This is a genomic window from Caulobacter sp. BK020 (genome assembly GCF_004342605.1).
Taxonomy (GTDB): Bacteria; Pseudomonadota; Alphaproteobacteria; order Caulobacterales; family Caulobacteraceae; genus Caulobacter.
The window spans coordinates 1-56,010 of the sequence record NZ_SLZL01000002.1; the positions used below are offsets into that span (position 1 = coordinate 1).

The window sequence follows — 56,010 nt, forward strand, 5'->3', positions numbered from 1 at the left end:
CGCTGTCGCCCGAAAGCTCCTGGTCCGCCTCAACGCCAAGGCCAGGGATGCTCGCGCCGCCTTCGTACCGGCTTGACCATCCAGACAGTCGCTCTCTCTTCGAGAAAGGTGTTTTGGTGGTCGATGGCCAACGTCCGTTCAGGTCGAAAGCGGTAGCCGGCCTCAGTGCTGCAATTGTCTAGGAACTGGTGCGGCGGAATGTCCGCTACGCGCCGTTGCCGTCTCGCACGTTCAGACGTGGTAGGCTGAGGCGACGGAGTAGCCAATTCGCGGGAGGCGAACATGGCTCAATTGGACCTCTTCCTTCATTGGACCTCTTCCTTCCTCCAAAGCGGCCTTGGAACACGGGCCGCGTCATTGGACCCAAGCCGCTGTTCACGCCCAGGCATGTCTGGGGGATCCGACAGCAGTTGAAAGCGAACGGGGGCGGATCAGGGTGACGGCTCGTTTCCGAGCAAGTTTCTGCGCACGCACGAGGCGGGAGCTTTTCTCAATCTCTCGCCTAGAACTATGAAGAAGCTCCGTACGACCGCAGAGGGGGGCCTCTATCGCAAACTGGGCGGTAGAGTCGTCTATGCCCTCGCGGATCTGCAGGCTTGGGCCGACGCAGGAACGAAGCGCCATACGGCCGACCCCCATGGTGGGCATCCAGCGCCGCTAAGCTCGACGAGTAAGCGTCCCCGTCCTGTTCGCAAATAGACGCCGGGCGTGTACACTGCGTGTACAGTGAGGGTGGCTTTGGGCGTGTTTTTCGCACCTCGGCTCCGCTAACTCATTGAAATCATTGAATCGGATTTCTGTCGGTCCAATTATCCAGTGGGGCAATTGGTGTGGAAATTATTGAATAAAACCAAAGGCTTATGACGAAATTCTCCATAGCGCCCATGATGGACTGGAGCGACCGGCACTGCCGGTCGCTGCATCGGGTGCTGTCGCGCCGGGCGCTGCTGTATTCGGAGATGGTGACCAGCGGGGCGGTGCTGAACGGCGACCGCGAGAAGCTGCTGGGTTTCGACGCGGGTCAGCATCCGGTGGCGCTGCAGCTGGGCGGATCCGAGCCCGCCGATCTGGCCGCCGCCGCCAGGATCGGCGAGGGCTGGGGCTATGACGAGATCAATCTGAACGTCGGCTGCCCGTCCGACCGTGTGCAGAGCGGCCGGTTCGGCGCCTGCCTGATGCGTGAACCCCAGCTGGTGGCCGACTGCATGGCCGCCATGGCGGCGGCGGTGTCCGTGCCGGTGACGGTCAAGTGCCGCATCGGCGTCGACGACCAGGACCCGGAACAGAGCCTGTTCGAGCTGGTCGACCTGTCGGCCCAGGCCGGCGTCACCACCTTCGTGGTCCATGCGCGCAAGGCCTGGCTGAAGGGGCTGTCGCCTAAGGAGAACCGCGACGTGCCGCCGCTGGACTATCCGCTGGTCCATCAGTTGAAGCGCGAGCGCCCGGACCTGACCGTCGTGATCAATGGCGGCATTCCCGATCTCGATGTGGCCCTGGCCCAGCTGGAGCACGTGGACGGGGCGATGCTGGGCCGAGCGGCCTATCATGAGCCAGGCCTGCTGGGGCAGGTCGACCGTCGGGTGTTCGGCGAAGACGTCGCCGATGTCGACGCGTTCGAAGCGGTTGAGCTCTACAAGCCCTATATGGCCGCCCAGTTGGCGGCGGGCGTGCATCTGGCGGCGATGAGCCGTCACATGCTGGGCCTGTTCCACGGTCTGCCCGGGGCCCGCGCCTGGCGCCGCATCCTGACCGTCGACGGCGTGAAGGCTGGGGCGGGGCTGGACGTGGTCGACCGGGCCTTGGCGGCCGTCCGCCAGGCGGTCGACGCGCGAGAAGCTCGGACGCTGGACGCCGTCTCCAGCTAAAGGCTCGTGCTCAGGACCGCAGGACCAGGGCCCGCGGCGTGGCCTGGAAGCTGGACAGCCGGCCAAGATAGCTCATGCCCAGCAGCGAGGTCTCCAGGCCCTTCTCGACCACCAGGGCGTCGACGTCGCGGACCTGGGCGCCGGCCACCGAGACGCTGGCCAGCTTGACCGAGGCGGCGCGGGTCTGGCCCGAAGCGGTCATGACCTTGTAGCTGTAGTCCAGCGCCTTGGTGTCGATGCCCAGCCGCTTGGCGTCGGTCTGGCTGAGGGCCACGGCGGTGGCGCCGGTGTCGATCAGGAAACGGACGGCGCGGCCGTCGACCCTGGCCTCGGCCCAGAAGTGGCCGTCGGCGGCCTTGACGATCTGGGCGGCGCCGTCGTCGGCGGTCGCGACGGCGGGAGCGGGACCGCGCAGGTCGGGCTGGCGCAGGTCGTCCAGCGACACCACGGCCTTCGCCGCCCCCACCGCCGAAAGCGCGCCTACGATTGCGATGGCCGCGAACTTGAACATCGAAGTCACCCCGCCATACAGGCTTGCTGGCCGTTTCTACGGCCGTTGGGGGGAGACTAGCCGCGAATGGGTTTTCAACCGGTGAATCGCGATCTTCACAGATCAGTAAAGTTAACAGATTGCCGAGCTGATGAAAAATTAAAAACCCGTAATACTTACCAAATCCAACGTTACATGTAAGTAATGTGCAAGATGACTTCGATTTAACTTCAATTCTGCGTATCTCGGCGACATATGGTTGTTCATCAAATCAGTGCTTGTTGAGGGAACAACGCCATGAAGAAGGTCATCATCGCCGCCGTCGTCGCGCTTTCGGGGCTGGCCGGGGCGGCCCAGGCCGCCGAAATCAGCAACACGCAGTTCCTGCAGGCCGCCCGCTGCCGCGGCCTGGCCGCTTCGGAAGGCCTGGGCAAGCTCGACACCGCCGGGATCGACGCGTTCCTGAAGCAGGAAACCGGCAGCCGCGAATTGCCGGTCCGCGTGTCGGCCAACAACAAGATCTCGGGCGCGCAGAAGGAAGGCGACAAGGCCGACGGCGCCAAGAAGGAAAAGCTGCTGGCCGAACGTTCAGGCGCCTGCTCGGCCTGGCTGGGCGGCGCGACGACCGGCGCGGCCGTGAACACCGCGAACTAGGGACCGCCTAGACTTGGCCGATCGTCAGATTGGCCATCGGGTCCGGGCGACGGGGCAGGTCGGCCATGATCGCCGACCGTTCCTCGTCGCTTAGCCGAGCCCAGCCGGCGATCTCCGGAAGGGTTCGCCGGCAGCCCAGGCAGAAACCGCTTTGTCCGTCCACCGCGCAGACCTTCACGCAGGGCGTCGCGATCGGGCGGGGAGGGCGGGGCGCCGAATTCAGCGTGTCCCCGTCCGGGACTTTCGGGGGCGTGGCCGAGCTCATGTTTTCCTATGTCGCCGTTCCAGGCCGGGCGCGCAAGGGCGACCCGCGGCGCGGCCCGTGATCGTTGCGTCCAAACCCTTCTTCCAAAACAAGGAGCCAGCAATGCGCATACTTGGTCTTACTCTCGCCGCCGTCGTCGCCGCCTCGACCGCGCCGGCGTTCGCCGCTGATCGTGTCAGCGACAGTGAGTTGGTACGGGCGTCGCGCTGCCTCGGCTTGGCCAAAGCCGCCAATTTGGGGACCTCGGACCCGACGGCCCTGCAGGCTTTCATGAAGGCCCAGGGCAGAGGCCGCGATCCCTTGGTGCAGGACCGCGTGGACGCGGCCGAGCGGGCCGCGAAATCCCAGGCCGGCAAGGCCAAGGACACGCTCAGGGCGTCGCTGATCGCTGAGCGTGACGGCGTCTGCAAGACGTTGATCCAGATGTCGTCGAACGCCTCGGCGGGCGCGCCCGGCGGGGGCTGACGGCTCCGACCGGATCGAACCGGACTTTGCATTGGGCTCGGGCTGGCTTAAGCCCGCGCCCATGACCGTTTCCTCGCCCGCCGCTTCTCCGTTCAACGACATCCGCAAGTTGGCGGCCGACGCGCCGTCGGCTCCGACCACGACCTTTGAGGGGGGCGACCGCCTGGCCGAGATTTCCGCCTGGCTGACGGCCTGGACGGGCAAGGCGCCGCCGGCGGTGTTGCGGCCGGTCGTCGCCCTCTATGCCGGGGCGCGCCAGGGCGTGGGGCCGCGCGGTTATGCCCGCGAGCGCCTGGAGGCCGTGGCCGCCGGCGGGGCCAATGTCTGTCGGATCGCCGGCGCGCAGGGCGCGGGGCTGGAGGCCTTCGATCTGGCCATCGACCGCCCCACGCCGGACGCGGTCGTCAAGGCGTCGATGAGCGAGAAGGAATGCGCCGCGACCATGGCCTTCGGCATGGAGGCGCTGGCCAAGCAGCCCGACCTGCTGATCCCCGGCGTGATCGCCGCCGAGACCGACCGCGCGGCCGGCGCCGTCGCCCTGGCCCTGTTCGGCGGCGAGGCGGCGGACTGGAGCGACGCGCCCGAGCCGATCGCCGCCGCCGTGGCCCGTGCCGGCGACGAGAACGACCTGTCCGATCCCCTGCAGGCCCTACGCCAACTGGGCGGGCGGGAGACGGCCGCCCTGGTCGGGGCGATTCTCGCCGCCCGGGTCCAGAAGATCCCCGTCCTGCTGGACGGCTACGCCTCGGCCGCCGCCGCCGCCGTGCTGCACGCGATCGATCCGGCGCTGGTCGCCCACTGCCAGGCCGGCCACGTGGGGACGGCCAAGGGTCATGCCCGCCTGCTGGACGCGCTGAGCAAGCGACCGCTGGTCGCCCTGGATATCGCCGAGGAGGAGGGCGTCGGCGGGGCGACCGCCCTGGCCGTGGTGCGGCTGGCCTGCGAGGTTCGCTGACGTCTTGCCCGGCGTCACCTGAACATTGTTTACGTTGACGCTAAGGTCATCTTTCCAAACGCCCGTTCGAACTCTAAGGTGACTCCTGAAAGCCAAAGATGGTCCCGCAGAGGGCCGGTTTCCGGGAGTCCGCCATGAACCTCGATTTCTCGCCCGAAGACGTCGCGTTCCGCGACGAGGTCCGCGCCTTCATCGCCGAGAACTATCCCGCCGGCCTGCGCGAGAAGCAGGAGGAGGGCGAGGAGATGGCCAAGGAGGACTTTCTTTCGTGGCACCGCATCCTGGCCAGGAAGGGCTGGGTGGCGCCGGCCTGGCCCGAGAAGTACGGTGGCCCCGGCTGGACCTCGGTGCAGCGCTACATCTGGTCGGAAGAGACCGCCCGCGCCGACTGCGTGCCGATCCTGCCGTTCGGCATCAACATGGTCGGGCCGGTGATCTACACCTTCGCCACGCCCGAACAGAAGGAGCGCTTCCTGCCGCCGACCCTGTCGGGCGACATCTGGTGGGCCCAGGGCTATTCGGAGCCGGGCGCGGGGTCGGACCTAGCGAGCCTGAAGACCAAGGCCGAGCGCTTCACCGGCGACGACGGCAAGGAGTACTATCTGGTCAACGGCCAGAAGACCTGGACCACCCTGGCCCAGCACGGCGACTGGATCTTCTGCCTGGTCCGCACCGACCCCAACGCCAAGATCCAGGAAGGCATCTCGTTCCTGCTGATCGACATGAAGTCGCCGGGCGTGACCGTGCGGCCGATCATCACCCTGGGCGGCGAGCACGAGGTCAACGAGGTCTGGCTTGAGAACGTCAAGGTGCCGGTCGAGAACCGCATCTACGAGGAAAACAAGGGCTGGACCTGCGCCAAGTTCCTGCTGGCCCATGAACGCTCAGGCATCGCCGGCGTGGCGCGCTCCAAGCGCGGCATCGAGCGCATCCGCCAGATCGCTTCCACCGAGCTGGGCGACGACGGCCAGCCGCTGCTGGCTGACCCGGCCTTCAAGCGCAAGGTCGCCGACCTGGAGATCGACCTGACGGCGCTGGAATATACCGAGCTGCGCACCCTTGCCGGCGAGGCCGCCGGCAAGGGGCCCGGTCCGGAATCCTCGCTGCTGAAGATCAAGGGCACCGAGATCCAGCAACGGATCACCGAACTGGTGCTGGAGGCGGCCGGCCACTACGGCGCGCCCTATTTCCGCGGCTTCCCGACCGATGGCGACAACGCCCATCCGATCGGACCCGACTGGGCTCACCGCGCCGCTCCGACCTATTTCAACGTCCGCAAGACCTCGATCTACGGCGGCTCCAACGAGATCCAGCGCAACATCATCGCCAAGATGGTGCTTGGGCTTTGATTTTCTTCCCTTCTCCCCTTGCGGGAGAAGGTGTCGCGAAGCGACGGATGAGGGGTTGAAGGTGCGGTCAGCCGCGTAGGGCCAAGGTCAATAGGCTCGGCGCGACCCCCATCCGACGTCCTTCGGACGCCACCTCCTCCCGCAAGGGGAGAAGGACACAGAACGAAAAGAACAAGATCCGGAGATCCAGGATGGACTTCAACTTCACCGAAGAGCAGTCGATGGTTCGCGACACGGTCGCGAGCTTCCTGCAGGACAAGTACGACTTCGAGACCCGCCGCAAGATCGTGGCGTCCGAGAGCGGCTGGCGCGCCGACTACTGGAAGGCCTTCGCCGAGGAGTTGGGCATCCTGGGCGCCGCGTTCAGCGAGGAACTGGGCGGCCTGGGCGGCGGCGCGATCGACAACATGATCATCATGGAGGAGTTCGGCAAGGCGCTGGTCATCGAGCCGTATCTGGGCACGGTGGTGATTGGCGGCGGCTTCATGAAGCACTCGGGCTACGCCGGCGCGGCGTCGGTGATCGAGGGCATTGTCGGCGGGACCACGACCATCGCCTTCGCCTATGCCGAGCCGCAAGGCCGCTACACCTGGCGCGACCTGAAGACCACGGCCCGGAAGGAAGGCTCAGGCTATGTCCTGAACGGCCACAAGGCCGTGGTGGTCGGCGCGCCGTTCGCCACCCACCTGGTGGTCACGGCCCGCACCGGCGGAGCCCAGCGCGACGCCGGCGGCGTGTCGGTGTTCCTGGTCGACAAGAGCCTGAAGGGGATCGTCACCCGCGACTATCCCACCGTCGACGGCGGTCGCGCCTCGGAAGTCTATTTCGAGAACGTCTCGATCCCGGCCGACGCCCTGGTCGGCGAGGAAGGCGGCGGCCTGCCGCTGGTCGACAAGGTGATCGACGAAGCCACCGCCGCCGTCGGCGCCGAGGCCGTGGGCGTGCTGCGCAGGCTGCACGAGGGCACGCTGGACTACGCCCGGCAGCGCAAGCAGTTCGGTACGGCCATCTCCAACTTCCAGGTGCTGCAGCACCGGATGGTCGACATGTTTATCGAGGTGGAACAGGCCGTGTCGATGACCTACATGGCCACGATCAAGCTGGACGAGAGCGATGACGAGCGCGCCAAGGCGGTCTCGGCCGCCAAGGTCCGCATCGGCCGGGCCTGCAAGTTCGTGGGCCAGAACGCCATCCAGATTCACGGCGGCATGGGCATGACCGACGAGCTGGCGATCGGCCATTATTTCAAGCGCGCCTCGATCATCGAGGGCCTGTTCGGTTCGGTCGACCACCACCTCAAGCGCTACGAATCGCTGTCGTTCGGGACGGTCGGCGACAAGGCGGCCTGATACAGTCCACGGACAACTGTTGATTGACGCTCAAGCCGCCCGCGACCCGCTGTCGCGGGCGGCTTTTTCTTTGTGGCGCAAGGCGTTGCGCGAGAAAGAGAAGTCAGATCGTCCGTAGGCGGATTTCGTCAGGGTTCGGATGATCTGTCTTGCGTCCGGGCCGCGTCGGCGCATGCTTTGGGTCGACGCGCTGACGACTAGGAGCCTGGGAGACGCCGCCAATGAACGTATCGAGGATGAACCACGCCATGCTGTCGTTCGCCCTGATGGGCGGGATGCTGGTCGGGGGACAGCGCCCACCGAAGCCGCCGGTCGCCGAACCCAAGCCGTCCGGCCGCAAATAGGCGAAAAGAAAGGGCGGCCCGCTTGGCGGTCCGCCCCTGTCTCATGTCGAAAATGCCGTACTGGCTTATGACTTGGCGACCGTATTGCAGTCGGCGAGGCCGGCGGCGTCCAGATCCTGGCCGCGATAGTTGAAGCTGGCGACGGCGCCAAGTTCGGCGGCGACCTTGCGGCAGGCGCGGCCGATCGGCAGCGATTTGACCTGAGGCGCGGCGCAGACATCGCCGTTGCAGCGCCACATGGCGCCGTCCTGGATCAGGGTGGGCGCCTTGCTGGGCGCCTTCAGCTTGAGAACAGCGCCCTCGGCGGCGAAGGCGCTGGTCGCCACGCCAGCGGCGGACAGGGCGGAGGCCGCGGCCAGCGCGGTCATGAAGATACGCATGCTTGTTTCCTGTAATCCCCTAACGCCGACGCTGGGAGGCCGGCTGGGAATACAATTGGTTGCGTTTTGCAACTAAGTCAACAAACGAACGTTTGACGCGGCCTCTTCGTGCCCGTTTTCCGCCAGCCAGGCGAGCAGGGCGGGCGTGATGTCGCTGGCCTTCTCCACGACCCGCCAGCAGTCCGCCAGGGACGGCGGGGTCAGGCCCTGGTCGATGGTGTGGCGCAGCAGGGCGAACAGCGGGTCCCAGAAGCCGCCGGGATTGTGGAAGACGATCGGCTTGCGGTGCAGGTCCAGGCGCCGCCAGGACAGGAGCTCGATGATCTCCTCCAGCGTGCCGATGCCGCCGGGCAGCACGACGAAGGCGTCCGACCGTTCGAACATCATCATCTTGCGCTCGTGCATCGAGGTGACGATCACCGTCTCCACATCGTCGAACGGCTGCTCGCGACCGCGCAGGAACTCGGGGATGACGCCCAGCACCCGGCCGCCGGCGGCGTGGGCGCCCCGGGCGGTCGCGCCCATCAGCCCCACGCCGCCGCCGCCATAGACCAGTTTCAGTCCGGCCCTGGCGAAGTCGCCGCCGATCTGGAACGCCGCTTCCAGGAAGGCCGGGTCGGCCGCGTTCGACGAGCCGCAATAGACGCAGACGGCTTTGGCGGCCGGGGCGGACTCCGCGACGGCGGCTTGGCCGCTGGACAGGTCGGTCATCGTCGTCCACTCCAGAAAAATAAAGGGCGCGCCGGCCCTTGTGGACAAGGTTGGCGCGCCGCACGTGAACAGCCAAGGAAACGGGCCGCCAGGGCGTGGTCGGCCGTTGGATACGCCATGATCAGGATTCGCGAGATCGGTTTCAAGTCGGCCTGCGCCGTCGCGGTGTGGGCCCTGCTGGCGCTGGGCGCCTGCGGGCGCGAGGACAAGGGTTGGCGGCACGATCCGGCGACCGCCAAGATCGAGCAGGTTTCGTCACGGGACAGCTATCTGAAGCCGCCCAGCCTGGGGTCGGCGGTCCGCCAGGGTGACGCCGTGGCGCTGTCGGGACAGGCCGAGCCCCTGGCCAGCGTGCGGCTGGGCGCGCCGACCGGCGAGGCTCTGCTGGGCAAGGCCGATGCGGCGGGCGCCTGGCGGCTGGTGGCCCCCCTTGCCGCCCAGCCTCGGCTCTATGGCCTGTCGATGACCCTGGATGGACGCACGGTCCAGGCCCAGGGCTACCTGATGGTCACGCCCAGCGGCGTGGCGGTGCTGCTGCGGGCCGGGGCGGGCGCCGAGGTGATGGGCCAGAGCTCGCCATCCCCTCGCATCCTGGCGATCGACTACGACCGCAGCGGTGGGGCCGTGATCTCCGGCGTTGGCGCGCCGGGCGCAGGCCTGGGCGTGCGGATCGACCGTGTCACCCGGGGCGAGGGCAAGGTCGGCGAGGATGGCCGCTTCTCGATCTCGCTCGATCAGCCGCTGGCTGGCGGAGCCCACGTGATCCAGGTGGCGGGCGAGGGCGGCGAGCAGCAGGTGGTCGTCGATGTCGCGCCGCCCAACCCGCCCCGGGGCGGACCGGCGTCCTCGACCCTGACCGCCGCCGGCTGGCGCGTCGACTGGATGACTCCGGGTGGCGGCCTGCAGAGCACCCAGCTGCTGGGCGCGGCCCAGTGAGGGGCATGGCGTCGCGATCTGGAGCCGCGGCCGGCGCGGTCGCGCCCCCGGAGGTCAAGGCCAACGGCTGGAAGGCCCTGGCCGACCTGTTCAGCCTGGTGATGCGCTCCAAGGCGCCGGGCCTGCGCTGGCGCGTGACCCTGGCCCTGGTCTTCACCTTCGCCGGCAAGTTCCTTGGCGTGATCGCGCCGCTGCTGCTGGGCAAGGCGGTCAACGCCCTGAGTGCGGGGCAGGGGGCGGCGGTGCAGGTCGGCCTGACCTTCGCGGCCCTGGCCGGCGGCTGGGCCCTGATCCGCTTCATCGCCGCCGTCGCGCCCCAGGCCCGCGACGCGGTGTTCACCCCGGTGGCCCAGGCGGCCCAGACCCGCGCGGCCGTCGAGACCTTCGCCCACGCCCTGTCGCTGTCGATCGACTTCCACCAGACCAAGCGCACGGGTTCGCTGTCGCGGGTGATCGACCGCGGCGCGCGGTCGATGGACTTCCTGCTGCGCGGCCTGGTGTTCAACATCGCGCCGACCGCGGTCGAGCTGGTCATGGCCGCCATCGTGCTGGCCAAGGCCTATGACTGGCGGTTCGCCCTGACGGCGGTGGTCACGGTGGTGATCTACGGCGTGGTGACCTTCGCCATCTCGGACTGGCGGATCGGCCATCGGCGGGTGATGAACGAGGCCGACGCAGAGGCCGCCGGCCGCGCCGTCGACGCCCTGCTGAACTACGAGACGGTCAAGGCCTTCGGCGCCGAGGAACGGGCGGTCGACGGCTATGACACGGCCCTGAGGGCCTACGGCGCGGCCAATATCAAGGCGACCAACTCGCTGACCCTGCTCAACAGCGTCCAGTCGGCGGTGATGAGCCTGGGACTGGGCGTGATGGCCGTCCTGGCGGGCGGCGAGGCGGCGGCGGGGCGGATCGGACCCGGCGACGTCACCGCCGCCGTGCTGATCCTGGTCAACCTGTATGGACCCCTGAACATCCTGGGCTTCGCCTATCGCGAGATCCGCCAGTCGTTCATCGACATGGAGGCCATGCTGGACCTGCGCCGGGCCCGGCCGGACGTGGCCGACGCGGCCGACGCCATTGACCTGCCGCCGCCGGCCGACCGGCGGGGCGGGGCGGTGGCCTTCGAGGGCGTGTCGTTCCGCCATGGCGCGCGGTCGGAAGGCCTGCAGGACGTGACGTTCGCCGCCCGGCCGGGGACCACGGTGGCCATCGTCGGCCCCTCGGGCGCCGGCAAGACCACCCTGGTGCGCCTGGCCCTGCGGATGATCGATCCGCAGGGCGGCCGGGTCACGCTCGACGGTCACGATCTGAAGGCCCTGAAGCAGGGCTCCTTGCGCCGGGCGGTGGCCCTGGTGCCGCAGGATGTGGCGCTGTTCAACGACACCCTGATGGCCAACATCGCCTTCGCCCGTCCCGAGGCGTCCGAGGCGGACGTCTGGGCCGCGGCCGAGGCGGCCGAACTGGGCGAGTTCATCCGCAACCTGCCCGAGGGCATGGCCACCAAGGTCGGCGAGCGCGGCCTGAAGCTGTCGGGCGGCGAGCGCCAGCGGGTTGGCATCGCCCGAGCCCTGCTGGCCGATCCTCGCGTGCTGATCCTGGACGAGGCGACCAGCGCCCTGGACAGCCGCACCGAGGCGGCCATCCAGGCCACCCTGCGCAAGGCGCGGGCCGGGCGCACGACCCTCGTGGTCGCCCACCGCCTGTCGACCATCGCCGACGCCGACGAGATCATCGTGCTGCGCCGGGGCAAGGTCGTGGAGCGCGGCGCCCACGCGGCGCTTCTGGAGGCCGGGGGCGAATACGCGGCGTTGTGGCGGCGGCAGACTCGGGAGAAACCTGTGGAAGCGGGGGCGGTCGTCGATTGATATCCGAAAACCGCCATTGTAGAACGAATGTAGAACATCAACGGCGGTTATTGTCATGTTGACGCGCAAGATCGATCGAGCCCTGGACGCGATGGCCGCCTGCAAGGACCGGGTGCCGGCCCTGCGCGAGATCTACCGCGCCGACAGCCCCGAAGGTCTGGCCCTGGGCCACCTGATGGAAGCCGTCGAGCGCGCCCAGCAGGTGCTGCAAGGGCCGGCCGCCCGGGCCGGCGAATAGGCCTTCACGACCGTTCTTACCGCAAATGTGGGGTGCGACGGCGGGCGGCGGCTGTATCCTGCGCCATGTTGATCTGACCCGAGGAGCCGCCCATGCGCTATCTGCACACCATGGTCCGCGTGAAGGACCTCGACGCCTCGCTGCGGTTCTATTGCCAGGGTCTGGGCCTGACCGAGATGTACCGGATGGAGAACGACAAGGGCCGTTTCACCCTGGTGTTCCTGGCCGCGCCGGAGGACGTCGAGCTAGCCCGGGAGCACAAGGCGCCGCTGGTCGAGCTGACCTACAACTGGGATCCCGAGGACTATCAGGGCGGGCGCAATTTCGGCCACCTCGCCTACCGGGTCGACGACATCTACGAGACTTGCCAGCGGCTGATGGACATGGGCGTGACGATCAACCGCCCGCCGCGCGACGGCCACATGGCCTTCGTCCGCTCGCCCGACAACATCTCGGTCGAACTGCTGCAGGACGGCAGCCTGGAACCCGCCGAGCCGTGGGTTTCGATGCCCAACATCGGCGCTTGGTAGTGGGGGCGACTTTTAAAACGTCCAGGACGTTCGAGTTCGCCGGTCAGACCAGCTTCACCCTCGGCTCCGGCGGCTGGTACGCCGCCGCCAGGGCTTCCAGCCGGACGGCCGGGTCTTCGATGATCGCCAACCAGGCCAGCCGCGCCAGTTCCAGCCGGTAGTCGGCCGCATAGCCGACCGAGAACGGCGACGGCGTGCTGCCGGGCGGCTCGGCGGCCTTGGCGTTGACCAGCTTCTGGCGGGCCAGGACGGCGGGGCGGTCGATCAGGATCTCGCCTTCGCCGGCCGCCACCCAGCCGTCGACCAGGGCGCAGACGGCCACCGCGTGAAAGACCGTGACGGGCAGGGGGCGCTTCTGCGGCGCCGGCTCGGCCGCCATGGTCGGCTTGACGGCGTTGGCCGGGCTGGTGATGTGGAAGGCCAGGGCGTTGGCGCCGCGTTGCAGGACGGTCTTCCAGTGATCGTTGGTCGCGCTCATGGTTAAGCCTGTATCCGCTACGCGCCGCGTGGTGAAGTCCCAACGCGGTAATTGGCGCGGCGGATACAGGCTTGAGCGGAAATCCCGCTTCGGTCCTATTCGGCCGCGGCCGGAACGGGCGTCCTGAGGACGGGGTAGTCGGTATAGCCGCGACCGTCGCCGCCATAGAAGGTGCTCGGGTCCGGATCGTTCAGCGGCGCCCCCAGGCGCAGGCGCTCCACCAGGTCCGGGTTGGCGATATAGGCCTTGCCGAAGGCCACGGCGTCGGCCTTGCCGGCGTCAAGCGCCGCCTGGGCGGCGGCGGCGGTGAACTTCTCGTTGACGATGTAGACGCCGCCGAAGGCCTTCTTCAGGTCGGCCGCCAGGCTGTCGGGACCGTCATATTCGCGGGCGCACAGGAAGGCGACGCCACGCTCGCCCAGTTCCCTGGCGACGTAGCCGAAGGTCGCGGCCAGGTCGCTGTCGCCCATGGAGTGGCTGTCGGCGCGCGGCGCCAGGTGCATGCCGACCCGGCCCGGGCCGAACACCGAGGCGGCGGCGTCGGCGACTTCCAGCATCAGGCGGGCGCGGTTCTCGATCGAGCCGCCGTAACGGTCGGTGCGCTGGTTGGAGCCGTCCTGCAGGAACTGGTCGATCAGGTAGCCGTTGGCGCCGTGGATCTCGACGCCGTCGAAGCCGGCGGCCTTGGCGTTTTCCGCGCCCTTGCGGAAGGCCTCGACCACGCCGACCACCTCGTCGGTCGTCAGGGCGCGGGGCGTCGGGTAGGGGCGCTCGGGCCGCAGCAGGCTGACATGGCCCCTGGCCGCGATGGCGCTGGGCCCAACCGGAAGCTCGCCGCCGTGGAACGACGGATCGGACACCCGGCCTACGTGCCAGATCTGCATGAAGATGCGGCCGCCCTTGTCGTGCACGGCCTTGGTGACCTGTTTCCAGCCCTCGACCTGGGCCTGGGACCAGATGCCCGGCACGCCCTGGTAGCCGACGCCCTGCGGCGTGACCGGCACGCCCTCGGTGATCAGCAGGCCGGCCGAGGCGCGCTGGGCGTAGTAGTCGGCCATCAGGGCGTTGGGGATCTGGGTGGGCCCGGCCCGCAGGCGGGTCAGCGGCGCCATGACGACGCGGTTAGGCAGCTCGAGGTCGCCGAGACGAAGCGGATCGAACAGAGTGGGCATGAAGCAGTCCCTGAAGCGGTTCGCCGACCTCGCGTCGGCGTCTCGCATATCTGGTTTCCCGCATCGCTACCGCAACTGCCACAGGCTCTGATTTTATTCTGGCGGCCGATGCAGGGAATCTGGGAGGTCGTTGCGGGGAACGGGGCTGCGCCCCGGTCGTTGGCTTGGGACCAGACTGGAGATCCGCCATGGCCCCACCCGACGTCACCAACGGCGACGAGACCGACGACGCCTACGACCCCTCCACGGTCGAGGCCAACCGCAACATCCAGCACGGCGGCGGCGTGGGCGCCCGTGACCTGGCCCGCCAGGACGAGCCGGCCGAGATCGTCACCCCCGACGGCGACGACAGCGACGACGACGCGCCCGTCGAGGCGCTGGGAACCGCCCATCCGAAGGACTGACCGTCATGGCCGAACTCAATACCGACAAGCGCGACAAGCTGCCCGACAAGGCCTTCGCCGAGCCGGACAAGCGTGCCTATCCGATCGAGGACAAGACGCACGCCCGCAACGCCAAGGCCCGCGCCAGCCAGGCGGTGAAGGCGGGCCGGATGTCCAAGGCCGAGGAACAACGGATCGACAGAAAGGCCGACGCGGTCTTGAAGAAGGGTTAGGGCTCGACCGGGACAAGCGGTCCGGTCTATTCGCCAAGCCTGACCCTTCGCCACAGAGAATCCGCCATGCCCTCCGGCCTCGCCGCTCTTCTCGACGACATCGCCGGCATCACCAAGCTGGCCGCCGCCTCGCTGGACGACGTGGGCGGCGCGGCCAGCAAGGCCGGCGTCAAGGCCGCCGGGGTGGTGGTGGACGACACCGCCGTGACGCCCGGCTACGCCATGGGCTTCACGCCCGATCGCGAGCTGCCGATCGTCTGGAAGATCGCGCTCGGCTCGTTCCGCAACAAGCTGCTGTTCCTTCTGCCGGGCGCCCTGATCCTCAGCGCCTTCGCGCCGTGGGCGGTGACGCCGATCCTGATGGTCGGCGGCGCCTACCTGGCCTTCGAGGCCACCGAGAAGATCCTCGAAGCCTTCGCGCACCATGAGGTCGCCGGCGAGGCGGTCGAGGACTTGGCCCTGAGCAGCGCCGAACTGGAGGCCGAGAAGGTCGGCGGCGCGATCCGGACGGACCTGATCCTGTCGGGCGAGATCATGGCCATCGCGCTGGCCGACGTCGCCGACAAGCCGCTGGCCGTCCAGGCGGCGGCCCTGGCGGTGATCGGCGTGGCGCTGACGGTGGCGGTCTACGGGGTGGTCGCCCTGATCGTGAAGATGGACGATATCGGCCTGAACCTGGCCCAGCGGTCCAACGCCGGGACCCGGGCCCTGGGGCGCGGCCTGGTCAAGGCCATGCCGGTGACCATGGAGGCCCTGACCGTGATCGGCACGGCGGCCATGCTGTGGGTCGGGGGCGGCATCATCGTCCACGGCCTGGAGCACTTCCACCTGACCCCCGTGCCGCATTGGGTCGAGGGCGCCTCGCATTGGGCCGGCGGGGTTCCGGGGGTTGGTCCGGTGACCGGCTGGCTGGCCATGGCGGCCGGCTCGGCCGTGGTCGGCCTGGTCGTCGGCGGCGTGATCGTGGGCGTGCTCCACCTGATCCCGCGCAAAAAGGCGGCGCACTGAGGCGCCGCCCTTACTGTCTTCCGAGATCGTCCGTCAGGCGGCGCGATCCGCCGAGCGATAGGCGTCGATGCGTTGGAAGATCGCCGCCATGGCCGCGTGGGCCGGCTGGTGGTCCTCGGCGATCTCACCCTTGGCGAAGATCTGGACCAGACGGTCGCGCGCCCGGCTGACCCGGCTCTTGATGGTGCCCAGCGCCGCCCCGGTGACGTCGCTGACCTCTTCATAGGACATGCCGGCGGCGCCGATCAGGATCAGGGCCTCGCGCTGGTCGGGCGGCAGCATGTCCAGGGCCCGACGCAGTTCGTCCAGTTCCAGGGAAGCGGTCGGATTGGAGATCGACACCAGGGTCTGTTCCGCCAGCTCCGGATCGAGGGCGCACGAGCGCCACGAGCGGCGCTTTTCCGAATAGAAGACGTTGCGCAGGATCATGAAGGTCCAGGCCTTCATGTTGGTGCCGGGCTGGTAGGATTCCCGCGAGGCCAGGGCCTTGGCCAGGGCGTCCTGGGCCAGGTCATCGCCATGGCTGGCGTTGCCGGTCAGCGAGCGGCCGAAGGCGCGCAGCTGAGGGATCAGGGCGACGAGCTCGCGTTCGAAGGTCGTCTTGGCCGAGTCTTGGTGGGTCATGGTGATGGTCCCCGTTGCAGAGACTGAACGCGCTCAGCCAACCAAGGCTCCGCTTCGAGGTAAAAATATTTGACGATCGCGAGCGTCGGCGGGCCTTCGAGGATCGCCATCACCGTCCAAGACGGAGCGCGTCCATGTCGGCGATGTCGAGAGACCGGGTCCGCCCGGCGAAACCCGCGAGGCCGTGGCCGGTTCCGGCGATCTAGTCGGCTCAAGGACTGGTGTTCTCCTCCCACCCGCGTTAGCAGACCGCCCATGATCCGCCTCGACAACATCTCCAAGCAAAACGGCCACCAGATCCTGTTCATCGAAGCCTCGATGGGCATCCAGAAGGGCGAAAAGGTCGGACTGGTCGGCCCGAACGGCGCCGGCAAGACGACGCTGTTCCGCATGATCACCGGCCAGGAGCAGCCCGACGACGGGCTTGTCGCGATCGATCCCGGCATGAGGATCGGCTATTTCAGCCAGGATGTCGGCGAGATGTCGGGCCAGAGCGCGGTCGCCGCGGTGATGGACGGCGTCGGTCCCGTCAGCGCGCTGGCGGCCGAAATGGCCAAGCTCGAGGCGGCCATGGTCGATCCGGACCAGGCCGACCAGCTGGACGCCGTCATGGAACGCTATGGCGAGGTGCTGGAACGCTTCCAGGAACTGGACGGCTATGCGCTGGAGGCGCGGGCGCGCGAGGTGCTGGCCGGCCTGAGCTTCAGCCAGGAACGCATGGACGGGGATGTCGGCATGCTGTCCGGCGGCTGGAAGATGCGCGTGGCGCTGGCCCGCATCCTGCTGATGCGCCCCGACGGCATGCTGCTGGACGAGCCCAGCAACCACCTGGACCTGGAAAGCCTGATCTGGCTGGAGGCGTTCCTGAAGAACTACGACGGCGCGCTGCTGATGACCTCGCACGATCGCGCCTTCATGAACCGCATCATCGGCAAGGTGGTGGAGATCGACGCGGGAACCTTGATCAGCTATTCGGGCGATCTGGACTTCTACGACCAGCAGCGCGCGCTGGGCGAGGCGCAACGCCAGGCGCAGTACGAACGCCAGCAGGCCATGCTGGCCAAGGAAATCAAGTTCATCGAGAAGTTCAAGGCGCGCGCCTCGCACGCCGCCCAGGTCCAGAGCCGGGTCAAGAAGCTCGACAAGATCGAACGCGTCGAGGCTCCGCGCCGCCGCCAGTCGGTTCAGTTCGAATTCCAGAGCCCGCCGCGGTCGGGCGAAGACGTGATCAGCCTGCGCAATGTCCACAAGGGCTACGGCGCCCGGCCGATCTATGAGGGCCTGGATTTCCTGGTCCGCCGCAAGGAGCGCTGGTGCGTCCTGGGCGCCAACGGCGCCGGCAAGTCGACCCTGCTGAAACTGGTCGCCGGCGACACCAAGCCCGACCAGGGCGCGGTCAATGTCGGGGCCAGTGTGAAGATGGGCTATTTCGCCCAGCACTCCATGGACCTGCTGGACGGCGAAGAGACGATCTTCGAGTCCCTGGAGCGTTCGTTCCCGCAGGCGGGGCAGGGGAGCTTGCGAACCCTGGCGGGCTGCTTTGGCTTCTCCGGCGACGATGTCGAAAAACCCTGCCGCGTCCTGTCCGGCGGCGAGAAGGCGCGTCTGGTCATGGCCAAGATGTTGTTCGACCCGCCGAACCTGCTGGTGCTGGACGAGCCGACCAACCACCTGGACATGGTCACCAAGGAGATGCTGGTGAAGGCCCTGGCGGACTTCGAGGGCACCATGCTGTTCGTCTCGCACGACCGCCATTTCCTGGCGGCGCTGTCGAACCGCGTGCTGGAACTGACGCCCGAGGGCGTCCACCAGTACGGCGGCGGCTACACGGAATATGTCGCCCGCACGGGCCAGGAAGCGCCAGGACTGCACCCGGGAGCCTAGGGCGCTCGCGGGCCGAGGGAGGAAGGCTGGTCGGCAGGTCGCTTTGATCTGTCGACGGAAGCGAACCTGGCCCGGATACGAAAAATCCGGCCGAAAGGCCGGATTTCTCTCAAGACCAGAGGTGGCTCCGCGGGTAGGATTCGAACCTACGACCAGCCGGTTAACAGCCGGCTGCTCTACCACTGAGCTACCGCGGAACAGGTCGCCTCAGGAAGAGGCCGGGTGATAGCCGCCGATTTGACTCGGTGCAAGCGCATTCGGACAAAAAAACAGCCCGGTCGACGACCGGGCTGTGGAAAGTCAGTGATGTGGGGTGTCTTCAAGAAAGACCAGTCGAAATTCGGCTTTTATGGTTAATCGGACCTTAATTTCACCTGCGACCAAATGGCTCCTCAGCGCTTGATCAGGCCGACGGGAATCGACCGGGCGGCGAGCGCGACCTGGGCCTTGGCGGCCGTGTCGCGCGACGAGGTGCCCAGGCTGACCGTGTAGTCGCCAGCCGCCACCGACCAGCCGTGGGCCTTGTCGTTCCAGGTGGCCAGCAGGCGCGGATCGACGCTCAGCGACACCCTTGTGGTCGCGCCGGGCGCCAGCTCGACCTTCCTGAAGCCCGCCAGGCGCTGGGGCGCTTCCCAGCCGCCCGCCTGGGGCGCGACATAGACCTGCGGCACGGCCTTGCCGGTCCGCTTGCCGGTGTTCCTGACGTCGAAGCTGACGGTCAGGACGCCGCCCTTGGCCTCGGCCTTCAGGTTGTCGTAGGCGAAGGTCGTGTACGACAGGCCGTGGCCGAAGGCGAACAGCGGCTGGTGGCCCTTCTTGTCGAACCACTTGTAGCCAACCGCCGCGCCCTCGATCGTATAGTCGACCGCGAACAGGTCGTCGGGCTTCTTCGGATCGCCGTCCAGCACCGGGCGCGGCAGCTGGTCCAGGGCGGCCGGGAAGGTGACGGGCAGGCGGCCCGAGGCGTCGACCGCGCCGGTCAGCACGCTGGCGATCGCCTCGCCGCCTTCCGAGCCGGGGTACCAGGCCTCGACCACCGCGCCGACCTTGGACAGCCACGGCATCAGCACCGGGCCGCCGGTCTCCAGCACCACCACCGTCTTGCCATTGGCCGAGGCGACGGCGTCGATCAGGGCGTCCTGGTCGTTTTCCAGCGTCAGGGGGCTGTCGAAGGCCTCGCCGTTCCACTGGGTGGCGAACACCAGGACCACGTCGCTGGCGGCGGCCAGCTTGGCGGCGGCGGCCTTGTCCTTGCCGTCGGCGAACTGGATGTCGGCGCCGGGCAGGCGGGCCTTCAGCGCCTTCAGCGGCGAGGAGGGGAAATAGATCATCGGGCCGGGCCAGGTGGCCGGACCCTCGCCCTGCACGGCGCGGCCGCCGATCGGGTAGACCTGGGACGAGCCGCCGCCCGACAGCACGCCGACGTCGGCATGGCCGCCGATCACGGCGATCTTCCTGGCCATCGACAGGAGCGGCAGCAGGCTCTTGTCGTTCTTCAGCAGCACCACGCCTTCCTCGGCGTCGGCCCGGGTGGCCTTGGCGTGGGCGGCGTAGTCGATCGACGCGATCTTGACCGGCTTTTCGACCACGCCGCTGGCGAACAGGCCGCGCAGCACGCGGCGGGCCATGTCGTCGAGCCGGGCCTGGCTGACCTCGCCCGACTTCAAGGCGTCCTTCAGCGCTCCCTTGAAGAACGGCTGGGTGTCGAATGCGTCGCCGGCTGATTCCTGGTCGAGGCCGGCGTTGATCGCCTTGGCGCTGGAATGGGCCGCGCCCCAGTCGGACATCACGTAGTTCTTGTAGCCCCAGTCCTGCTTGAGGACCTTGTTGAGCAGGAAGTCGTTCTCGCAGGCGTAGTCGCCGTTGACGCGGTTGTAGGCGCACATCACCGCGTGCGGGTCGGAGGCCTCGATGGCGAACTGGAAGGCCAGCAGGTCGGAGGTGCGCAGGTCGGTCTCGCCGATCCTGGCGTCCAGCACGAAGCGGCCGGTTTCCTGGGCGTTCAGGGCGTAGTGCTTGATGGTCGAGACGATGGCGTTGGACTGGATGCCCTTGATCTGGGCCCCCACCATCTGGCCGGCCAGCCAGGGGTCCTCGCCGCCATATTCGAAGTTGCGGCCGTTGCGCGGTTCGCGGACCAGGTTCACGCCGCCGGCCAGCATGACGTTGAAGCCCGAGGCGCGGGCCTCGGCGCCGATCATCGCCCCGCCGGCCTGGGCCAGTTGCGGGTTCCAGGTGGCGGTGGTGGCCATGCCGGAGGGCAGGGCGGTGCGCTCGCGCTTGTTGGGCTCGCCGCCCTGGGTGGCCACGCCGACGCCGGCGTCGGTCTGGAACTGGGCCGGGATGCCCAGGCGGGCGATTCCCGGCACGTAGCCGGCCGAGCCGGCCAAGGCCTCGGGCACGCGCTTGTACTTGTCGCCCATGTCGGCGCCGAAGAAGCCGAAGATGACCGTCAGCTTCTCGTCCTGGGTCATGGCCTTGACCGCCAGGTCGGCGCGCGTGTCGGCGTCCAGCTTGGGGTTCAGCCACGGACGGGCGGCGGGGGCGGAGGTCTGGGCGCACGCGGTGGAAGCCAGGACGCCGGCGGACGCGCCGAGCATGAGGGCCAGGGCCGGGCCCCGCCAGGTCTGTCGGTTCATAGTACCTCCCGTTCTATCGGCGCGGACGATACTCGCCGGCGCATGTTGGAATTGCGGCCTAGCTGGTTCGGGCCGGGCCGGTGGAATCGCGGATCACCAGGCTGTGCTGGGTCAGGATGGTCGCCGCCGCCTTGCCGAGCGCGGCGTTGGCGCTCCAGGCGTTGAGGGCGGTGATCGCCCGCTGGGTCATCTGGTCGAACGGCTGGCGGATCGTGGTCAGGGAGGGCCAGATCGCGGCGGCGATCGGCGCGTCGTCGAAGCCGACCACCGACAGCTCGTCGGGCAGCTTCAGGCCGCGCCGCTGGGCCTCCATGCAAGTGGCGGCGGCCATGTCGTCATTGGCCGCGAAGATGGCGGTCGGCGGATCGTCCATGTCCAGCAGGGCCTGGGCGCCGGCCAGGCCGCCCTTGAAGCTGAAGTCGCCGGGGACGATCAGGGCGGGATCCGGGCGCGGCTTGCCGGCCGCGGCGTAGGCTTCGTAGAAGCCGTTGCGGCGCAGGGTGCTGGCGGCGTGGTCGGGATGGCCGGCGATGTGGCCGATCCGTTCGTGTCCCAGGCTGAACAGGTGCTCGACCACCTCTCGGGCGGCGGCGCGGTCGTCCATCACGATGCTGGGCGACAGGGAATCAGGGCTGGTCGGTGAGATCAGCACGCAGCGTACGCCGTGCTCGCGCAACAGGGCCTTCAGCGGCGCGAAATCGCATTCGGGCGGCAGCAGCACCATCTCGCGGATGCCGCCCTCGGTCACGAAGGCGCGGATGCGGTTCTGCCAGCCGGCCATGTCGCCCTCGACCAGCTCGGCCGACAGGTGGCGGCCGTTCTGCAGGCAGGCGACCATCAGGGCGTGGTGGATCCGGGTCTGGTAGCCGCCGCTGGGGTCGCCCATCAGGATGCCGACCGCCGGGGCGGCCTGGGCGCGCAGGCCCCGCGCCACGGCGTTGGGATGGTAATCCAGGGCCTGCATGGCGGCTTGCACCCGCTCGCGGGTCTTGGCGCTGACGCTCTCGTGGTCGTTCATCACCCGCGAGACGGTCTTGGGCGACACGCCCGCCTGCAGCGCCACATCGTGGATCGTCGCCATGACCTTGTTGCACCCGGACTCCAGGGATCGCCACGCGCCGACCATCCTGGTCGTCGCCTGCCCCCGCCGCCCAAGCCATAGCCTAGCCCGACAACGATGTCATGCGGCAGGACAAATATTTGTCCGATGGTGGACATCCAATAAGACATTTCGGGTCAAATCCAATGGTTTCAGGCGGAAATCGCGGGATGACGTTGGGGAAGCTCCCGGTCGAGCTTACGTTAGGCTCGCGATTAGCGTGTCGGGAAAAGGCTTGACCCTCCTCACCAGGTTCGCGGCTGGTCGAAGCCTTATCCTGATTGTAATACTAATGAAAACAATGAATTAATTTGAGCCCGACCATTGGTCGGCAGGGCGGAGAGGTCCGATGCGCGAGCGTTTTTGCATAGGCGCGTCGCAAAATGACAACGTTGACATTTCGATTGACACGACAAGGACATTTGTCGATCTTGAGACACGGCTGGGGAGGGCGTGAGCCAGCGCGGACGTCGAGAGGCGTCGGTTCGCCAGCGAAATTCGCTTGAAGACGGGACCGGCGGCTCAGCCGAGCGCCCCGACGACAGGTGAAGCCAAGACGCAGCCCGCGCCGAAACCGGCCGGGTCAAGAACGGCCATAAAAACGTTTGGGGAGCGAAGACCTTGTCCAATCCACGAAACCAGTCCGCTTGGACGCGGGGCATGACCCTGGCGCTGCTGGCGGGGGCCTCGTCCATGGCCCTGGCCACGGGCGCCCACGCCCAGGCCGCGCCCGACGATTCGGCGCAGGTCGAGGAAATCGTCGTCACCGGCATCCGCGGCTCGCAGATGCGCTCGGTCGACGTCAAGCGCCGCGAGGCCTCGATCGTCGACGCCATTTCGTCGGAAGACATCGGCAAGCTGCCCGACGTCACCATCGCCGACTCGCTGCAGCGGATCCCGGGCATCCAGATCAAGCGCGACGCGGGCGAGGGCGCGACGGTCAACATCCGCGGCCTGGCCCAGGTCATCACCCTGCTGAACGGCGAGCAGTACCTCAGCGCCGGCAACATGGGCTCGGCCCAGCCGAACCTGCTGGACGTGCCGTCGCAGCTGATGAACTCGGTGGTGGTCTACAAGTCGACCGACCCGACCAACGCCCTGTCGGGCATCACCGGCACCATCGACCTGCGCACCCGCCGTCCGTTCCAGATGGAGCAGGGGCTGTCGATCGCCGGCGGCGTCGAAGGCCAGCGCGGCGAGCGCACCAAGGAAAACGACTACCTGATTAACGGCCTGGTCAACTGGCGCAACGACCGCGTCGGCCTGATGGTCTCGGCCGCGGCCAGCAAGGCCAACCTGGGCAACAACTCGTCGGGCGTTGTGGGCCTGTCGGGCAACAACGACTGGGGCGGCTCGGCCGCCAACAACTTCATCTCGCCGCACGGCTTCGAGAGCTTCCACCGCGAGGTCGAGCGCAAGCGCCTGGGCGTCAACGTCGCCTTCGAAGCCGACTTGGGCGAGGGTTTCACCCTGGTGGCCGAGGGCTTCTACGCCAAGCTCGACGAGTACAACCGCGCCGCCGGCATCAACATCTCCAACCGTTGGGACGGCGGCGCCTTCGGTGTCTGGACGACCCCGACCGCGTTCGAGAACACCGGCGAGGTCAGCACCGGCAACGGCCGCCCCTGGCTGGCGGTCGACGAGTACGACATCAACGCCTGGTGGGTGAACAGCTTCTCGGTCAATCGCACCACCAAGTCGGAGACCAAGAACTACAACCTCGAACTGAAGTACGACAACGGCGGCAACTTCACCAGCGAGGTGCGGGCGATCCGCGCCAACGGCGACCGCCTCAGCATGAACGGCCAGGCCCAGGGCGACCTCAGCAACTGGCAGTACGCGCCGGGCCGCTTCACGCTGTTCCGCAACCCCGACGACCGCACGCGCGGCCCGTTCTATCCGGCCTCGATCTGCGCCCAGTATCCGGCGTCGCAACGCAGCAACGCCGTCGTGGGCAGCGCCGGGGGCTGCTACCTGAACCCCAACCCGCTGGGCTACGGCGCCAATCCGCAGCTGCACTACAACATCGGGGGCAACAAGGCGGTCTGGAGCGGCTTCGACAACCCCCTGGCCGGCGGCCTGGGGGCGGGCAAGACCCTCAAGGACTACATGGCCAACAAGGACAGCTACGCGATCGCGGCGTTCTCCTCGGAAGGTAATAACGAGATCGAATCGGACATGAACGTGTTCCGCGCCGAGGGACACTACAAGTTCGACAACAACTTCCTGGGCTTCATCACCAAGATCGACGCCGGCGTCCGCCAGAGCGACCGTTCGGTCGAGGTCGAGGCGTTCCACCTGTTCTCGCCGTTCTACGGCGGCACGCCGGGCGCGGTGCAGGCCAACGGCACGCCGGTGCCGGCCGCGGGCTGCTTCGCCCAGTGGAAGGCCATCGACGTGGTCATGAACCAGGACCAGTGCCAGGCCGGCGAGTTCGTGCCCAATCCGCTGGGCGGCGCTCCGGTCTTCCAGGGCTACACGGTCAACAAGCCGACCAAGATCGACGCCTACAACAACGTCATCTGGATGGACGACCTGGGCAGCATCACCCAGGGCATCCCGGGCTTCTGGGTTGTCGATCCGCATGACTTCGACAATGTGGCCGCCTTCCAGCAGAAGGTGTTCGGCGCGGCCGTGCGCTACCAGATCCCCGGCGCGACCTACGACGTGACCCTGAAGGAGCAGAGCGCCTACGCCGACGCCAATTTCGAGATCGGCAAGCTGTCGGGCAACATCGGCCTGCACGTCATCCAGACCGACCTGCTGGTGAAGCAGAACCTGACGGGCGCCACCCAGAACTACGGCGACACCAACCTGGACGTCGGCGACACGGTCACCCGCCGCAAGTACACCGACTGGCTGCCGTCGCTGAACGCGGTCTACGACTTCGACGACCACCTGAAGTTCCGCTTCGCCTATTCCAAGACGATGCAGCCGCTGGACCTGGGCAACTACGGCGGCGGTCTCAGCATCTCGACGGCCGACTGCGGCACCAAGCCGGGCCGCTGCGTGACGGGCGCCAGCTCGTCGGGCAACCCGTACCTGGATCCGTGGCGCTCGACCAACTTCGACGGCGCGATCGAGTACTATTTCGGCGGAGCCTCGATGGTGAACCTGTCGGCCTTCAAGCTGAAGATCGACAGCTTCGTCACCGGCGGCACCACCACCGGCACCTTCAAGGACGAGGACGGCACGCCGCGCACCGTCAACGTCACCCAGCCCATCCAGGGCGACGGCGGTTCGGTCAAGGGCCTGGAAGTCGGCACGAAGCTGGCCTTCAGCGACCTGCTGCCGGGCGGCGGCTTCTTCTCGAACTTCGGGGTCGACGCCAACGCCACCTATTCGCCCAGCTCGGAGTCGCGCCTGGGCCTGGATGGCAAGAAGCTGCCCTTCACCGACAACTCCAAGTACCAGTACAATCTCGTCGGCTGGTACCAGGACGACAAGTGGCAGGCCCGCGTCGCCTACAACTACCGGACCGACCGCCTCAGCAGCGTCTCCGGCAGCTCCGGCGACAACCTGGCGGTGTTCCAGGACGCCACCGGCTTCGTCGACGTGAACGTCAGCTACAATGTTCGCGACAACATCGTCGTCTACCTCAACGGCTCGAACGTCAGCGGCGAGATCGAGAACTACTACGTGAAGTTCGCGGACGGTAAGACCCAGTACTTCAGCCAGAACCAGTTCGAACCGCGATACACCCTCGGCATCCGCGCCAAGTGGTGATCTAGACCAGCCCTTCCCTGCGGGCCGCTGCGACCCCTGTCGCAGCGGCTTCTTTTTTCGAGCGGGGCGGCTAGCATGATTACGACCAAGACGGGCGCGGGAAGCCCGCGAGAGGAAGCCGCCAGCGCTTCGATCGAGGGAGTGAGCCACATGCAGGACAGCGCGCGCGACCGGCGCATCCGCGACATCGTCATCGTCGGCGGCGGCACGGCCGGCTGGATGGCCGCGGCCAGCCTGAGACAGCATTTCGGCGCCGCGCCGGTGACCATCACCCTGATCGAGTCCTCCGAGATCGGCACGATCGGGGTGGGCGAGGCGACGATCCCGACCATCCGCCGGTTCTACCAGGCCCTTGGCCTGTCCGACATCGACGTGCTGCGGGCCACTGGCGGCACCTGCAAGCTGGGCATCCGCTTCAACGACTGGACCGCGCCCGGCGCGTCGTTCATCCACCCCTTCGGCCTCTACGGCCAGGACCTGAAGGGCGTCTCCTTCCACCACTACTGGATGCGGCTGCGGGCCCTGGGCGAGGATGTCCCGATCAGCGACTACTCGCTGGGCGCCAGCCTGGCCGCCGGCGGCAAGTTCACCACCCCGTCGCGCAACCCGCCCTCGACCCTGTCGGTGTTCGACTGGGCCCTGCATTTCGACGCCGGCCTGTTCGCCCGGCTGATGCGCCAGGTCGCCGAGCAGAACGGCGTGCGCCGCATCGACGCCAGGATCGTCAAGACCAACCTTCGGGCCGAGGACGGCTTCATCGAGTCGGTGTCGCTGGACAGCGGCGCGACCGTGGCGGGCGACCTGTTCATCGACTGCTCGGGTTTCCGCGGCCTGCTGATCGAGGAGGCCCTGCACACCGGCTACGAGGACTGGAGCCCGTGGTTGCTGTGCGACAGCGCCCTGGCCGTTCAGAGCGAAGGGCAGGGCGCGCCGCCGCCCTATACCGACGTCACCGCCCACGAGGCTGGCTGGCGGTGGCGGATCCCGCTGCAGCACCGCTGGGGCAACGGCTACGTCTATTCCAGCCGCCACACCACGGACGAGGCGGCCAGGGCCGTCCTGACCGGCGCGCTGGACGAGCGCCTGCTGCACGAGCCGCGCAAGATCGGCTTCCATCCCGGCCGCCGCCTGAAGGCCTGGAACAAGAACTGCATCGCCCTGGGCCTGGCCTCGGGCTTCCTGGAGCCGCTGGAAAGCACCAGCATCGCCCTGATCGAGACCGGCATCGAGAAGATCAAGGCGCTGTTCCCCAACCGCGACTTCGACCCGGCGGTGGTCGACGAGTTCAATGAGATGTCGCGGCTGGAGATGGAGCGCGTGCGCGACTTCATCATCCTGCACTACAAGCTCAACCAGCGTCCCGATGACCCGACGGGCTTCTGGACCCATTGCCGCCAGATGACGGTCCCCGACACCCTCCAGAAGAAGATCGACCTGTGGCGCGCCCAGGGCCACTTCGTCCGCTACCGCTGGGAAATGTTCTCGCCGCCCAGCTGGCTGGCGATCTATGCCGGTTTCGGCCTACTGCCCGAAACCTACGATCTCAGCGTCGACGGGTTCGACGCCGGCCAGCTGTCGGCCGCCCTGGCCGAAATGCGCAAGGCCGTGGCCGACACCGTCGCCGCCACCCGCGCCCACGGCGACTTCATCGAACAGTACGCCCGTCCCCAGCCGGTCGCGGCCGAGTAGGAACCCTCAGAGATGGCCCACCTGAACAAGATCGTCATCGTCGGCGGCGGCTCGGCCGGCTGGATCTGCGCGGCCATGCTCAGCCACTATTTCCAGAACGGCCCGACGGCGATCGAGCTGGTGGAGTCCGAGGAGATCGGCACGATCGGGGTGGGGGAGTCCACCATCCCGCCGTTCCTCCAGCTGATCCGCACCCTGGGGATCAACGAGCAGGAATTCATCCAGGAAACCCAGGCCGCCTTCAAGCTGGGCATCCGCTTCGAGAACTGGCTGGAGAAGGGCGACGTCTATTATCACCCGTTCGGCCAGATCGGCGGGCCGCTGGAGGTCAACGAGTTCTACCAGTGCTGGCTGCGGGCCAAGCAGAACGGCCATCCTTCGAAGCTGCAGGACTTCGCCCCGGCCTCGGTGATGGCGCAGGCGGGCAAGTTCATGCTGCCGGCGGCGGCGCAGAAGACGATGATCGCCAACGCCAACTACGCCCTGCACGTCGATGCGCGGCTGGTGGCCCTGTACCTGCGCAGGTTCGCCGAGGCGCGGGGCGTGACACGCACCGAGGGCGTCGTCACCGACGTGGCGACCCGTTCCGACGGCGGCGTCCAGAAGGTGATCCTGAAGGACGGCCGCGAGGTGGCCGGCGACTTCTTCGTCGACTGCTCGGGCTTCCGCGCCCTGCTGATCGGCAAGACCCTGGGCGAGCCGTTCCGCGACTGGAGCGACGTGCTGCTGTGCGACCGCGCCGTCGTGGCCCAGACCGAGAATGTCGGACCACCCCATCCCTATACCCTGGTCCAGGCCCAGGATTTCGGCTGGCGCTGGCGCATCCCGCTGCAGCATCGCGCGGGCAACGGCTATGTATTCGCCAGCAAATACCTGAGCGACGACGAGGCCACGGCCACCCTGATGAGCCAGATCCAGGGCGAGGTGGTGCTGGGTCCCAACATCATTCCGTTCAAGACCGGCGTGCGCGAGCGGCCGTGGGTCAGGAACGTGGTGTCGATCGGCCTGTCGTGCGGCTTCATCGAGCCGCTGGAATCCACGGCCCTGCACCTGATCTACAAGGGCATGGACTATCTGCTGCGGTTCATGCCGGACATGGACGCCGACCCGATCCTGGCCGCCGAATACAATCGCCGCATGGTCGCCGACTACGAGGAGATTCGCGACTTCATCGTCCTGCACTACGTGACCACCCGGCGCGACGACACCCCGTTCTGGCGCGACTACCAGCAGGTGGCGCCGCCCGAGAGCCTTCGCGAGCGCATGGCGCTGTTCAAGGCCGCCGGCGTGCTGCGTGACGGCGTCGACGACATGTTCCGCGCGCCCAGCTGGCAGTCGGTGATGGAAGGCATGGGCGTGCGGCCCGACCGCTACCAGCAGCTGGTCGACCGCATTCCGCTGAGCGTGATCATGAACCTGATGGACAAGTCGGCCCCCATGCTGGCCGCCGTCGTGGCTGCCCTGCCCAGCCACGAGGAGTTCCTGCGAACCCATTGTCCGGCCGCGCCTTTGAGGCGGTCGGCTTAGGGGGGCGAACCGGCTTGACGTCCTGACCGGTCCACCGCCTGTGACCTTGCGGATCAGGGACCGGGAGAACGTCGCCGCCGTCAGCCGTTTACAGTCGGCCGTGCTAAGGAACGGCGACGGACGCGGCGACTCGGTCGCGGACGGGACGGGAGAACTCCGCTGGCGACGGTGAAGCGCACGGGCTCGAAAAAGACCCTGACCACGGCCAACCTGGCCGCCCTGGGCGCCGAGCGGCTGGCCGAGCTGCTGATCGACGTCGCCGAGGGCCACGCCCAGATCAAGCGGCGGCTGCGCCTGGAGCTGGCGGGCGAGATCGGCCCGGAGGACCTGGCCGCCGAGCTGGCCAAGCGTCTGGACGCCATCGCCGACAGCCGGGCCCGTATCCACTGGCGCAAGCACAAGGAGTTCGTCCGCGAGCTCGACATGCAGCGCGCCCTGATCGTAGGCCGGCTGGCCGAGCTGGACCCGAGCCTGGCCCTGCCGATGATGCTGCGGTTCCTGGGCCTGGCCGAAGGGGTGTCGCACCGCACCGCCGACGCCAAGGGCGAGATCGAGGCGGTGTTCGACGTCGCCATCGACGATCTGGCGGCGATCGCACCCCTGGCCTTGCCCGATCCGAGGGCCTTGGGCGACCAGCTTCTCGACCTGCTGCTGCACGGCCGGGCGGGGCTGGGCCCGCGGGCCTTGAAGAACGCCCTGCCGGCCCTGGGCGCCGAGGGCGTGGCGGCCTTGCGGGCCCGGATCGAGACGACCATGGCCTCGCAGAAGCGGGTCAGTGGCGCGCTGAAGGCCGCCGTCCAGGTGCTGGCCGACGCCCAGGGCGATGTCGACGGCTATATCGCCCAGTTCACCGACTCCCAGGCCGTGCTGCCGCCGATCGGGGCGCAGATCGCCCGTCGGCTGACGGCGGCGGGCCGGCTGGACGAGGCCGTCGCGGCGCTGGATCGCTCGACGCCGGGTTCGTTCGCCCAACTGGTCGGGACCGTGCTGGGGCGGCCGACCTTGCCTGGGCCCGGCGCCCTGGACTGGGAGGACGCCTATATCGAGGTGCTGGAGGCGCGCGGGCAGGGCGACCTGGCCCAGGACATGCGCTGGACCAGCTTCGAGCGCGGCCTGTCGGTCGAACGGCTGCGCGACCATCTCAAGCGCCTGCCCGATTTCGACGACGTCGAGGCCGAGGAGAAGGCCCTGGCCCACGCCGAGGACTTCCACGACGTCCATGCGGCCCTGGATTTCCTGATCCGCTGGCCGGCCTGGGACCGGGCCGCGCGGCTGGTGCTGCGCCGGTCCGCCGACCTGGACGGCGATCGGCCGGAGCTGCTGGAGCCCGCCGCCCGCGCCATCGAGGGCCGCCATCCACTGGCCGCCACCCTGCTGCTGCGGGCCATGATCCTGGACACCGCCCGCTACGCCCGCACGGCCCGCTACAAGGACGCCCAGCGCCAGCTGCTGGAGGCCGCCTCCCTGGCCCCGGCCATCGCCGACTGGGACGGCCACGAAGACGCCGACGCCTTCGCCGCCCGGGTGGCCGGCTATCGGCGGTGGTGAGGCCGGCTTCAAGGCATTCTACAGCCTAGCTAGTAAAAACCCTCGATTGCCTAGGACCGAGCGGCGGACCTATAAGCGGCCTGAAAATTCCAGCCCTTCGAGGGATTCCATGAGCTCCGATTTCGCCGCCGCGCGCCTGAACATGGTCGAAAGCCAGATCCGCACGGCCGACGTCACCGACCTGCCGCTGCAGGACGCCCTGCGGGTGGTGCCGCGCGAGACCCTCGTGCCGGCCGGCAAGGGCTACCTGGCCTATGCCGACGTCGACGTCGAATACGCCCCCGGCCGCTGGCTGCTGCGCCCGCGCGACGTGGGCAAGCTGCTGCAGCACCTGCGTCCGCGGGAAGGCGACAAGGCCCTGGCCATCGCCGCGCCCTACGCCGCCGCCGTGCTGGAGCAGATGGGCCTGGCCGTCACCCGACTGGACGGCGACGACCTGACCGCCGTGCCGGGCGCGGGCTATGACGTGATCATCTGCGAGGGCGCCGTGCCGCGGGCCCCGGCCAGCTGGACCAAGGCTCTCGCCCAGGGCGGCCGGCTGGCGGTGATCGAGCGGGAAGGGCCGGTCGGCCGCGCCGCGATCTATGTCCGGGCCGAGGACGGCCTGGGCCGTCGCGCGGTGTTCGACGCCACCCCGCCGATGCTGGCCGGCTTCGCGGTCGAACAAGGCTTTGCGTTCTGACGACTTGGGTCCAGAAAGCTGGAGCGCAACGTTTGCGTGAAAAAAGCTTAACTAGCGGCCTATGGTCTCGCGCCTTACAGCCGATCATAGTGGGTGCGGGCGTCGCGCCGGTCTGGCGAGGGTTTCGAGGGGAATGAACTGGATGTCGAATAGCCGTCGGGCCGCTTTGCTGGCCGCCGCTTGCAGCCTGGGCCTGATGGCCGGCCTGGTTTCGGCCGCGCACGCCGAGACCCTGGCCGACGCCCTGGCCCTGGCCTACCAGACCAATCCGACCCTGCAGGGCCAGCGCGCCAACCAGCGGTTCACCGACGAGGGCGTGGTCCAGGCCAAGACGGCGTTCCGCCCCAGCGTGACCGGCTCGGCCAGCATCAGCGGCACCCACACCAACTACGCTGACCCGCTGGTGACGCGGAACGTCTTCGGCCAGGTCACCAGCACCCGCGGCCATTCCGATTCCGCGGGCAGCGGCGCCTCGCTGAGCTTGGGCCAGGCGCTCTACACGGGCGGCCGGGCCAGCGCCAACCTGTCGGCCGCCGAGGCCGACGTGCTGGCCGGCCGAGAGGACCTGCGCAGCGTCGAGCAGTCGGTGCTGGGCAGCGTCATCCAGAGCTATGTCGACGTCCGTCGCGACCAGGAGCGCCTGCGCATCGCCCAGGAAAACGTCACCGTCCTGACCCGCCAGCTGGAGGAATCCAGGGCGCGGTTCGAGGTCGGCGAGATCACCCGCACCGACGTCGCTCAGTCCGAGGCCCGCCTGGCCGCGGCCCAGGCCAGCCTGTCGTCGGCCCAGGCCATCCTGGCGGCCAGCCGCGCCGCCTACGCCGCCGTGGTCGGCCAGAACCCGACCGACCTGGCCCCCGAGCCGTCTCTGGCCGCCCTCCTGCCGGCCAGCGTCGAGCAGGCCTTCGACCTCGTCGACAAGAACAATCCGTCGATCCAGGCCGCCCGCTACGCCCAGCAGGCCGCCGCCGCCCGCGTCGCCGCCGCCAAGGCCGTGTATCGTCCCACCGTCTCGGCCCGCGCCGGCCTGGGCTGGGACACCAGCGAGGTCAACAGCGTCGGCGGCCAGTATCGCGACTACGACCGCACGCTCAGCGGCTCGGTCACCGCCTCGGTGCCGCTGTTCACCGGCGGCCTGAACGCCTCGCAGGTCCGCGCCGCCCAGGAGCGCGAGAACGCCGCCCGCACCGCGGTCGAGGGCGCCCAGCGCCAGGCCCTGCAGCAGATCTCGACCGCCTGGAACAACCTGCTGGCCTCGCGCGCCAACCTGGTCTCAAACGAGGAGCAGGTCCGGGCCACCAAGATCGCCTTCGAGGGCGTGCGCCAGGAGCAGCAGGTCGGCCTGCGCACCACCCTGGACGTTCTGAACGCCCAGCTGGAACTGGCCAACGCCGAGGTCGCCCTGGTGGTGGCCCGCCGCGACGAATACGTGGCCAGCGCCAGCGTGCTGCAGGCGATGGGTGTGCTGAACGTCGCCAACCTGGCCCCCGAGGTCGAGCGCTACGACCCGGTCAAGTCGTACAGCAAGGTCAACCACGCGTTCGGCTGGGTGCCGTGGGAGCCCGTGGTGCGGGCGGTCGATAAGATCGGCGCGCCGTCCACGGCCGTGAAGAGCCCACCCGCGCCGGCCGCGAAATAGGGGCGAATTGAAGCGCCGACGATGCTTGAGCTTGCTTAACCGGCGCAAGTCTGCACCATCGCGCTAGGCGCCCGTCGGGGCGCTCCAGGATTCGTACCCTCTTCGAGACGCCCCAAACATGTCCGACCAGAGCCCGCAAGAACCGACGATGGAGGAGATCCTCGCCTCCATCCGACGCATCATCTCGGAAGATGACGCGCCGGCGGAGGCCGCCGCGGCGCCCGAACCGGAGCCCGCGCCCGTCGAGGAGGCCCCGGCCGAGGACGACGTCCTGGAGCTGACCGATCCCATCGAGCCGCCCGCGCCGGTCGAGAGCCTGGGCGACATCGACGTCTATTCGCCGGAACCCGAGCCGGAACCCGAGCCGCCGCCCCCGCCGCCTGAACCGGCCCCCGCGCCGGTGTTCTCGCGCGAGGAAGTGGCCGACAACCTGGTGGGCGACCACGCCGCCGGCCTGGCCGCCAGCGCCTTCGGCAGCCTCAGCTCGGCCCTGCTGATGCCCAAGGACGGCCGCACCCTGGAGGACGTGGTTCGCGAACTGCTGCGCCCGCTGCTCAAGGAATGGCTGGACCAGAACCTGCCGCGCATCGTCGAGACCAAGGTCGAGGAAGAAGTCCACCGCATCGCCCGCGGTCGCAGCGTATAGCGGCTCAACCGCTCTGCGTCCTTCGGGGCTCGCCGCTGGCGAGCACCTCAGGATGAGGGTGGTGGGTTGCTTCGGATTTCCTTATCCTGAGGCGCCCACGCAGTGGGCCTCGAAGGACGCAGGGCCTCGCGACCCGACGCGTTGAGAAAAGGCGGTCGCTCCGGCGGCCGCCTTTTTCCGTCCAAATATCCCTGTTGACCCAAGGCCCACGGTTTCGTCCGGCGGCCGCAGATGGCATACCCACCGCGCCATGCTTGAAAAGACCTTCGATCCCAAATCCGTCGAGCCCCGCCTGTACGCCGCCTGGGAGGCCTCCGGGGCCTTCAAGCCCAGCCAGGCTCCGGGCGCCGAGGCGTTCACCATCGTCATCCCGCCGCCGAACGTGACGGGGTCCCTGCACATCGGCCACGCGCTGAACAACACGCTGCAGGACGTGCTGACCCGCTTCCACCGGATGCGCGGCAAGTCGGCCCTGTGGCTGCCGGGCACCGACCACGCCGGCATCGCCACCCAGATGGTGGTCGAGCGCCAGCTGGCCGCCGCCGGCAACATCGGCCGCCGCGAGATGGGGCGCGAGGCCTTCGTCGAGAAGGTCTGGGAATGGAAGGCGCAAAGCGGCGGGACGATCACCAACCAGCTGCGCCGCCTGGGCGCCAGCTGTGACTGGTCGCGCGAGCGCTTCACCCTGGACGAGGGCCTGTCGGCCGCCGTCCGCAAGGTGTTCGTCCAGCTCTACAAGCAGGGTCTGCTCTATCGCGACAAGCGCCTGGTCAACTGGGACCCGCAGTTCCAGACCGCCATCTCCGACCTCGAGGTCGAGCAGAAGGAGGTCGACGGCGCCTACTGGCACTTCGCCTATCCGCTGGCCGACGGCGTGACCTTCCAATACCCGGTCGCGTTCGACGACGACGGCAAGGCGACGGAATTCGAGACCCGCGACTTCATCGTTGTGGCCACCACGCGTCCGGAGACCATGCTGGGCGACACCGCCGTGGCCGTGCACCCGTCGGACGAACGCTACAAGGACCTGGTCGGCAAGGACGTGATCCTGCCGATCGTCGGCCGTCGCATCCCGATCGTCGCCGACGACTACGCCGACCCGACCAAGGGCTCGGGCGCGGTCAAGATCACCCCGGCCCACGACTTCAACGACTTCGGCGTGGGCAAGCGCCATGGCCTGCCGGCGATCAACATCCTGACGCCCGACGCGCGGCTGAACGACGCCGTTCCCGCCGACTATCAGGGCCTGGACCGCTTCGTGGCCCGCAAGGCGATCGTCGCCAAGGCCGAGGCGGACGGCTGGCTGCGCGAGATCGAGAAGACCCGCCACATGGTCCCGCACGGCGACCGCTCGGGCGTGGTCATCGAGCCCTACCTGACCGACCAGTGGTACGTCGACGCCAAGACCCTGGCCCAGCCGGCCCTCAAGGCCGTGGAGGAGGGCGCGACCGTCTTCGAGCCCCGGCACTGGGAAAAGACCTATTTCGAATGGCTGCGCAACATCGAGCCCTGGTGCGTCTCGCGCCAGCTGTGGTGGGGCCACCGCATCCCGGCGTGGTTCGGGCCCGACGGCCACATCTTCGTCGAGGAAACCGAGGAAGAAGCCCTGGCCGCCGCCATCCTTCACTATGGCGACGACGCGCCGATCCTGAAGCGCGACGAGGACGTCCTCGACACCTGGTTCAGCTCGGCCCTGTGGCCGTTCTCGACCCTGGGCTGGCCGGAGAAGACCGACGACCTGGCCCAGTTCTATCCGACCAGCACCCTGGTCACCGGCTTCGACATCATCTTCTTCTGGGTGGCCCGGATGATGATGATGGGCCTGCACTTCATGGGCGAGGTCCCGTTCAAGCAGGTGTTCATCAACGCCCTCGTCCGCGACGAGAAGGGCGCCAAGATGAGCAAGTCCAAGGGCAACGTCATGGACCCGCTGGTCCTGATCGACGAGCTGGGCTGCGACGCCGTGCGCTTCACCCTGACGGCGATGTCGGGCCAGGCGCGCGACATCAAGCTCAGCAAGCAGCGCATCGAGGGTTACCGTAACTTCGGCACCAAGCTGTGGAACGCCTCGCGCTTCGCCCAGATGAACGAGTGCGTCCGCGTCGAGGGCTTCGACCCGTCGGCGGTGACCCAGCCGATCAACCGCTGGATCCGCGGCGAGACCGTCAAGACCGCCGCCAAGGTCACCCAGGCCCTGGAGGCGCCGTCGTTCGACGCCGCCGCCGACGCCCTCTACAAGTTCATTTGGAACGTGTTCTGCGACTGGTACCTGGAGCTGGCCAAGCCGATCCTGAACGGCGACGACGCCGAGGCCAAGGCCGAGACCCGCGCCACCGCCGCCTGGGCGCTGGACGTGATCCTCAAGCTCCTGCACCCCGTCATGCCGTTCATCACCGAGGAGCTGTGGGACAAGACCGCCGAGTTCGGCGCGCCGCGCGAGGGCCTGCTGATCGTCGAGAAATGGCCCGACCTGCCGGAAAGCTGGATCGACGCTGACGCCGAGGCCGAGATCGGCTGGCTGGTCGACACCGTCGGCGAGATCCGCTCGATCCGCGCCGAGATGAACGTGCCGCCGGGCGCCAAGCCGCCGCTATCGGTGATCGGCGCCAACGCCGAGACCAAGGCCCGCCTGGCCCGCCACCGCGACCTGCTGCTGACCCTGGCCCGCCTGGACAGCGCTCGCGAGGCCGAGGCGGCCCCGGCGGGTTCGGTCCCGATCGTGCTGGGCGAGGCGACCGGCGCCCTGGCCATCGCCGAGTTCATCGACCTGACCGCCGAGAAGGCGCGCCTGGCCAAGGAGATCGCCGGCCATGTCGGCGAGATCGAGAAGACGGCCAAGAAGCTGAACAACCCCGACTTCCTGGCGCGCGCCAAGGAAGAGGTCGTCGAGGAAAACCGTGAGCGCCTGGCCGAGGCGCAGGCCGCCAAGGCCAAGCTGGAAGCGGCTTTGGCGCGGCTTGAGGCGGTGGAATAGGTCTCGCGGCTTCCGGTTGAACGGGACGAATGCTACCGTGCCCGCGCCCCATTCGGTGCGGGCGACGGGGGCGGCGATGGCTGAAGGCAGATCCGTCGGGGCGGGAACCCTGGCTCTGACCTGTTTCGGATATTTCGTGCTGGCGTTGCTCGCGCTGCACGGGCTGCGGCCGGACTATACGCCGATCGACCACATGATCAGCGACTACGCCGTTGGCCGGCTGGGCTGGGTCATGACATCAGCCTTCGTCGCCTTCGCGGCGGGTTGCCTGGCGCTGGCGGTCGGGCTCTACCGGTTTGGCCCCAGGTCCTGGGTCGCGCGTGGCGGCGCGGCGTTCCTGATCGTGGCGACGGTCGGGCTGCTGGTCACCGCCGCCTTTCCGACCGATCTGGAGACCGCGCCGTCAACGCGCACCGGCGACATCCACACCATCAGCTTCCTGGTCAATATCGTGAGCATCATCCTGGCGGCGGGCCTGCTCTCGGCCAGCTTCGGCGGGGACCTGGCGTGGCGATCCTTCCGGCCCTATGCGCTGGGCGTCTTCGGCCTGACGGTCGTGGCGTTCGTCGTCCAGTTCCTGTCGCTGCACCGGGGCGCGCCTTATGGGATCGCCAACCGGTTTTTCGTCGCCGTCGTCATGGCCTGGCTGCTGGGAACCGCCCATCGCCTTCGTCGCCTGGCGGGATAGAGCATCGTGCGGAGAAGTGGACGCCGGTTTCCGCAAAAACGATGCGGAAACAAAAAACCTAGGGCAAGTCGCGCGACTCCTGAATAGCGCGATTTGATCTAGGGCGAGCGGGGACACACGCCTGCGTGCGTCCCCGTCGGCGTCGAGCGCTTACTTCTTCGCGCCGCCCAGCATCCCCTCGATCTCGGCCTTGCTGGCGTTGATCAGGGTGGCGCCGTCGCGGACGGCCAGGTTGGCCACGGCCACGGCGAAGGTCTTGTCGTCCATCTTGATGGTGGCCATCTCCTTGCCGGAGGCGTCCGGCTTGACCTCGGCGACCGAGCCGATGACGGCGCCGGAATTATCCTTGACCGGCTGGCCGGCCGTCACCGGAGCGGTGGCGGTCGCGGAGGTGGGCGCCGAGGTTCCGGTCGGGGCCGTGGTGGAATCCTGGGCTGGGGCCGCCGCCGCCGGGTCCTGAGCCGGGGCGGTCGGGGTCGTGGTCTGGGCCAGGGCCGGGGCGGCGATGGCGAGGGCTACGGCGGCGGCGCCGAGGGTCAGAAATGAACGCATGCGGTTTCCCATCTGTCGAAACGTCCCCCGACGTTCCGTTACGCTGACGTGACAATGGGGCGTCGGCTGGACGCTGATGCGGTCAAAATGGGTCCATGTGCGAACGGGGTTCGCTCAAGCGCCTGGATCAGCGCCCGTAGACCGCGTCGCGCACCTCAGTGGTGAAGGGGCCGTTCATGCCCTCGAAGGCGGTGTTGGTCATGATCACCACGGTCAGGCCGCTCTTGGCGTCGACGAACCAGTTGTGGCCATAGACGCCGCCCCAGGCCAGCGTCCCGGCGGCCTGCGGGGTCTTGGCGACGGCGGGGTCGTCCAGCACCGCCCAGCCATAGCCGAAGCCCCAGCCGGGCCCTTGTGTCGACGCCTGGGGCCCGACCTGGTCCTTGACCATCTGGGCCACGGTTGAAGCCTTGAGGATCGGCGCGCCGCCCTTGCGGACGGTCTCCAGCAGGGCCAGCACGTCGCCGGCCGTGCCGACCATGCCCGCGCCACCGGATGGGAAGGCCGTCTTGTCCAGGGCGCGGCTGGGCGAGAAGCGGACGGCGGTCGCACCGATCGGGACGTCCTGGTCGCCGTCCGTCATCCGCTTCGGTGCGGGCTGGGCGTTGACATAGGCCGCGGTCAGCCGGGCGGGATCGCGGGCCACGAAGCCGGCGTCGCTCAGACCCAGCGGCGTTGTGACCGTCTCGGCCACCACCTGGGGCAGGGGCTTGCCCGTCGCCTTCTCGGCCACCGCGCCCAGCACGTCGATGGCCAGCGAATAGCGCCAGCGCGAGCCGGGCGGGAAGGCCAGGGGCGCTTGGCCCAGCCGGCGGATGTTCTCGTCCAGGGTGATCCCCGACAGGTCGATGCCGTCCGAGACGCCCAGGCTGTGGTAGGGATGCGACGGCGGCTCGGCCAGGCCATAGGTCAGGCCGCTGGTGTGGTCCAGCAGCTGGCGCAGGGTGATGACCGGCGCGGTTCCGTCGGCCAGCTTGGGCTTGAAGTCCGGCAGCCATTTGGTCACCGGATCGTCGAGGGTCAGCTTGCCGTCCTCGACCAGCTTCATCACCGCCACGCTGACGAACGGCTTGGTCACCGACGAGAAGCGGAAGACGGCGTCCTCGCGCATCGGCCGGCCGACCTCGCGGTCGGCCAGGCCGGCGGCGCGGTGGTAGACCAGCTTGCCGTCGCGGGCGACAAGCACCACCGTCCCGACCAGCCGGTGCTCGGCAAGGGCCGTGTCCACCACCTTGTCCAGCCGGGCGGCCAGGGCGGAGTCGGGGGCGGTCGCCACGGCCGGGGCGACGGGCGTCGCCGCCAGGCCGGGAGAGGCCAGCGCCAGGCTGGCGGCGACGGCGAGACTCGAGATCCACGGACGCATGCGGCGACTCCCTTTTTCGGATCCTGAGGTAGGGCGATCCTCGGGAGGCGACAAGCTGCACATGCGCCGAGGACGCGCGCTCACGGCCGTGCGTCGGCCGGTTTGGCCGGGGACGCGCACTCATGGCAAGGCGTTGGAGGGTTTGCAGGGCGTCCGGTGTGAGTGCGTGTCCCCCACTTCGTCCGCTGAGTCTGAGGGCGAGTTGTTTGGGATCGCTGGTCAGGCGCGGTGGGCGACGGAGGGGACACGCGCTCACCCTGAAATTTCGAGATCGTCCGGCCAGGCTCTGCCGTGAGTGCGCGTCCCCGACAGGCGTCTATCCTCGGCGGATGGCGACTCAAGTTCAATGATTTCAGTGGTTTGAACTTTCTCGGCTCGATTTCGTCCTCACCCTTCCAGACCGACCCCATAATGCTTGCACCTGAAGGCACGGGGAGGGCGCACGTACGGCGACCGATGCGGCCTTCGGGGGTGGACGAGCGGGAAGGCTTGTCCGCCGCGCTTCTTCGGAAGCATCCCGGATCGGTCCGGAGCAGGTTCGCCTCAGTCGCGACGAAGCTTCGGCGCCCAGGACAGGCGGATGAGCCAGCAGGCCCGGGCTGAAATCGCCCGGGCGGTCCAGGACGGAGCCAACGTCCTGCCCGTCGGGGGCCTCCATCGGAGCGGGTTAAGAATCCGCGACCCGAAGGCTTCCGGATAACGGCTCCACGCGAAGCGCTCAGACTTCGTCGAAACGGTATAAAACATCAAAGCTACTCCGGGCGAGGCCCGGGCGCTTCGCACCCTTCCCATCAGCTCAGCGGGTTCCGCGTGAGAGCGCGAACACTTGCCCCCACCTGACCGCTGCGCGGTCTGTCGCGACGAGGGGGCGGAGCCCTCGCGCAGAGCCTGCGGCGGCGCTCTTCCCCCTCCGGGGGAAGACGATCGCGAAGCGATCCGTAGGGGGCAAGCAGCGGCGGCTCACTCGATCTTCACGTCCTAACTTATCATTGTTCCCTTGGGTTCGAACGGACGTTTGCATCCCGCTTCGGCCTGTGCTTTCTCGTCGAGGAAACGTGCTCGGCCAGCGAAGCGCGACACATATCGGGAGAGTCACGATGACCCAGGCCGCCTCCGCCGCCTCCGCCGCCACAGCCGCCCCCTCGATTCCCTGGCCCGCCATGTCGGTGAAACAGGCCTACGCCCTGATCACCGCCCCCGGCTCGCCCGGCGAGATGGAGGAGGTCGAGATTCGCGGCGTGAAGACCAGGGTCTGGAAGCACTGCCCGCCCACCCTGCGCGACACCCTGCTGATCGGCCGCACCCATGGCGACAAGATCTTCCTGGTCCACGAGGACGAGCGGGTCAGCTTCGAGGCCTTCTACCGCGCCGTGACCGTGTTCGCCGCCGAGCTGGCGGCGGCGGGCGTGAAGAAGGGCGACCGGGTCGCCCTGATCATGCGCAACCTGCCCGAATGGCCAGTGGCCTTCTATGCCGGCCTGTCGCTGGGCGCGATCTTGACCCCGCTGAACGCCTGGTGGACCGGCCAGGAGCTGGAATACGGCCTGGTCGACAGCGGCGCCTCGGTGGCGGTGATGGACGTCGAGCGCTTCGAGCGCCTGGCCGAACACCTGCACAACTGCCCCGACCTCAAGCGCGTCTATGTCAGCCGCGCCAAGGAGGAGATCGCCCATCCCTACGTCAAGCGGCTGGAGGGCGTGATCGGCTGTCCCAACGACTGGATCAAGCTGGACGAAAAGCCGTTGCCGGCCGTCGAACTGGGCCCCGAGGACGACGCGACGATCTTCTACACCTCCGGCACGACCGGCAAGCCGAAGGGGGCGCTGGGCACCCACCGCAACATCAACAGCAACATCTTCGCCACCGGCGCGGCGACCGCCCGCGGCTACCTGCGGCGCGGCGAGATCCCGCCCCAGCCCGATCCCGGCCTGCCGCAGAAGGGCTCGCTGGTCTCGGTGCCGTTCTTCCACGCCACCGGCTGCTTCGCGGTGCTGAACCCCTCGCTGTTCGGCGGCGCCAAGCTGGCCATGATCCGCAAGTGGGACCCGGAAAAGGCCATGCAGCTGATCCAGGACGAGAAGCTGACCCAGATGGGCGGGGTGCCGACCATCGCCTGGCAGATAATCGAGCATCCCAGCCGTCCCAACTACGACCTGTCGTCGCTGGAGACCGTGGCCTATGGCGGCGCGCCCTCGGCTCCGGAACTGGTGCGCAAGATCAAGGAGATCTGGCCCAAGTCCCTGCCGGGCAACGGCTGGGGCATGACCGAGACCTCGGCCACGGCCACCAGCAACTCGGCCGAGGACTACGAGAACCGCCCCGACAGCTGCGGCCCGGCCGTGCCGGTCACCGACCTGAAGATCATGACCCTGGAGGCCCCATATCGCGAGCTGCCGGTCGGCGAGGTCGGCGAGCTGTGGTGCAAGGGTCCGCAGGTGGTGAAGGGCTACTGGAACAAGCCCGAGGCCACCGCCCAGACCTTCATCGACGGCTGGGTGCGCACCGGCGACCTGGCGCGGCTGGACGAGGAGGGCTTCTGCTACATCATCGACCGGGCCAAGGACATGCTGATCCGCGGCGGCGAGAACATCTACTGCATCGAGGTCGAGAACGTCCTCTATGACCATCCGGCGGTGATGGACGCGGCCCTGGTGGGCGTGGCGCACAAAACCCTGGGCGAGGAGCCGGCCGCCGTCGTCACGCTGAAGCCGGGGACCCAGGCCACCGAGGCCGAGCTGCGCGCCTTTGTCGCCGACCGCCTGGCCGCCTTCAAGGTTCCGGTCAAGGTGCTGTTCTGGCCCGAGACCCTGCCGCGCAACGCCAACGGCAAGATCATGAAGAACGAACTGAAGAAGGTCTTCGTGGAGGGGTAGGCCCTGCGTCCTTCGAGGCCCGCTGCGCGGGCACCTCAGGATGAGGAGCGATGTTGCTGAATTCCTCATCCTGAGGTGCGAGGCGCAGCCGAGCCTCGAAGGACGCAAGGCGTCAGCCGACGCTCACCCCCGGCCGCCGCCAAGCCCACGGCTGGGCGGCCTCCAGCGCGAAGGCCAGTTCGAACAGCGTCCGCTCGTCCCCGGCCCGGGCGGCGAACTGGACGCCGACCGGCAGGCCGTCGACGGTCCAGTGCAGCGGAACGCTCATCGCCGGAGCGCCGGCCACGTTGTGCAGGGTGGTGTAGCCGACATAGGCGTTCAGCCGCTCGGTCAGGTCGGGGATCGAAACGGTCGGCGCCACCCAGCCCAGCGGGGCCGGCGGCTTGCCCAGCACGGGCGAGAGGATCACGTCATGGCGCTCGAACCAGTGGTCATAGGCCTGGGCGTCGGCGTTCAGGCGGGCGACCGACTGCTCCAGCCCGCCGGCCGGCAGGCCGCCGAACAGCTCGGCCAGGGCCAGGGTGAACGGCTCCAGCAGGGTCTCGTCGGGCCGGCGGCCGATCGCCTGGGTGACGAAGTCGACCAGCTCGGCGCCGGCGCTGGCCCAGACGGCCAGGAAGTCCAGGGCGAAGACCGGGCCGTTGGTCGGCCACTGGGTCGGCTCGACCTGGTGGCCCAGCGACTCCATAAGGGCGGCCGCGGCCTCGGCGGCGGCGCGGACCTCGGCGTCGGGCTGGACGCCCAACTGGGTCTCGGTGACCAGCCCGACCCGCAGCCGCCGCGGGCCGGGTCCCGTCACCCGGCCGACGGCGGGCAGGGGGCCGTCGGCCTGCTCGGTGGCGGCGAACAGGGCGGCGCTGTCGCGGACGCTGCGCGACACGCAGTGCTCGACGGCCAAGTCGATGGCGCGCAGCGGCGGCCGGCTGGGCGGCATCCGGTGGCGCGACGGCTTCAGTCCGAACAGGCCGCAGCAGGCGGCGGGAATCCGGATCGAGCCGCCGCCGTCATTGGCGTGGGCGACGGGGACGATCCCCGCCGCCACGGCCGCCGCCGCGCCCCCGGACGAGCCGCCCGTGCTGCGCTCCAGGTTCCAGGGATTGCGGGTCGGCGGGAAGGCGACCGGCTCGGTGGTCGGCAGGAAGCCGTATTCCGGCGTCGCCGACTTGCCGATCACCACCAGCCCGGCCCGGTCGAGGGCGTCGCAATAGCCGTCCTGGGTCGCGGCCGGCGGCAGGCCCAGCATGGCCCGCGAGCCCGACCGGGTGGGCAGGCCGGCATAGTCGTTGAGGTCCTTGACCAGGAACGGCACGCCGGCGAACGGCGCGTCGCGGTCGCCCTGGCCCTGGTCGAGGCGACGGGCCTTGTCGATCGCCCGGTCGAAGTCGGCGGTGACCAGAACGCCCAGCGCGCCGTCCAGGGCCTCGGCGTCGCGCACGGCCTTCTCGACGACCTCCACGGCGCTGACCGTCCGGGTTCGGATGCGCTCGGCGATCTCGGTGGCGTCGGGCGTCCAGGCGGCTTGGGAAGCGGTCGCGGCGGTCAGGCCATGGCGAGTGTCCATCGGGATTTCCTCGGGCGTCCCGACGTCTGCGGCGCGTCGGTGAACGTCGTTCACTGTGAACCGGAAGGCGCGCTGGCCGCAAGTCGTGCTACAGCCCGCCGATGAAACGCAAACGCGCCGACATCCTGCTGGTCGAGTCCGGCCTGTTCGACAGCCGGGCCAAGGCCCGCGCCGCCATCGAGGCCGGGGCGGTCAAGGCCGACGGCAAGCTGGTGACCAAGCCTTCGCAGGAACTGGAGCCGACCGCCGTGCTGGAAGGCGCCGCGGCCTTTCCCTGGGTGGGGCGCGGCGCCCTGAAGCTGGCCCACGCCCTGGAGCTGTGGCCGATCGCCGTCGAGGGCAAGGTCGCCCTGGACGTCGGGGCCTCGACCGGCGGCTTCACCGAGGTGCTGCTGTCGAAGGGCGCGGCCAAGGTCTACGCCGTCGATGTCGGCCGCGAGCAGCTGCATCCGCGCCTCGCCGCCGATCCGCGCGTGATCGACCGCTCCGGCGTCGACGCCCGGACGCTGGGCGAGGGCCATCTGGACGAGGCGCCTAGCCTGGTGGTCAGCGACGTCAGTTTCATCTCGGTTGAGAAGTGCCTGCCCGTGGCCTTGGACCTGGCCGAGCCCGGCGCCGATCTGGTCAGCCTGATCAAGCCGCAGTTCGAGGCCGGTCGCGACCGGGTGGGCAAGGGCGGCCTGGTCAAGGACCCGGCGGTCATCGCCGACTGCATCGCCTCGGTCCGCGCCTTCGTCGAGGCGGCCGGCTGGACGGTCAAGGGCCTCGCGCCCAGCCCGATCACCGGGGGCGACGGCCAGGTCGAGCACCTGCTGTGGGCGGTGAAGGGCTAGCCCAAGAAAAAGGCCGCCGGCGCGAACGCCGGCGGCCCCAAGACGGTCGAATGAGAAATCTCTAGCCTAGTCGACGACCTGGTAGCGGCCCGAGGCGTCGGGGCAGACGCGGACGAAGCGCTTCTGGGTGCGGCCGTCGGGCAGGTAGATCGGGCTTTCGGCCAGGGTGCAGCCGTTGGCGTCGGCCCGGCTGTCGGTCACGCTGTACGAGCGTTCGGACTCATAGCTGTAGCCGCCGCGACGGTCATAGTCGCGATCGCCGTAGCGACTGTCGCGATAATAGCCGTCGTCCGGACGGTCATAGCTGTTGTAGGCGCCCTGGCTGTACGACGGGGGAGGCGGCGGGGGCGGGTTGGCGCCCGGCGAGCAGGCCGCCGAGTTGCGGCCTATGGCCGAGCCGGCGATCGCGCCGAGCACGCCGCCCAGGACCGCGCCTTCGGTGCGGGCGCCCTTGGCGGCCACGCCGCTGCCGATCGCCGCGCCGATGCCGGCCCCGGCCAGGCCGCCGCCCGTGCCGCGCTGCGTCGTGCTGCGGCGGCAGGGATCGTAGTAATAGCCGTTATTGTCATAGGCCCCGCCGCCACTGTAGGCGCCGGCGTTGCCATAGGCGCCATAGGCCTGGGCCGAGGCCATCGTCGGGGCCAGGGCGCCGGCGAGGGTGGCCGCGGCGGCGACGCCGAAAACGGTCTTGAACATCATGAGAAACTCCTCCGACCGGGGCCGCCGAGAGTCGGACCCGCCTTGCGACCTAAATTGCCAAGCCTTTGATGAACGGGCGTTGAGCGACCCGTTCATCTTCGTTCACGCGCATCCGTTCCGAATAGGGTATGGGAGCGTCCGAAATCTTGTCCGTGTCGATCATGGCGCGGGCATGGCGGGCGCCGTCCCGAACATCATAACAGAAATGGCGCGGACCGGTGAAGGTTCCGCCTGTCGAATTGGACTGTCCATGCGTGAACTGAGGATCCAGGCGGTCGGCGCCCAGGGCGACGGCATCGCCGAAGGCTCTTTCGTCCCCCTGACCCTGCCCGGCGAGCGGATCACCGCCGAGATGACCGGCAACCGCGGCGAACTGGTCGAGGTGCTGGAGCCCAGTCCCGACCGCGTCCTGCCGCCGTGCCCCCACTTCGGCGTCTGCGGCGGCTGCGCCTTCCAGCACTGGGACGCCGCGCCCTATCTGGAATGGAAGCGCGAGCAGATCCAGTTCCAGCTGGCCCGCGAGGGGCTGGAGACCGAGGTCCTGCCGACCTTCGCCTCGCCGCCGGCCTCGCGCCGCCGCGTGGCCCTGCACGCCCGGGGCGGCTCGCGTGACGGACGGGGCGGGGCGCGGCTGGGCTTCAAGGAGCGCCGGTCGTGGAACCTGGCGCGGATCGAGACCTGTCCGGTGTCGGACCCCAAGCTGGTCGCGGCCTTTCCCGCCCTGGCGCGTCTGGCCGCGCCGTTCCTGGAGCATCCCAAGTCGGCCCCGACCCTGCACGTGACCCTGACCGCCACCGGCCTGGACATCGACGTCACCGGCGTCGAGGCCAGGAGCGGCGGGCTGTCGGCCGACGCCCGGGTCCGCGCCGCCATGATCGCTGGCGAACATGACTTCGCCCGCGTCACCCTGGCCGGCGAGATGATCTACATGGCCCGCCAGCCGATGGTGAAGCTGGGCCCGGCCGTCGTGGCCCTGCCGGCCGGCAGCTTCCTGCAGGCCGTGCCCCAGGCCGAGAAGGCCATGGTCGAGTTCGCCGTCGAGGCGGCCCAGGGGGCGTCGCGGATCGTCGACCTGTTCAGCGGCGTGGGCACCTTCACCTTCCGCCTGGCGCAGATCGGCGGCGTCTACGCCGCCGACAGCGCCGCCCCGGCCATCGCCGCCCTGAAGGGCGCCCTGGGCACGGCGTCGGGTCTCAAGGCGATCACCGCCGAGGCCCGCGACCTGACCCGCCGGCCGGTGCTGTCGACCGAGCTGAACAAGGTCGACGTGGCCGTGCTCGACCCGCCCCGGGCCGGGGCCTACGAGCAGCATGTCGAGATCGCCAAGTCCAAGGTGGCCCGCGTGGTCGGCGTGTCGTGCAATCCGGCCACCTTCGCCCGCGACGCCAAGGTGCTGACCGAGGCCGGCTTCCGCCTGGAGCGGGTCTTGCCGGTGGACCAGTTCCTGTGGTCGCCCCATATTGAGCTGGTCGGCGTGTTTTCGCGGTAGGACGGCCTGGACCGTCCGGGAGACGGTCATGGACGAGCGATCCGCCAAGCCGGACGAGCCCCGGGAGGCCGTTCCCAAGGGGCGCGGGGCGTTCGCCCTGGACGGCGCCAGCCAGCGGGCCCGGGCGGCGATCAAGGCCGCCTGGTGGACCGCCGCGGGCGGGGTCACGCGGGCGTTGGCCCAGCCGACGCGGGGCGAGGCCAAGGTCCGGTTCGAGCCGCAGGGGCCGCCGGTCTCGGCCGCCCGGCTGCGCAAGGCCTATCTGACCGCCTTCGACAAGGACGCCGCCGACGTCGCCGCCGGCCTCTATCCGCCGGCCGCGGACGGCTTGGGCGACCCCGCCGAGGCCTTCCGCCAGGCGCTGGACGTCATCGCCGACGCCCGCGCCGTCGACCAGCGCCGCCGCCGGGGCGACGGGGTCGAGGTGCGCGAGGCGCCGGGCACCGAGGGCTATCCCAACTACTATCGGCAGAATTTCCACTACCAGTCCGGCGGCTGGTTCACCGACGCCAGCGCTCGCCGTTACGAGGCCCAGGTCGAGGCGCTGTTTTCCGGCGCGGCCGGGGCCATGCGCCGCCGGGCCCTGTCGCTGCTGGCCCGCCACTGGCGCGGCCAGGACCAGCGCGGACTGAAGGTGGTCGACCTGGCCTGCGGCTCCGGCGCGTTCCTGGCCGACCTCGCCACGGCCTTCCCCCGCGCCGCCATCGCCGGCCTCGACTTGTCGCGGGCCTATCTGGCCGCCGCGCGCAGCCGCTCGGGCCGGGGCGGGGTGCAGGCCAACGCCGAGGCCTTGCCGTTCGCCGACGCCAGCCTCGACGCGGTCACCTGCGTCTACCTGTTCCATGAACTGCCGCCGCGGGTGCGTCCGGTGGTGGCCGCCGAGATCGCCCGGGTGCTCAAGCCCGGCGGCGTGCTGGCCTTCGCCGATTCGGTGCAGCCGGTCGACGAGCCCGACCTGTCGCGCCTGCTGGAGGCGTTCCCGGCCTATTTCCACGAGCCCTATTATTCGACCTACGCCCAGGCCGATTTGCCGGCCCTGTTCGGTGCGGCGGGCCTGAGCGTGGCCGGAAAGGACCAGGCCTTCCTGACCAAGGCCCTGCTGCTCGAGAAAGCCCTGTGACCAACCCGCTCATGGCCATTGCCTAGGGCGGCGGGCTCCTGTATTCGAACCGACCTCTTCGCCGACGCAGCTTGCGTTGACCCGGATGGCCCGGTGGCGGAGTGGTGACGCAGCGGATTGCAAATCCGTGCACCCCGGTTCGATTCCGGGCCGGGCCTCCACCTTCTCCCTTCCGCGACTACCCCTTCAGCAAGGCCTTCAGCTGAGCCAGGCCCCGCTCGGGCGGACCGCCATAGCCGATCGGCTCGACGAACCGGCCCTGGGCGTCGAACAGGTAGATCGCTGACGAGTGGTCCAGCGTGTAACCGCCGCCCTCGGTCGCCACCTTCTGATAGTAGACGCGATAGGCCTTGGCGGTCTTGGCGATGGCTTCGGGCGTGCCGGCGAAGCCCTGGATCCGAGGGTCGAAGTTCGACAGATACAGCTTCAGCTGCTCGGGCGTGTCGCGCTCGGGGTCGACCGAGACGAAGACCACGTTCAGCCTGTCGGCGTCCGGCCCCAGCGCCTTCAGCCAGGCGGTCATCTCGGCCATGGTGGTCGGGCAGACCTCGGGACAGTAGGTGAAGCCGAAGAAGATCGCCGTCGGCTTGCCCAGCAGCGTCTTCTCGGTGACCGGCCGGCCGTTCATGTCGACCAGCTGGAACGGTCCACCGATCTGGATCGTCGCCTGCCGGCTGGCCTGATCAGCAGGCTTGTCGCAGGCGACCAGCGGCAGGCCGGCCAGGGCCAGGGCGAAGGCCGCGATTCTCCAGGACGTCATCAATGATGCTCCATCGACATGCCGCCCATCGACGGCATTGACGCGGTCCTTACCGGCACGGAAAGGGTGATGGGCTGAGCGGACTGGAAGCGCAGGGTCAGGGCGACCTTGGCGCCCGGCGCCAGGGCGATCGTGGGACCGATCAGCATCAGGTGCTCGGCGCCGGGCTTGAGGGCCACGGGCCTGCCGGCCGCCAGGGCGACCCCGTCGGCCAGCTTGCGCATCCGCATCACGCCGCCGTCCATCGACATGGTGTGGATCTCGGCGCGACCGGCGGCCGGGGTTTCGACGGCCACCAGGCGGTCGTCGGCGCCGGCGGTCAGGGTCAAGTAGCAGCCGCCGGCCAGGGCGCCCTTGGGCGCGGCCCGGCACCAGGCGTCCGTGACCTTGACGGCTGGCGAAGCCGCGGCGGCGAGCGATGGAACCGCCAGGGCGGCGAAGGCGAGTGCGGTGAGGAAGGGTTTCATGCTCGGAATCCTGTTCAGAAGCGCTGGGGTCAGAACGACACGGTGACGCCGCCGAACACCGAGCGGCCGTCGCCGGGCCAGACGGCGGCCGTGGCGGGGGTCCATCTCGTGGCGGCCTGGACGTTGGAGACATAAGCCTTGTCGGCCAGGTTCCGGGCGTCGAGGAACAGCGAGACCCTGTCGTTCAGCGTCCAGCCGGCGTTGAGGCTGAGGATCGCGTAGGACGGGGCGGCCTTGGTGTTCTGGTAGTCGATCCATTGGTCGGAGGCTGACCACTCGACCGACGGGGCCACGAACCAGCCGCGGGCGTCGTCGTAGCGCAGCTCGGCGCGGTAGAAGCTCTTGGGCACGATCGGCAGGCGATTGTCGCCGTACTGGGCGTCGCCGTCGAAGCGGAAGTCCGACCAGGTCCAGGTCTGGCGCAGCCGCCAGCGCGGGGCCAGCGTCCAGTCCAGCGCCGCCTCGATCCCCTGGTGGATCGTCCTGTCGGCGTTGAAGGTCGCGGCCGGGTGCTGGGCGTCGACCGCGAACTGCAGCAGTTCGTGTTCGAGATGGGCGCGGTAGAGCGTCACGTCGTAGGTGAATGGCCCGCGATGGCCGCGCGCCCCGATCTCGCCCGTCCAGGCCTCCTGGGCCTGCACCGGCGCGAAGCCGACATTGCTCGGCGACAGGGCGCCGAAGTTCGGCGGCTCGACCGAGCGGGTGACGTTGGCGAACAGCTGCGCGCCGTCGTCGCCCTGCCACAGGACGCCGATGCGCGGCGAGACCCAGGCGTAGTCCTTGCCGGCGGCCAGGTTGAAGGTCGTGGTCACGCCGGGGACGGCGAAGCTGCGATAGTCCCGCTTGGCGGTCCCCCAGGTCAGGCCGCCGACCAGGGCCAGGCGCCGGGTGGCGAACACCCGGCCTTCGGCGAAGACGTCGGCCGCCTTGGCGTTCTGCAGCGACAGCGACTGCAGGGCGCCGCGAGCCCCCCTGACGTTGGTGTAGAAGGCCGAATCCAGGTCGCCCTGGCGATACCAGGCCCCCAGATAGGCGTCGGCCTTGAGGCCTCCCAGCACGCCCTCCCAGTCCAACCGGCCGAAGGCGCCGTAGTTGCGGCTCTGCTGGTCGATGACCTGGAAGATCGGGTGGTCCAGGTCCTTCCACACCGCATAGACCGCGCCCTCGAACACGGTGTGGTCGTCCAGCCGCCAGGAGGTGCGCAGCGAACCGCGCAGACCACGCTGGTTGCGGCCCTGGTCGTTGGCGGCGCTGGCGGCCGCCGTCTGGCGCGGATTGGCGTCGAACTGGGCCAGGGTCAGGGAGCCCGGGATCTCCTGGTTGACGTTGGAGCCGTTGACCACGAACCGCACCTCGCGGTCCTGGCCGAAGCCGCGGCCGATGTTCAGCGACCCGAACTGGATGTTCTGCTGGCTCTGCGAGCGCCAGCCCTGGCCGGTCTGGTTGGTGGCGGCGGCGTAGACGTCCCCGTCGCCGGACTGGCGGGCCAGGGCGACATGCTCGCGGAGCAGGCCATAGGAGCCGCCGTCGATGCGGATCTGCTCGTCGAACCCGGCGTCCTTGCCGGTGGGCGTGACCATGTTGATCGCCCCGCCCAGCAGGGCGCCGCCGAACCGCAGGGCGTTGCCGCCGCGATAGACCTCGGTGAAGCGGGTGTTCAGGGGATCGGCGACCTGGCTGTCGCCAAAGCCGTCGGCCTCGTTCAGCGGCACGCCGTCCTGGGCCAGCAGCAGGCCGCGATTGTGGCTGGCGTTGCCGATGCCCGAGCCGCGGATCGACAGGCGCACGTCGCCGCCCCACTTGCGCTGGGCGTAGACGCCGGGCGCGTCGCGCAGCATGTCGTCCAGCGCCAGGGCCTGGCGGCTGGCGTAGGATTCCTGGGAGATCACCGAGACGCCGCCGGGGGTTTCGGACAGCCGCCGACGGGCGGCGGCGACCACGGGCGGGTCTTCCGGATCGGGGCGGGCGGTGACGATGACGGAACTGACCTCGCGGGCCGATTGATCCTCGTCCGGGGCGGCGAACGCGAAACCGGGCAGGGCGAGGAGAGCGGCCGTGGAGGCTAGCAGGAGAGACTTCATGGGATCGGGGTCCTTCGGCGCGCGACACGGCGCGGCCGGAGCAGGCTGAACTGGGCGAAGGGCGCGACGCGCGAATGTCGTCGCCGGACTCGATCCAGGGCGACGCATGCGGAAGCGGCCGGCCGCCGAGGCGGTCGGGCGCTAGATCAGCAGGCTGGGAGGACCTCGGGCCGGTAACGGCGGCGCGGCCAGCCCACGGCCGGGCGCGGGCTCGACGGCCCGCGCCACGGCCATGGGCCGATAGGCGACGAACTCGACCTGGGCGACCGCCAGCGTGCTGGGCGGCGGGGCTGTCGCGCCATGGCTGGCGAACGGGCAGGGCGCGTCATGGGCCGGCTTGTCGGCGGGCGACTTGTCGTGATGGTCCAGGGCGTCGCCGGGCTGGATGACCAGCGGGCCCTGGCCGGTGCAAAGCACCAGGGCGAACGGCAAGCCGTTCCTGGGCTCGGCCTGGGTCATGAAGCCCGCCGGGACCAGGACCTTCAGGGCGAGCGCCAGGATCGCGAGCGCCAGGAAGGCACCGCGTGTCCAGGTCCGGCCAAGGCTGGGCGAGCGGGTCACGTCCGGGCTTTATCGCAAGCCGTCGGACAAGGCTACTAAGGGCTGACCCTGACCGTCACCAGGCCGTGCGAGGCCGCCGGCGCGGCGAACCGCCCCTTCGTCCGGCTCGACTAGTTGAGCCGGGGCTTCTTCAGCAGGGCGTTGCGGTCGACCGAGCGGATCTCGACCTCGAAGACATCCTGTTCGCGCTGGATCCGCAGCGGGACCGTGACGCCGGCCGGGCCCTGGTCCCACAGCGCGGTGTAGAACTCGGCCAGGTCGGAGACCTCGTCGCCGGCCACGGCCAGGATCAGGTCGCCGGCGCGCAGTTCGGCCCGGGCGGCGGGACTTCCGGGCGACACGCCGACCAGCACCACGTGAGATTCGGTTTCCTGCGCGAACACGCCCAGCCAGGGGCGGGGCGGATGGGCCGGCTTGCCGCGCGCCAGGTCGTCCAGGATCGGCGGCAGCAGGTCGGCGGGCACGAACAGGTTCAGCGGCTTGGCTTGGCCATCGCGCGACTGTCCCGCCAGGCTCAGGGAGCCGATCCCGACCAGTTCGCCCTCGGGGCCGATCAGGGCCGCGCCACTCCAGTGCGGGTGGGCGGGCTCGGTGATGATCGCCTCGTCGAGCAGATACTCCCAGTAGCCGGCGAAGGGCATGCGCGTCAGCACCCGGCCCGCGACCGCGTGGGCGCGTCCGCCGGCCCCCGCGATGACCACCGGACTGCCGGGCTCCAGGACCTTCGACGCCCCAAGGCGCAGCGCTGGCAGGCCAAGGGGTTCGAGCGCCTGCACCAGGCCCAGTCCTGTCTGGCTGTCGAAGCCCAACACGTGGGCCTGGACCTGCCGGCCGTCGTTCAGGGTCAGCACGACCTGGTTGGCCTCGGTGACCAGATAGCCCATGGTCAGCACCAGGCCGTTCTCGCTGATCACCACGCCATTGCCCAGCCGCTCGGTTCCGAGGATCCGGGCCGTGAAGGCGTCGGCCGGAACCTGGGCCTCCAGGGCGACCACCGAGGACAGCGCATGATCAAGGTCGAAGGGATAGGCGTTGGCGGTCGGGCGCAGCCGCGCCTCGACCTCATGTCCTTGGAACGGTGAAGGCAAGTCGATCTCCTGTCGGAGACTCAGATTTGGGGCTCGGCGGCGCGGGAACAAGAGGGCGCGGTCGCGTGACTCCGATCACGCCGCCAGGGCGGGGGGATCGCTCGGGCGGTCCTGGCGACTCCGGCGCCAGCGGCTGGGCGTCTGGCCGACGGCGGCGCCGAAGGTCCGGCAGAAGTGAGCCTGGTCGGAGAACCCGCAGGCCAGGGCGATCTGGGCCAAGGTGTCCCGGCTGGTCAGCATCAGGTGCTTGGCCCGGGCGATGCGCCGCTCGATGATGTAGCTCTTGGCCGACTGGCCGAAGCTTTCCTTGAAGGCGTGCGAGAAGTAGCTGGCGCTCAGGCGGACCGCCGCGGCCACGTCGCGGACCTGCAGGTTGCGGTCGCGGTTCTGGTCGATGAACGCGGTCGCGGCGCGCACCTGCCAGGGCGCCAGCCTGCCGGTCGGCTGGTCGCGGGCCAGGCGCTCGACCTCGGCCTCCAGGAGCTGGCTCGCGCGACGCACCAGGTCCCGGGCGGTATCGGGATCGTCGTCGAAGGCGCGCGAGGCGTCGGCGACCAGGCGCGCCAGGACCAGCGTCCGGTCGCGGGGCAGGGTGGAGGTGGGGGTCGCGTCCGGGGAAGTCATGTCCAGCTGGCCGCCTCTCTTCCAGAACCAGTTTCGCGCCTTTGCGCCAGGTTCAGTTTTGAGTTTGCTAGCATTGGTCGAGCATGATCGCAACGATGCGGATCGAAGTCCAGCTGTAGTTAAGCTTCGATTCTCTAGAATCCGCTCTATGTTTTGTCGATTTTTCTCGCCCTGGATGGTGATTGCCTGGTCGTTGACGCAATTACCTGAAGATCCCAAGTGATGATTTTCGACTATCGACGATGATTTTGAACAAAAGTCGTGACAGAAGTGCTGTCGCCCCGCTGTTTCGCGAGGCGACAGGACGGTGGTCGATCAGGCGTCGCCGTCGGCGATGTCGGCCAGGAGACCGTTGATCGGCTCCTCGTTGAAGCTGGTGACGTTGTGACCCGCGTCGATCACGCCGACCTTGGCGACGTGCGGGGCTTCGACTTCGGTTTTTTCGACCTTGTCTTCCGGCTTGGTGGTCATGGGGAGCCTCCCGATGCGAGGGCCGTGCGCCCTTCGCCCGGCGTGCCTCGCAGTGAGCTTGGCATGAACGCGGGCTCCTGTCAGCGAAGGTGATCGAGGGGGCGGCAAGCCGTCCGGGGGCGCCTCGAAACCAACCGACCGCGTCGCGTCACGATCATTTGTGTTCTTGAATTGTTCTCGCCCACGGTTCATGATGCCGGTCATGGTCGCTCCCGCCAATCTTCCCGGGCATCCGCCGTCCAGCGCGCGGGGGCGCGGGGCCAAGTCCAACCGCACAGGCCGCTTCGAGTCCCAGGTCAGCGAGGCGTTCGACGACGGCTGGGGCGAGGAGGAAGAACCGGCCCAGATCGCCACCGTCCTGCAGCCGATGAAGTCGCGGACCATCATCGCCCGCAACGACAGTCCCGACGTCGGTTTCGAAAGCTCGATCAACCCTTATCGCGGTTGCAGCCACGGCTGCATCTACTGTTACGCCCGGCCAGCCCACACCTATCTGGGACACTCGGCCGGTCTGGATTTCGAGACCAAGATCTATTTCAAGCCCGAGGCGGGCAAGTTGCTGGAGCGCGAGCTGTCCAGGCCGAAATATGTTCCCAAGGTCATCCATATCGGCGGCGATACCGATCCGTATCAACCGGACGAGAAGGCGCTGCGGGTGACGCGGGCGGTGCTGGAGACCCTGGCGCGGTTTCGCCACCCGTTCTCGATCATCACCAAGTCGAACCTGATCACACGCGATCTCGACATCCTTGGGCCGATGGGCCGGGCGGGGCTGGCGCGGGCGGCGGTGTCGATCACCAGCCTGGACCACCGGCTGTCGCGCGGCATGGAGCCGAGGGCCGCCACGCCCAAGCGCCGGCTGGACGCGGTGCGCCAGCTGGCGGCGGCCGGCGTGCCGACCACGGTGATGTTCGCGCCCTCCATCCCGTCGCTGAACGACCACGAGATGGAGGCGGTGCTCGAGGCCGCCGCCGCCGCCGGGGCGACCACGGCCGGCTACGTGGCCGTGCGCCTGCCGCTGGAGATCAAGGACCTGTTCGAGGAATGGCTGGCGGCCGAGCATCCCGACCGCGCCCGGCGGGTGATGTCCCTGGTGCGGCAGATGCGCGGCGGCGCCGCCTACAGCACCGAATGGGGCAGGCGGATGACTGGCGAAGGACCGGTGGCCGAGGTGATGAGCCAGCGCTTCAGGCTGGCGCGGACGCGGTTCGGCCTCGACCGCAAGCTGGCCCCGCTGGATCTTTCGCAATTCACCGTGCCGGCCAAGGCGGGAGACCAGCTGTCATTGTTCTGAGGTCGCGCCCTAGATCCTGGACAAACGTAGCCCGTCGGGGCCGATCTTGACCCGGACGTCCGAATAGTCGGCCAGGGTCGGATGCTCCGTTTCGAACGGGTCACGGTGCGCGGCCGTGATGACGATCACCTGGGCGCCGGCCGCTTCGCCGGCCAGGACGCCGGCGGGCGCATCCTCGAACACCAGGCAGGCGTCGGCCGCAACGCCCAGGCGCCGGGCCGCCAGCACGTAACCGTCGGGCGCGGGCTTGCCGCGCGAGACGTCCTCGGCCGTCACCAGCACCGCCGGGATCGGGAGCCCGGCGGCGGTCAGGCGGCTCAGGGCGAGGTCGCGCTGGGCGGATGTGACGACGGCCCAGCGATCGGCGGGCAGATCGCTCAGGAAGGCTTCCGCGCCGGGGATTGGGTGGACGTCGTCGATGTCGGCGATCTCGCCCGCCAGGACCGCCGCGACTTCGTGGGCGATGTCGACGCCCGCCAGGTTCTGGCGGCGGATGGTCTCCTCCGCGCGCACGCCGTGGATCGTGGGCAGGAAGGTCTCGACGTCCAGACCATGGCGCCGCGCCCAGGCGGTCCAGACGCGTTCGGTCGCGGCGATGGAGTTTGTCACCGTGCCGTCCATGTCGAACAGGAAGGCGGCGAAAGCGCTTGTCGGGATCATGCGGCGGCTATGCCATGTTTCGACGGGGCAAGTCTCGGCTTGACCTGCGTAGCGGGTGATCGGAAGCAGGACCCATGATCACCGTCGTCCTGCCGACCCGCAACAGCGCCGCGCGCCTGGTCCACGTCCTGCCCCTGCTGGTGCCGGCCGCCGTCGACGGCCTGGTCAAGGCGGTGGTGTTCGCCGACGCCGGCTCGACCGACGCCACCCTGGCCATCGCCGAGGACAGCGGGGCGCGGGTGGTCTCGGCGGCGGGGGACAGCGGCGCGCGGCTGGCGGCCGGCTGCGCGGCGGCCCGGAGCCCGTGGATCCTGGCGCTGGGCGAGGATCTGGTGCTGCCCGAGGGCTGGCGTACGCCGGTCGAGGCCCATCTGGCCGGCGGTGGCGGCAAGCCGGCCTGGATTGGTGCGCCGGGCCTGTTCGGACGTCCGCTGGCGGTTCTGGCGTTGAGGGAAGCTGTCGAGGCGGCCGGCGGCTTC

General features: G+C 68.9%; 52 protein-coding genes, 2 tRNA genes and 1 pseudogene (1 of these 55 only partly in view). 32 read left to right on the top strand and 23 right to left on the bottom strand.

Features of this window, described 5'->3' with window-relative positions:
- Positions 1-290 precede the first annotated feature (290 nt).
- Both EV278_RS24235 and dusA read left to right on the top strand, forming a co-directional pair.
- Positions 291-436, top strand: a pseudogene (locus EV278_RS24235) (integrase); the annotation flags it as partial.
- A gap of 424 nt (positions 437-860) precedes the next feature.
- On the top strand, positions 861-1,865 hold the full coding sequence (gene dusA, locus EV278_RS02390) for a tRNA dihydrouridine(20/20a) synthase DusA (RefSeq protein ID WP_132086325.1): 1,005 nt from the start codon (positions 861-863) through the stop codon (positions 1,863-1,865).
- A gap of 10 nt (positions 1,866-1,875) precedes the next feature.
- On the opposite strand, the gene EV278_RS02395 is transcribed toward dusA, so the two are convergent.
- Positions 1,876-2,376 (bottom strand): TIGR02281 family clan AA aspartic protease, encoded by a 501-nt coding sequence (locus EV278_RS02395; protein ID WP_132086328.1) that lies wholly within the window; start codon positions 2,374-2,376, stop codon positions 1,876-1,878.
- Between the two features lie 276 nt (positions 2,377-2,652).
- Here EV278_RS02395 and EV278_RS02400 point away from each other — a divergent pair, with 276 nt between their 5' ends.
- A complete protein-coding gene (locus tag EV278_RS02400) occupies positions 2,653-3,009 on the top strand; it encodes a hypothetical protein (RefSeq protein ID WP_132086330.1) in 357 nt (118 codons plus the stop codon).
- 7 nt (positions 3,010-3,016) lie between these two features.
- Here the strand turns inward: EV278_RS02400 and EV278_RS02405 are convergent, their stop codons facing one another.
- Positions 3,017-3,232, bottom strand: coding sequence for a DUF1289 domain-containing protein (locus EV278_RS02405; protein ID WP_132086896.1), 216 nt, complete (start codon positions 3,230-3,232; stop codon positions 3,017-3,019).
- Between the two features lie 99 nt (positions 3,233-3,331).
- On the opposite strand from EV278_RS02405, the gene EV278_RS02410 reads away from it, so the two are divergent.
- From EV278_RS02410 to EV278_RS24245, 5 genes are all read left to right on the top strand, one after another.
- Positions 3,332-3,739: a hypothetical protein gene (locus tag EV278_RS02410; RefSeq protein ID WP_243692051.1), complete on the top strand. Its 408-nt coding sequence runs from the start codon at positions 3,332-3,334 to the stop codon at positions 3,737-3,739.
- Between the two features lie 61 nt (positions 3,740-3,800).
- The gene (locus EV278_RS02415; protein WP_132086332.1) at positions 3,801-4,694 is read left to right on the top strand and encodes a nicotinate-nucleotide--dimethylbenzimidazole phosphoribosyltransferase; all 894 of its coding nucleotides are present in this window, start codon (positions 3,801-3,803) and stop codon (positions 4,692-4,694) included.
- Positions 4,695-4,828: 134 nt separating this feature from the next.
- On the top strand, positions 4,829-6,043 hold the full coding sequence (locus tag EV278_RS02420) for an acyl-CoA dehydrogenase family protein (RefSeq protein ID WP_132086334.1): 1,215 nt from the start codon (positions 4,829-4,831) through the stop codon (positions 6,041-6,043).
- A 191-nt stretch (positions 6,044-6,234) separates the two neighbouring features.
- On the top strand, positions 6,235-7,392 hold the full coding sequence (locus EV278_RS02425; protein ID WP_132086336.1) for an acyl-CoA dehydrogenase family protein: 1,158 nt from the start codon (positions 6,235-6,237) through the stop codon (positions 7,390-7,392).
- Positions 7,393-7,613: 221 nt separating this feature from the next.
- On the top strand, positions 7,614-7,736 hold the full coding sequence (locus EV278_RS24245; RefSeq protein WP_243692052.1) for a hypothetical protein: 123 nt from the start codon (positions 7,614-7,616) through the stop codon (positions 7,734-7,736).
- Between the two features lie 65 nt (positions 7,737-7,801).
- On the opposite strand, the gene EV278_RS02430 is transcribed toward EV278_RS24245, so the two are convergent.
- Together EV278_RS02430 and EV278_RS02435 are read right to left on the bottom strand one after the other, a co-directional pair.
- Positions 7,802-8,116 (bottom strand): hypothetical protein, encoded by a 315-nt coding sequence (locus tag EV278_RS02430; RefSeq protein WP_132086338.1) that lies wholly within the window; start codon positions 8,114-8,116, stop codon positions 7,802-7,804.
- A gap of 72 nt (positions 8,117-8,188) precedes the next feature.
- Entirely contained in the window at positions 8,189-8,827 is a 639-nt protein-coding gene (locus EV278_RS02435) for a TIGR00730 family Rossman fold protein (RefSeq protein WP_132086340.1), read from the bottom strand.
- Between the two features lie 117 nt (positions 8,828-8,944).
- Here EV278_RS02435 and EV278_RS02440 point away from each other — a divergent pair, with 117 nt between their 5' ends.
- The 4 genes from EV278_RS02440 to EV278_RS02455 all read left to right on the top strand — a co-directional run bounded on the left by EV278_RS02440 (position 8,945) and on the right by EV278_RS02455 (position 12,396).
- Positions 8,945-9,763 (top strand): hypothetical protein, encoded by an 819-nt coding sequence (locus EV278_RS02440; RefSeq protein WP_132086342.1) that lies wholly within the window; start codon positions 8,945-8,947, stop codon positions 9,761-9,763.
- Positions 9,694-11,628, top strand: a complete 1,935-nt coding sequence (locus EV278_RS02445; protein WP_132086344.1) for an ABC transporter ATP-binding protein/permease — start codon at positions 9,694-9,696, stop codon at positions 11,626-11,628. Before EV278_RS02440 ends, EV278_RS02445 begins: the two co-directional genes overlap by 70 nt.
- A gap of 55 nt (positions 11,629-11,683) precedes the next feature.
- Positions 11,684-11,866: a hypothetical protein gene (locus EV278_RS02450; protein ID WP_132086346.1), complete on the top strand. Its 183-nt coding sequence runs from the start codon at positions 11,684-11,686 to the stop codon at positions 11,864-11,866.
- A gap of 92 nt (positions 11,867-11,958) precedes the next feature.
- Positions 11,959-12,396 carry a VOC family protein gene (locus EV278_RS02455; protein ID WP_132086347.1) on the top strand — a complete coding sequence of 146 codons (438 nt, stop codon included), beginning with the start codon at positions 11,959-11,961 and terminating at the stop codon, positions 12,394-12,396.
- A 43-nt stretch (positions 12,397-12,439) separates the two neighbouring features.
- Here the strand turns inward: EV278_RS02455 and EV278_RS02460 are convergent, their stop codons facing one another.
- A complete protein-coding gene (locus EV278_RS02460; RefSeq protein WP_132086348.1) occupies positions 12,440-12,874 on the bottom strand; it encodes a hypothetical protein in 435 nt (144 codons plus the stop codon).
- 95 nt (positions 12,875-12,969) lie between these two features.
- On the bottom strand, positions 12,970-14,046 hold the full coding sequence (locus tag EV278_RS02465; RefSeq protein ID WP_132086350.1) for an alkene reductase: 1,077 nt from the start codon (positions 14,044-14,046) through the stop codon (positions 12,970-12,972).
- A 188-nt stretch (positions 14,047-14,234) separates the two neighbouring features.
- Here EV278_RS02465 and EV278_RS02470 point away from each other — a divergent pair, with 188 nt between their 5' ends.
- The 3 genes from EV278_RS02470 to EV278_RS02480 all read left to right on the top strand — a co-directional run bounded on the left by EV278_RS02470 (position 14,235) and on the right by EV278_RS02480 (position 15,670).
- Complete coding sequence (locus EV278_RS02470) at positions 14,235-14,450, top strand: hypothetical protein (protein ID WP_132086352.1); 216 nt, start codon at positions 14,235-14,237, stop codon at positions 14,448-14,450.
- A gap of 5 nt (positions 14,451-14,455) precedes the next feature.
- Positions 14,456-14,662 carry a hypothetical protein gene (locus tag EV278_RS02475; protein ID WP_132086354.1) on the top strand — a complete coding sequence of 69 codons (207 nt, stop codon included), beginning with the start codon at positions 14,456-14,458 and terminating at the stop codon, positions 14,660-14,662.
- A 66-nt stretch (positions 14,663-14,728) separates the two neighbouring features.
- Positions 14,729-15,670 (top strand): DUF808 domain-containing protein, encoded by a 942-nt coding sequence (locus EV278_RS02480; RefSeq protein WP_132086356.1) that lies wholly within the window; start codon positions 14,729-14,731, stop codon positions 15,668-15,670.
- Positions 15,671-15,703: 33 nt separating this feature from the next.
- Here the strand turns inward: EV278_RS02480 and EV278_RS02485 are convergent, their stop codons facing one another.
- Positions 15,704-16,294 carry a sigma-70 family RNA polymerase sigma factor gene (locus tag EV278_RS02485; RefSeq protein WP_132086358.1) on the bottom strand — a complete coding sequence of 197 codons (591 nt, stop codon included), beginning with the start codon at positions 16,292-16,294 and terminating at the stop codon, positions 15,704-15,706.
- Between the two features lie 255 nt (positions 16,295-16,549).
- On the opposite strand from EV278_RS02485, the gene EV278_RS02490 reads away from it, so the two are divergent.
- Complete coding sequence (locus EV278_RS02490) at positions 16,550-18,178, top strand: ABC-F family ATP-binding cassette domain-containing protein (protein ID WP_132086360.1); 1,629 nt, start codon at positions 16,550-16,552, stop codon at positions 18,176-18,178.
- Positions 18,179-18,300: 122 nt separating this feature from the next.
- Here EV278_RS02490 and EV278_RS02495 read toward each other — a convergent pair.
- The 3 genes from EV278_RS02495 to EV278_RS02505 form a co-directional block, all read right to left on the bottom strand.
- Positions 18,301-18,375, bottom strand: a tRNA-Asn gene (locus tag EV278_RS02495).
- 195 nt (positions 18,376-18,570) lie between these two features.
- Positions 18,571-20,817, bottom strand: coding sequence for a glycoside hydrolase family 3 protein (locus EV278_RS02500; RefSeq protein WP_132086362.1), 2,247 nt, complete (start codon positions 20,815-20,817; stop codon positions 18,571-18,573).
- A gap of 58 nt (positions 20,818-20,875) precedes the next feature.
- Entirely contained in the window at positions 20,876-21,898 is a 1,023-nt protein-coding gene (locus EV278_RS02505) for a LacI family DNA-binding transcriptional regulator (protein ID WP_132086364.1), read from the bottom strand.
- 678 nt (positions 21,899-22,576) lie between these two features.
- On the opposite strand from EV278_RS02505, the gene EV278_RS02510 reads away from it, so the two are divergent.
- From EV278_RS02510 to EV278_RS02550, 9 genes are all read left to right on the top strand, one after another.
- Positions 22,577-25,642 (top strand): TonB-dependent receptor, encoded by a 3,066-nt coding sequence (locus EV278_RS02510; RefSeq protein ID WP_132086366.1) that lies wholly within the window; start codon positions 22,577-22,579, stop codon positions 25,640-25,642.
- A gap of 150 nt (positions 25,643-25,792) precedes the next feature.
- Positions 25,793-27,331: a tryptophan halogenase family protein gene (locus EV278_RS02515; RefSeq protein WP_132086368.1), complete on the top strand. Its 1,539-nt coding sequence runs from the start codon at positions 25,793-25,795 to the stop codon at positions 27,329-27,331.
- Positions 27,332-27,343: 12 nt separating this feature from the next.
- Positions 27,344-28,858 (top strand): tryptophan halogenase family protein, encoded by a 1,515-nt coding sequence (locus EV278_RS02520; RefSeq protein ID WP_132086370.1) that lies wholly within the window; start codon positions 27,344-27,346, stop codon positions 28,856-28,858.
- Positions 28,859-29,026: 168 nt separating this feature from the next.
- On the top strand, positions 29,027-30,406 hold the full coding sequence (locus EV278_RS02525) for a DUF6880 family protein (RefSeq protein WP_132086372.1): 1,380 nt from the start codon (positions 29,027-29,029) through the stop codon (positions 30,404-30,406).
- Positions 30,407-30,515: 109 nt separating this feature from the next.
- Complete coding sequence (locus EV278_RS02530) at positions 30,516-31,088, top strand: protein-L-isoaspartate O-methyltransferase (RefSeq protein WP_132086374.1); 573 nt, start codon at positions 30,516-30,518, stop codon at positions 31,086-31,088.
- Positions 31,089-31,230: 142 nt separating this feature from the next.
- Entirely contained in the window at positions 31,231-32,727 is a 1,497-nt protein-coding gene (locus tag EV278_RS02535; RefSeq protein WP_132086376.1) for a TolC family outer membrane protein, read from the top strand.
- Between the two features lie 118 nt (positions 32,728-32,845).
- Positions 32,846-33,373 (top strand): DUF2497 domain-containing protein, encoded by a 528-nt coding sequence (locus tag EV278_RS02540; RefSeq protein WP_132086378.1) that lies wholly within the window; start codon positions 32,846-32,848, stop codon positions 33,371-33,373.
- Between the two features lie 250 nt (positions 33,374-33,623).
- Complete coding sequence (locus tag EV278_RS02545) at positions 33,624-36,347, top strand: valine--tRNA ligase (protein ID WP_132086380.1); 2,724 nt, start codon at positions 33,624-33,626, stop codon at positions 36,345-36,347.
- Between the two features lie 76 nt (positions 36,348-36,423).
- Complete coding sequence (locus tag EV278_RS02550; RefSeq protein WP_132086382.1) at positions 36,424-37,035, top strand: DUF998 domain-containing protein; 612 nt, start codon at positions 36,424-36,426, stop codon at positions 37,033-37,035.
- A 150-nt stretch (positions 37,036-37,185) separates the two neighbouring features.
- Here the strand turns inward: EV278_RS02550 and EV278_RS02555 are convergent, their stop codons facing one another.
- Together EV278_RS02555 and EV278_RS02560 are read right to left on the bottom strand one after the other, a co-directional pair.
- On the bottom strand, positions 37,186-37,587 hold the full coding sequence (locus EV278_RS02555) for a hypothetical protein (RefSeq protein ID WP_132086384.1): 402 nt from the start codon (positions 37,585-37,587) through the stop codon (positions 37,186-37,188).
- Positions 37,588-37,714: 127 nt separating this feature from the next.
- Complete coding sequence (locus tag EV278_RS02560) at positions 37,715-38,950, bottom strand: serine hydrolase domain-containing protein (protein ID WP_132086386.1); 1,236 nt, start codon at positions 38,948-38,950, stop codon at positions 37,715-37,717.
- Positions 38,951-40,047: 1,097 nt separating this feature from the next.
- On the opposite strand from EV278_RS02560, the gene EV278_RS02565 reads away from it, so the two are divergent.
- Positions 40,048-41,823 (top strand): class I adenylate-forming enzyme family protein, encoded by a 1,776-nt coding sequence (locus tag EV278_RS02565; RefSeq protein ID WP_132086389.1) that lies wholly within the window; start codon positions 40,048-40,050, stop codon positions 41,821-41,823.
- Here the strand turns inward: EV278_RS02565 and EV278_RS24250 are convergent.
- A complete protein-coding gene (locus EV278_RS24250; protein WP_243692072.1) occupies positions 41,783-41,911 on the bottom strand; it encodes a hypothetical protein in 129 nt (42 codons plus the stop codon). The genes EV278_RS02565 and EV278_RS24250 overlap by 41 nt on opposite strands.
- Before the next feature lie 24 nt (positions 41,912-41,935).
- A complete protein-coding gene (locus tag EV278_RS02570) occupies positions 41,936-43,384 on the bottom strand; it encodes an amidase (protein WP_132086391.1) in 1,449 nt (482 codons plus the stop codon).
- 101 nt (positions 43,385-43,485) lie between these two features.
- On the opposite strand from EV278_RS02570, the gene EV278_RS02575 reads away from it, so the two are divergent.
- Positions 43,486-44,217, top strand: coding sequence for a TlyA family RNA methyltransferase (locus EV278_RS02575; RefSeq protein ID WP_132086393.1), 732 nt, complete (start codon positions 43,486-43,488; stop codon positions 44,215-44,217).
- Positions 44,218-44,283: 66 nt separating this feature from the next.
- On the opposite strand, the gene EV278_RS02580 is transcribed toward EV278_RS02575, so the two are convergent.
- On the bottom strand, positions 44,284-44,916 hold the full coding sequence (locus EV278_RS02580; protein WP_132086395.1) for a hypothetical protein: 633 nt from the start codon (positions 44,914-44,916) through the stop codon (positions 44,284-44,286).
- 250 nt (positions 44,917-45,166) lie between these two features.
- Here EV278_RS02580 and EV278_RS02585 point away from each other — a divergent pair, with 250 nt between their 5' ends.
- The 3 genes from EV278_RS02585 (at position 45,167) to EV278_RS02595 (ending at position 47,686) form a co-directional block, all read left to right on the top strand.
- A complete protein-coding gene (locus tag EV278_RS02585; RefSeq protein WP_132086397.1) occupies positions 45,167-46,405 on the top strand; it encodes a class I SAM-dependent RNA methyltransferase in 1,239 nt (412 codons plus the stop codon).
- A 28-nt stretch (positions 46,406-46,433) separates the two neighbouring features.
- On the top strand, positions 46,434-47,525 hold the full coding sequence (locus tag EV278_RS02590) for a class I SAM-dependent methyltransferase (RefSeq protein ID WP_132086399.1): 1,092 nt from the start codon (positions 46,434-46,436) through the stop codon (positions 47,523-47,525).
- 87 nt (positions 47,526-47,612) lie between these two features.
- Positions 47,613-47,686 (top strand) — tRNA-Cys (locus tag EV278_RS02595).
- 17 nt (positions 47,687-47,703) lie between these two features.
- On the opposite strand, the gene EV278_RS02600 is transcribed toward EV278_RS02595, so the two are convergent.
- The 7 genes from EV278_RS02600 to EV278_RS02630 form a co-directional block, all read right to left on the bottom strand.
- Complete coding sequence (locus tag EV278_RS02600; protein WP_132086401.1) at positions 47,704-48,285, bottom strand: SCO family protein; 582 nt, start codon at positions 48,283-48,285, stop codon at positions 47,704-47,706.
- Positions 48,285-48,752, bottom strand: coding sequence for a copper chaperone PCu(A)C (locus EV278_RS02605; protein ID WP_132086403.1), 468 nt, complete (start codon positions 48,750-48,752; stop codon positions 48,285-48,287). The genes EV278_RS02600 and EV278_RS02605 overlap by 1 nt, the downstream gene beginning before the upstream one ends.
- A gap of 29 nt (positions 48,753-48,781) precedes the next feature.
- Complete coding sequence (locus EV278_RS02610) at positions 48,782-50,833, bottom strand: TonB-dependent receptor (protein WP_132086405.1); 2,052 nt, start codon at positions 50,831-50,833, stop codon at positions 48,782-48,784.
- Positions 50,834-50,974: 141 nt separating this feature from the next.
- On the bottom strand, positions 50,975-51,394 hold the full coding sequence (locus EV278_RS02615) for a DUF2946 family protein (RefSeq protein WP_243692053.1): 420 nt from the start codon (positions 51,392-51,394) through the stop codon (positions 50,975-50,977).
- A gap of 110 nt (positions 51,395-51,504) precedes the next feature.
- Complete coding sequence (locus tag EV278_RS02620; protein ID WP_132086407.1) at positions 51,505-52,482, bottom strand: S1C family serine protease; 978 nt, start codon at positions 52,480-52,482, stop codon at positions 51,505-51,507.
- A gap of 75 nt (positions 52,483-52,557) precedes the next feature.
- Positions 52,558-53,106 carry an AraC family transcriptional regulator gene (locus tag EV278_RS02625; protein WP_132086409.1) on the bottom strand — a complete coding sequence of 183 codons (549 nt, stop codon included), beginning with the start codon at positions 53,104-53,106 and terminating at the stop codon, positions 52,558-52,560.
- Between the two features lie 315 nt (positions 53,107-53,421).
- Positions 53,422-53,577: a hypothetical protein gene (locus EV278_RS02630; RefSeq protein WP_132086411.1), complete on the bottom strand. Its 156-nt coding sequence runs from the start codon at positions 53,575-53,577 to the stop codon at positions 53,422-53,424.
- Between the two features lie 202 nt (positions 53,578-53,779).
- Between EV278_RS02630 and EV278_RS02635 the strand changes: the two genes are divergently transcribed.
- The gene (locus EV278_RS02635) at positions 53,780-54,871 is read left to right on the top strand and encodes a PA0069 family radical SAM protein (RefSeq protein WP_132086413.1); all 1,092 of its coding nucleotides are present in this window, start codon (positions 53,780-53,782) and stop codon (positions 54,869-54,871) included.
- A 9-nt stretch (positions 54,872-54,880) separates the two neighbouring features.
- Here the strand turns inward: EV278_RS02635 and EV278_RS02640 are convergent, their stop codons facing one another.
- Positions 54,881-55,531, bottom strand: coding sequence for an HAD-IA family hydrolase (locus EV278_RS02640; RefSeq protein ID WP_132086415.1), 651 nt, complete (start codon positions 55,529-55,531; stop codon positions 54,881-54,883).
- A gap of 74 nt (positions 55,532-55,605) precedes the next feature.
- On the opposite strand from EV278_RS02640, the gene EV278_RS02645 reads away from it, so the two are divergent.
- On the top strand, positions 55,606-56,010 hold the 5' portion of the coding sequence (locus tag EV278_RS02645; protein WP_132086417.1) for a glycosyltransferase. Its footprint extends 69 nt past the window's final position; the window shows 405 of its 474 coding nt (coding positions 1-405); its start codon is at positions 55,606-55,608; its stop codon lies off the right edge, out of view.

Coding starts and splice junctions, on each gene's coding strand:
- EV278_RS02575 (WP_132086393.1), top strand. CDS start 43,486: ATGAAACGCAAACGCGCCGACATCCTGCTGGTCGAGTCCGGCCTGTTC.
- dusA (WP_132086325.1), top strand. CDS start 861: ATGACGAAATTCTCCATAGCGCCCATGATGGACTGGAGCGACCGGCAC.
- EV278_RS02415 (WP_132086332.1), top strand. CDS start 3,801: ATGACCGTTTCCTCGCCCGCCGCTTCTCCGTTCAACGACATCCGCAAG.
- EV278_RS02425 (WP_132086336.1), top strand. CDS start 6,235: ATGGACTTCAACTTCACCGAAGAGCAGTCGATGGTTCGCGACACGGTC.
- EV278_RS02395 (WP_132086328.1), bottom strand. CDS start 2,376: ATGTTCAAGTTCGCGGCCATCGCAATCGTAGGCGCGCTTTCGGCGGTG.
- EV278_RS02505 (WP_132086364.1), bottom strand. CDS start 21,898: ATGGCGACGATCCACGATGTGGCGCTGCAGGCGGGCGTGTCGCCCAAG.
- EV278_RS02640 (WP_132086415.1), bottom strand. CDS start 55,531: ATGATCCCGACAAGCGCTTTCGCCGCCTTCCTGTTCGACATGGACGGC.
- EV278_RS02455 (WP_132086347.1), top strand. CDS start 11,959: ATGCGCTATCTGCACACCATGGTCCGCGTGAAGGACCTCGACGCCTCG.
- EV278_RS02510 (WP_132086366.1), top strand. CDS start 22,577: ATGACCCTGGCGCTGCTGGCGGGGGCCTCGTCCATGGCCCTGGCCACG.
- EV278_RS02420 (WP_132086334.1), top strand. CDS start 4,829: ATGAACCTCGATTTCTCGCCCGAAGACGTCGCGTTCCGCGACGAGGTC.
- EV278_RS02460 (WP_132086348.1), bottom strand. CDS start 12,874: ATGAGCGCGACCAACGATCACTGGAAGACCGTCCTGCAACGCGGCGCC.
- EV278_RS02585 (WP_132086397.1), top strand. CDS start 45,167: ATGCGTGAACTGAGGATCCAGGCGGTCGGCGCCCAGGGCGACGGCATC.
- EV278_RS02485 (WP_132086358.1), bottom strand. CDS start 16,294: ATGACCCACCAAGACTCGGCCAAGACGACCTTCGAACGCGAGCTCGTC.
- EV278_RS02540 (WP_132086378.1), top strand. CDS start 32,846: ATGTCCGACCAGAGCCCGCAAGAACCGACGATGGAGGAGATCCTCGCC.
- EV278_RS02625 (WP_132086409.1), bottom strand. CDS start 53,106: ATGACTTCCCCGGACGCGACCCCCACCTCCACCCTGCCCCGCGACCGG.
- EV278_RS02465 (WP_132086350.1), bottom strand. CDS start 14,046: ATGCCCACTCTGTTCGATCCGCTTCGTCTCGGCGACCTCGAGCTGCCT.
- EV278_RS02560 (WP_132086386.1), bottom strand. CDS start 38,950: ATGCGTCCGTGGATCTCGAGTCTCGCCGTCGCCGCCAGCCTGGCGCTG.
- EV278_RS02565 (WP_132086389.1), top strand. CDS start 40,048: ATGACCCAGGCCGCCTCCGCCGCCTCCGCCGCCACAGCCGCCCCCTCG.
- EV278_RS02590 (WP_132086399.1), top strand. CDS start 46,434: ATGGACGAGCGATCCGCCAAGCCGGACGAGCCCCGGGAGGCCGTTCCC.
- EV278_RS02550 (WP_132086382.1), top strand. CDS start 36,424: ATGGCTGAAGGCAGATCCGTCGGGGCGGGAACCCTGGCTCTGACCTGT.
- EV278_RS02605 (WP_132086403.1), bottom strand. CDS start 48,752: ATGAAACCCTTCCTCACCGCACTCGCCTTCGCCGCCCTGGCGGTTCCA.
- EV278_RS02635 (WP_132086413.1), top strand. CDS start 53,780: ATGGTCGCTCCCGCCAATCTTCCCGGGCATCCGCCGTCCAGCGCGCGG.
- EV278_RS02570 (WP_132086391.1), bottom strand. CDS start 43,384: ATGGACACTCGCCATGGCCTGACCGCCGCGACCGCTTCCCAAGCCGCC.
- EV278_RS02580 (WP_132086395.1), bottom strand. CDS start 44,916: ATGATGTTCAAGACCGTTTTCGGCGTCGCCGCCGCGGCCACCCTCGCC.
- EV278_RS02475 (WP_132086354.1), top strand. CDS start 14,456: ATGGCCGAACTCAATACCGACAAGCGCGACAAGCTGCCCGACAAGGCC.
- EV278_RS02520 (WP_132086370.1), top strand. CDS start 27,344: ATGGCCCACCTGAACAAGATCGTCATCGTCGGCGGCGGCTCGGCCGGC.
- EV278_RS02400 (WP_132086330.1), top strand. CDS start 2,653: ATGAAGAAGGTCATCATCGCCGCCGTCGTCGCGCTTTCGGGGCTGGCC.
- EV278_RS02530 (WP_132086374.1), top strand. CDS start 30,516: ATGAGCTCCGATTTCGCCGCCGCGCGCCTGAACATGGTCGAAAGCCAG.
- EV278_RS02600 (WP_132086401.1), bottom strand. CDS start 48,285: ATGACGTCCTGGAGAATCGCGGCCTTCGCCCTGGCCCTGGCCGGCCTG.
- EV278_RS02480 (WP_132086356.1), top strand. CDS start 14,729: ATGCCCTCCGGCCTCGCCGCTCTTCTCGACGACATCGCCGGCATCACC.
- EV278_RS02430 (WP_132086338.1), bottom strand. CDS start 8,116: ATGCGTATCTTCATGACCGCGCTGGCCGCGGCCTCCGCCCTGTCCGCC.
- EV278_RS24245 (WP_243692052.1), top strand. CDS start 7,614: ATGAACGTATCGAGGATGAACCACGCCATGCTGTCGTTCGCCCTGATG.
- EV278_RS02555 (WP_132086384.1), bottom strand. CDS start 37,587: ATGCGTTCATTTCTGACCCTCGGCGCCGCCGCCGTAGCCCTCGCCATC.
- EV278_RS02610 (WP_132086405.1), bottom strand. CDS start 50,833: ATGAAGTCTCTCCTGCTAGCCTCCACGGCCGCTCTCCTCGCCCTGCCC.
- EV278_RS02450 (WP_132086346.1), top strand. CDS start 11,684: ATGTTGACGCGCAAGATCGATCGAGCCCTGGACGCGATGGCCGCCTGC.
- EV278_RS02490 (WP_132086360.1), top strand. CDS start 16,550: ATGATCCGCCTCGACAACATCTCCAAGCAAAACGGCCACCAGATCCTG.
- EV278_RS02515 (WP_132086368.1), top strand. CDS start 25,793: ATGCAGGACAGCGCGCGCGACCGGCGCATCCGCGACATCGTCATCGTC.
- EV278_RS02630 (WP_132086411.1), bottom strand. CDS start 53,577: ATGACCACCAAGCCGGAAGACAAGGTCGAAAAAACCGAAGTCGAAGCC.
- EV278_RS02470 (WP_132086352.1), top strand. CDS start 14,235: ATGGCCCCACCCGACGTCACCAACGGCGACGAGACCGACGACGCCTAC.
- EV278_RS02535 (WP_132086376.1), top strand. CDS start 31,231: ATGTCGAATAGCCGTCGGGCCGCTTTGCTGGCCGCCGCTTGCAGCCTG.
- EV278_RS02440 (WP_132086342.1), top strand. CDS start 8,945: ATGATCAGGATTCGCGAGATCGGTTTCAAGTCGGCCTGCGCCGTCGCG.
- EV278_RS02500 (WP_132086362.1), bottom strand. CDS start 20,817: ATGAACCGACAGACCTGGCGGGGCCCGGCCCTGGCCCTCATGCTCGGC.
- EV278_RS02435 (WP_132086340.1), bottom strand. CDS start 8,827: ATGACCGACCTGTCCAGCGGCCAAGCCGCCGTCGCGGAGTCCGCCCCG.
- EV278_RS02545 (WP_132086380.1), top strand. CDS start 33,624: ATGCTTGAAAAGACCTTCGATCCCAAATCCGTCGAGCCCCGCCTGTAC.